Raw genomic sequence first — 57,671 nt, forward strand, 5'->3', positions numbered from 1 at the left:
GAAATGGATCACTCTTTTGTTGGCGTATACGGGAGCCAGAAGAGGGGAGATCGCAAAATTAGAGAAGTCACAGATCAAATTTGATGAAGATAGCCAGCGGCACTATCTCCTGATCGCGGAAGGAGGGCAGGGTAAAACCGAGAACGCTACAAGGCAGGTGGCGATCCATCCCAAACTGATCGAGTGGGGGTTCCTCGATTTTGTAAATCGCCAATGGAAAGAGAAAATCTTCTCGCCTGTGTCGGGTAAGAACATGCCGAAGATCGGCAAAGTTTTAGCCGATGTCCGCGATCAACTTGGTATTCCGTACCTTGATGATTATGGGCAGCGGCGGCTAGTTCACAGTTTCCGGCATACCATGATTTCAACCTGTTTAGCTGGCTGGGTTGGTAATCTGGCACACCTGCAACAGGTGGTAGGCCATGAGAAAAGCGGCTCAGGGATCACTAGACGCTACCTACACACGTTCCCTTTATCAACGATCTGTTATGTGATTGATGGGTTGGGTTGGGAATAGCTGTTTATTAATAAAAGAAAAGCACTAGAAATATTTCCTTTAGTAAGTTTTGGGTATCATTCGCCCCGTAATGGGGCGAAATCAAAACTAGCTATTCGGAAGTGACTTGGCTTTGCTTTTTTATCGTTCTGGTTTTCAACATTTCAATCTGGCCAGCTTCGGTTAATGACCAGAAAGTATTCATGCTGCCATTGGTGGTTTTTAAATATTCAATTTTTATCAAACCATATGCCCTAAACTGCACTCCTATCGTTTTAAGGTCTTGAGAAGACACTTTTGCTGATGTGCCTCCCTTGTCTGCGACCTTTTGAGCGCTTTTGGCAATTGTGTATGATACGCTTGATTCAGTATAGTATTGAGTGAGATAGGGGGATATTGAGTGAAAAATATCCTTCCATTTCATTTTCACGGACCAGTGTTTTGTTCCACCGGGATCATACCCGATTCGAGGAAAGGTGGACTCACATCTAAATTCAAAATCATCATCAAAGTCAGCCAGATCCAGATCAAGTGTTTGACTAAGATTACTTGTGGCCTTGGCTAGTTCACTTTTTAACCATTCATTCTCTTTTTGTAAATCAACCATAGCACGTAAATCAGTTTCAGAAGACGTTAGGTTGGCTCTTACCCATCCGATTGCAGGATAAGTTTTCATCGTTTTACTCATACTTAAAGCAACCAACCCGGGTAAATCTTTGGCTGTTGCCCATGTTTTCCTGAGACGATTGGTTGAGGCCTTCTCTATGAATGCAGCTAGCTTCTCTCTGAGTTCAGAATCTTTTTCAGATTTGGCTAAAGGTAGATTTTCCGGATTCTCATGTACCAAAACAACGACGCGTAAACCTTTTGAAACTGCGTAATCAAATTCCTTTTCGGTGTAACTTAAACCGTCTTCCGCGACAGAGCCATAACGACCACCAATGATCAGCAGATAATAATCACAGTCATCGATTACTTTTTTTATGAACTCCCATTGGCCTTCATCGATTGCTGGGAACAACTCCATGCCTGCTGGAATGCAATCCATTTCCATCAGAGTTTGTATGACGTGTTTTCGTTCTTCTTCTAAATCCGTAAAAGTTGAACTTACGAAAACCTGGTAACGTTTATCCATTTTTATCCCTTAAAAGAGGAAGGGGCATAAGCCCCTTCATTCAACATTAACCAGCGTGACGGTAGGATTCACGCACACCATCACGATAACCATCAGCAAACGCTGCTTGAGGACTTTTGTGGCGAACGGTACCCGCCTGGCTATCAGGTAAGGCGGCTAAGTCTACCCAAACCTGACCTGTGCGAGCCAAGCCAGCGCGGTAACCCTGATCGTAAGCGCAGCCACAACATTTATGGCGACCTTCACCACCTTGATCGTGAGGTAAGCTAATGAAAAGAGTGTTGTAACGGTGTGATTGTTTACAAATAGTCATGCATTGCTCCTTATGAGCGTCATTTTAAGGTTTACATGATCCTCTTTGCCTGGCACAATCAAGCCGTGAAAAATGAAGGCAAGGCTAAGATTCATACGAGTTTGGCGACTCGTATTGGTCATGCTTTGTAAGCCGGGTTCATGCAAATGAATCCGGTTTTTTTACGCCTAAAATTCAGGCGCGGCACTACATGTGGGGGTGGTCAATCAATAGCGGCCCCACATAGTCGATATTCTAGTGATGATTCTTTTCTGCACAAGGGTTGATTTTGACGTTAAATTGAGGTTGTGAAAGGGTAAAAATGCAAAACCCTACACAGCATAAGGCCTGGAAGACATGTCAATGATTAAGAAAAAAAAATCAAAATTTGATCGAGTGCTGATTTCTTCAACGGGAGGGCAGAATTGCGCAACATGATATCGCGCAATCTTGATAAGAATAATGAATGTTGCCGGTGGTTTTGATAATTGTGTGCAACATATAGATAACATATATATGTGCGTAAGGATGGAACTAAGAATGTACTCATAAGAGTTGGTGATCTGCTAGACCGCCAGCCTAGGCCCTCCCCAAAAGACGCTGATCTTCACCAAATATCTTAAGGATGTCTCATCCAGCCATGTGCTTAACCTTTCCGTGCTTAGCTTCACCAGCAAGAGAAAACTTGCTGTTACAAGGTTTTTTTCTGCTTAATTTTTGCTCCATTTAACATATGATCCATAAAGTGTACTTGACTGGAATGGTCAGGTATTGCTTTTCGGAGCGTTGATGTGAAGTGGGGTACACAACAGCGATTTCACAAACAGAAGGAAAGCATTCGGGAAGATTTGAGGTGAGTTCTCTTGTTCAAGGATTTTGGATGAGATTGTCTGGTCACCACACAATTTCAGGTTTCAGGCCTTTGAGGCTGACAGTGTGTCAAACGCCATAAAAGCACATTTTTCTGTTTACCAGCAGACACAAAGCCACTACAGCGACGTTACCACAACGGGGTGAAGGACTATCATCACCTGGCGAAACTCTCCCGTCCCATGGGGCACAGAAGCGTACCTTTTCCACACTATTGTAAACAGCCAACCCACCAATCCCTCCTACGCTCAACTAGAAGCCCGTAGCGGCGTTATCTCCACACAATCGTGAACTGACAACGCCATGATTCACGACTTCCCACAGCGCGATAGAGGAGCCTCCAGAGGGGGGGCGGTTTTGGTTTTTTGTATGATGTTTTATTTTTTATGGAAAAATGGTTCAGATAGGTGGTTGTGTTTAGCCTCATACCCACCAACATATTTAACGCACCCAGCACTGGCGCGGCTTCGTTGTGTAGATCACGGCATAACAATCACTACATCCCACAGGCGAGCCAGTGACAACAGACAGGATTTTCTAGCAATTAACCGCAATTAACAGGTATTTAAACTCAATTATTTCCCGCCGAAAATCCAACCGATAATGGCACCGATTACCGCAGAGCGGGTCTCACCTGCTGCTCCTTTGAGAACGTTAATAACTGCATCGCCTGCACCAGGTGCCTGCTGTTGAAGTAAATTCAAACCACGAGGTGTTAACTTGGCGGCGGTATCCATGTCGGTTGAAGAGATTATCTCCGTGTAACCCATATCTCTGAGAGCCTGGAGTGTGTTGCAAAGCAGGTCAATCTGAGTTCTGTCTCCTCTGGGCTTCCAGCCGAAGTCTGAAAATTCGAAAGAAGAGTAAGCCGGATAGTCCGCAAACAGTTTCACCAGGATTCCAGTTGCCATCTCGTTAAAGCTGTCTTTGCCTTGGACGAATTCCATAATGTTTCCTTTTGTTCACTGATTGAACGAGGTTACTCAGTTACGGCAGGAAGTACCAGTCAGAAGTCATCGGTAACGAATACATATGAAAAGAAGTTTTCATCGGTAATGGTTACAGATGGGTCATCGGTAACGGTTACGCACCAATAAGATCAACATATTAAGATCAAATAAAAACCATTAAGATCTTTAAAACCTTAAGGTCAAAGGCAGGGTGAACTGGTGTTCACTAGTTGGTGTTAAGGAGTGATGCTTCTGTATCGCTCTGCTCTGAATGGCTCTGCCACTTCAGATATGTGTGGAAGACAAGCCGCGAGGCGCGTCAGTCAAATGTGGATCAAGCACGGCGCAGAGGAGCTTTAAACGCGACGTAACTCCCCCCTTGGAGGGGCGGCGGTCCCCCCTCAATCTCGCAAGGCGATAACGGCCCTCTGATTCTGAGGCGATGCCATGATGCACAGCGGTCCTGTAACGCTCCCTGTCGCGTTCAGAGCGTCTTTCTCCTGTTGCTGGTGAATTTGTACCGCTTCGCTTAGGGCGTTGAATCTTAAGCGTCTGAGAGCGTTTTGTGATAAAGGGATTGACAAAGAAAAGGTATATGTATAAAGTTGCGGGGTATTGACATAAAACACATCCATTTCTTTATTATTTAAGTGAGAAATCGGTTGACAAAGAAACTAATTTATAATAAACTATATATTATCAACTGAGATGATTTTATGAATAAACAATAATTTAAATAGGAGAGATGCATGGGGAAACCTGTTCTGTTCGATTTCTCGAACGCCACTGCCTCAGAGATTGTCGCTGCAATCGATGCAAAAATTACCACAGCTCAAAATCTGCACGCCTTTCGCACTCGTATGGGCGGTGCCAAGAAAGCCGATAAGCTCTATCCAGCTACTCGCGAAGCACTGAACATCATTAAACGCCTGCGTCAGCAAGCGAAAGACGCAAAAATCATCCGGGATATTCTTAAACCATACTCAGCAGAGTTGGCAAAAGGCCGTGATGTTATGGAAATCATTGAACCAGTACTCTCTGCCTGGCGTGTCTATTACGCTTCTCATGGCATCGGCTTGATGAATGAACAGATCCTTCTGCTTAAGATGATTGAGTCTGGCGGTGAACTCGAAGGCATTACCGGAAAACCCATTCCAGAACTGACCACAACCGAATAACCATTCTCTGCTTTACACCGTTGGCAGCAACGCCACCAAACGAAATCGCCGCAAACACGGCTTCTTACTCCTGATCGCCATCCGCGATAGCAGGAGCGATAACTATTATGCATTCGGGGGGAACTTGATATGAATTTGAAGATTCAACAGCACGTATACGCCGGACTTTTAGAAGAAGCGAAGCGCCGGGGAACAACTGTTCCAAACCTTGCACGCGAAGTGCTAGAAATCGCCGCCCATCTTTTTGATAACGGTGAACCTTTACCCGCCTTGGGGAATATTAATGGAGATAATAATGAACAAAAGAGCGTCGCAAAATAAACCAGAACTATGGATTGAAGAAGATCGCCGCCTTTTCTATGCAGATGCAATCACAATTAAGTCCACTGGTGAATGTTTCAAAGTCGAGGACAAACTTGCAAAGATCCATACCTATATGGTGGATCAATACAACAGCTACCAGGCTGATGGTAAGAGTTTCTACGAAGATCAGCGAGATATCGCGACTAAATGTAAATGCACACCAAAAACTCTTGGCAAGTGGCTGAAAGTTCTTCAAGCACTTGGTCTACTTATCATTGATGAGAGCCAGAAGAGCCACTCTTACACGGTGCGGTCAGTAGTTAGCCAGGAACACAACTTGATTTTCAGCTATCCAAAATTGTTGAACGGCAAGCCGTCATACGACCATGAAGAGGCGCTTAAACGCCTTTATGCATCTCAGGGACGTAGGAACGTAAAAAATCATCAGCCAAAAAACGAAGAGAGCGGTAAGAGTGAGCAGAAACGTGATGTGGAATCTTTCGTGGTGGGATCTGCCGCGCCTGCTGCTGGAAAACCAGACGGCATACCTGCTGTGGATATTCCTGTCGATGTTGATTTATCCGGTAGTGATGATCCATCACTGAGTGATTCAAATGGGAGAAATGTCGTTGAGTTCCCGCGAAATTGTAGACCCAAACCCAGTTTTAAATTTGTAGCCCCAGATGATGACGACCACGAGGAAATCCATCAGGAGCAGGAAACCTTTATTGAGCCAGATGTTTGCCACGAACCAACGCCGGAAGAAATTGACGCTGCGGTAGCTCTTATGTGATGGAGGAATGAATTGTGTGAACACGTAAGCGGTGTACTGACCGCAGATGAAGAACAAAAGCTATCTCGCCTTTTCTCTGTCTTGGAGAATCCGACATACAAATCCCGGTCCAAACCATCCGACTTGGAAACACAACGTAAAGCCCGTTTGCTATTGAATCGTGGGTTTTCACTGCAAATTGTCGCAAATACACTAGATCTTCCGTTTGCTGAAGTCTGGCGGCTCGCACGTCAAAAACAAGCGGTGACCTGGGCGATGATGACACCGACAGCCCGGACAGAATTTGTCCGTGAAATGTGGTCACATCGGATGCACCCGGAACAGATCCGCAAGCGTTGCGATGGTCTGTCATACGTAAGCCTTCGATATTACCTGCATAACGCCGGGATCACTGACGCTGAAATGTTGGGTTACTACCCAGACGTGTTCGCGAATATCTGCAAGTTGCCGACAGTGAAGAAGAAGCGCACTAAGCGTAAATCCAAATAATCCCACATCGGGAGCCAATGAACTTTGAAGCAATCCTTTCTTACCTGCCTATTGTCTGGCTGGCGTATAGCTGCGCTCGTGATGGGCTGATCCTCTTGCTGCGAAGCAGTGACGTTGCCCGTCATCGCCTTGCGACAAAAATCCTACTTTGGAGACAACATAAAAATGAAAAACGTAAACGACATCCGCGCCGATATTCTCGCCGCAATGCAGGCCGCTGCCGAACCGGAGAGCGGAGATCTGAATAAAAGCGCCGAGCAGGTGTTGGCTGATGCCATCGAGGGATATCTGACCGCTTCGACTGCAACAGCCAGCAAATCAGCCCCGAAAGCAAAGACCATAAAGGAAAAAGGGATCGCTCTGTGCCACCAGGCCCAAGGTTATAGCGCTAATCTGCGTCCGGTAAGTCTCATGATGAAGGCAAGTCTTGATGAGCTAACACCTGAACAACGCGCCGCGCTTGAGCGTCTGGGTTACGATATCAATCAGGGGGTGTGATGTCTGGCACAAATAAGATTGTTACCAGCACCGTTAATGAAATCTCGTGGATCACAGACGATGCCTCATATCAAAAAGCCAAAAAGAAGATTATTTCGCTTAAGGCTGCTCATGAGAAACCAGCTAAAGCGCTTGAGAAGGCCCAGAAGCGGACCGTCCAGAGCGAAGGCAAAGCAGCACTAGCCGCAGCGAAAGCCCAGACAGCGAAGCTACGCCAGGCTGAACAATTGTCAAAACAGCAGCAGAAACAAGCTCAGATTCAGGCCAAAATGGAGCGGGATGCAGTCGCCCACGCCAATAAAATGACCTCATTACAGGCTCGCCAGTTATCTCAGCAGGAGCAGGCAACTCGTCAATCTGCCAGACTAGCGGCCATTTCTGCAAAAGTGCAGGCCGCAGCCAGATCACGAGTGATGACCTACAATCCCAACATGCCTGGAGTTCACTCCGATCCATCTCTGGTGGCACGTCAGACTGAAGCAATGAACCGTGGTCACGGCGCTGTTGCTGCTGACATCGCAGCCACCAAAAAGGCGATGGCCCTGGAAGAGAAGAGCCAGCGTGAGAAAGAGGCGGCTTTTAAACGACAAATCACCGCTCACGATACACTCCGCAGGGCAAGCTTGACGATCAGCCATATCGAAGCTGCATCCCTGGCTGACAAAATGAAAGCGGTGCAGGCCATTAAAGAGGCCACTAAGGGGTACGCCGAGCAGCGTTATACCATCGCAGAAATGCGCCATGAACTTGCTAAAGCGACTCTGGAAACCAGACGCCAGGCGCGTATTAACCGCCAGATTGTTAAAGATAAAGCGAAAGCCGAGCGAGCAGGGCGCATCAATGCTCAACGTCTGACCCGTGAACGTAGCGAACGTGGTTATGGTGGCCTTGCAGCCGCTGGTGTTATCGGTGGTGCGTCGTTAGTGGGTAGTATGGGCGTTTCTCGTGTCGGTCAGACCCTCCAGGGAAGCCTTGAGCGTTCTCGCGATGTGAAAAAACTCCAGCAGTACGGGATCAGCAACCTTGAGTTCGCTGCACTTCAGGATCTCTCGATGAGCCGTGTTGGTTACTCACTGAGTGCTGACAAGCTGGCTGACCTCAACAAGGACACAACCGAAAAGGCCGGGGAATTGTTGAACACCGGCTCTTTCAAACGTAACAAGAAAACTGGACAGGTGAATTTCAGCGGCGGTGGCGAGTTCGCAGATATCATCAACAATGTGCTGACCTCCACCAACGGCAACCAGAAGGTAGCACAGAAGGTGATCGGAGAACTGCAAAAGCTGGATTTTCCGACCTTCATCACTTACCTGAAACAGTTGCAGAAAACTTTCAAATGGACGGACAACCAGACCCGGCACCTGGCTGAGGCTGTGAATGATGGTTCGGTCTTCCTCGAAGTGTTCAATGATGAGGGGCAGGGACTTATCCAGCGTATGCATCAACTCGCTTCTGAAGGGTGGACGCTATCTGATGCACAGCAGGCCAACCTTGATAAGCTGGCAGCTTTGGGTGCTGAGTACAACCGAGTACAAACCAGCCTTGCGGATCACTTCTCAGCCTCGTTTGTTGAAGGCCTAGGGCAGTACGCTGTCAATACTGACACTCTACGTCAGAAGATGACTGGACTGATCCCAATTTCCGATGCCCTCGGCGTTGCCCTTGGTGAGCTAACCACCAACATTCTCTCCTTCGCTGGTCGAGTTGGTGAAGAACTCAAGAAAGGCGCGACACTGCCGGATGCAGTCTACAACACCGTTGTGGATGATTCCGCAAACGGTGCTGCCGATTGGATTAAGGAAAAGACCGGCTTTGATCCACGTAGCATCGGTCAGACGCTTAAGCAGGTTTACCCGTGGCTGGATAGTTCAGCACCGAGCAATATTGGCTCAGGCACGGCGTATAACGATCCAGCGCTAGCGTTGAATGTTCCTGGTTTTAACTCAATACAACCCCAGCAACCAACGTTCACGGTTCCGACAATTGATAGTATGACGCAGCGACAGCCGATCCCTGTCAGTGTGACCGGACAGGCTGAGATTAAACTCTCACCGCTTGATGTTAACGTTAATGATGGTGCGATTAATGGTCTGATTGATACAAAGCTGAGGAGCTATGAGCAGGCACAGAACAACATGATCCTTGGTGTTGCTCAATGATGAAACAGAGGGCGGCGAATTCGTCACCCCTATCTCAATACCGCAATGCGCATGTATCAAATTTAGCGACAAATCAAAGACCTCTCGTGTAATTTGTTGCAAATGATAATCATTCGTGTTAAAATAATACACAAGGTGAATTACAACAGCCAAATGTTATTCCCTTCTCCTTAGGAATCAAAGTGCGCTTTTCCCAGAGCGCCTTTTCTCATACAGCCAATATCCGCACCCTCTCACGGTAAGGTTAGGCCATTGCCGCTGGCTGTATCAGAAAAGCATCGCAGAGCGATTAGCCAGCAGGCTAACCCGTTTTCGGGTGTAGAAGAATTTTCTCCGACCTTGGATCGGGGATTTGCCAAAGCCTTTCATCCTCGGAAGGCCGTCTTGCCAGACGAAAACTGGCATTGAGTGCGGCAGCGAAGATATGAGGTCTCCCGCTGCTGTGCTCCCTCATTCCTGAAGCGTGGCCCACCGATCATGCTTTCCAAATCTCTCCGGTTGCGTGGCAATGAACCAAAGGTTCACCCGTGAACGGGCCTAATCTCTCCATCAGAAAACACCATCGTGAAGCGATTAGCAACGCATGTTGCTAACCCGTAAACGGGTGAATTTCATCATCTCCGATGATCTACCAACCGGGGCAGGCGTTTTCCTGCCTCCGGCTCTTTTTCTGCATGGAACATGAAGTGAAGAAAGTCGCTGATAGCGGCTTTCTTTTCGCCCCTCAATGGCAAATTTGCCAGAGAAATAATAACGCCATCATTGGCGATGACCTGAATGGAGATTCAAGACTGTGAAACTGGAAGATTATCCAAAAACGTATAACAACGTGGTGAAGAATTCTGCAACGGCCAATTTTGACCGCAGAGCGATTGTATTCGCGACACTCGCACAGGCTGTGGAACCCGGTTCCGTGGTGACCTCTACCGGAACGCTTTACACCTCTGGGACTGATGCGCTTCTGTGCCTCTCCTACGCTGAGGCAGGTTCTGATGTTCCTGTCATCGTGGCTGACCGCCTGATTTATGTGTACCCAGAAGCAATCCGCGCCGTAATGGGTTCAGCAACAAATGCAGCACTAGCAGCATTGACCGCTAACGGAAACATTCGCCTGACCTCTGACGATGTTGTCATCGCAGAATAACTAACAAGAAAAGGACTTCAAAATGGCTATTAAATCATTTGATTATGTTGACTACAGCAAGGTGTTTCGCACTCAGGTTCCGCAGAGTAATTTACTACTGACCCACCTCAATGTATTTGCAGACCGTCAGATCACGGATTCCCACAAAGTTAGTGTGGATCGTATCCAAGAGGCATCTATTGGTGTGGATGCGCCGTTGATGCGTTTCAGTTCGGAGTGGGGGACTATCGAGAAGCCGACCGCTGGATCGTATTTATACGAGCTTGTATGGCGCGGTGTGACGGATCGCGTAACTTCAGCCGATCTGAAAGGTTACCGTAAGCCGGGCAGCACTATTGAGCAGTCTCTTGATGAGATTGAGGCCAATAAGTTTATTCAGATGCGTGCCAAGTTTGAACGCTCCCGCGAATACGCCTATTGGCAGACGCTGATCTTCAACAAGGTTGATGCATTTGGTACACAGCAGAGTGAGATCGACTGGGCTGTAGAGTTTGGACTGAACCAGCGAACCGCTGACCTTCATCAGGATGTTGGTGATGATCCGATGCGCGATATTGACGATCAGGTCAGTGCCACAAAAGCACTGATGGGTGGTCTGACTCAATACCTTCGTGGCTGGGTTCTGCTGTGTGGCTCTGATGCCTACCGTGCTGTGCGCTATCACCCACAAATCCGGGAGCTATTAGTTTACGGAAATGGTCTGGTTGGTTCTGATGTGCTGTTCCCGTCTGACGTTCTGCCGGGCTTCAGTTCCTTTATGTTGGGTTCTGTACGTCTGATTGAAGTCAGCGATTCAGTATTCAGCGGTATCAAGTCAAACGAGGCTTTCCTTGTTCCGGTCTTTGGCAACGCTCCGGTTGACCAAAGTCTGCCAATGGGACGTTTCGTTGGTCCGTGCGCCCGCCATCTGGAGATCTCCGCTTCTGGTGATATTGAAGATTGGTATGCCTACCGTGCGTTTGATGAACTTCGAAACCGCAACCTGTACTCAGAAAGTAGCCTTCTGGCATACAACTTCAGGCCGGATCTGGTTTGTAAGCTGACACTGCTACCAACGGCATAAAAAAGCGGTTTGTGGGAGCGCATTGCTCCCGCTGCCAGGCGAGGCAAAGGAAAGGAGATTTACATATGCACATGAAACTGTTCAATTCGAAAGGCCTGCCACTTCTGGCAATGAGTCTGGATAACCAATCCGATAAATGGCTGAACCTGTCAGCCATTGCTAGATACTTCAATGTTCCCCGTAGCACATTTCTACAGCGCGTGAACGATTACGGCTGGGAGTCAGCATTAGCTCACTTTGAGCAGCAGCGAAAGAAAAAACTGAAAGCATAAGAGCCGGGTTAATCCCGGCTTTTTTATAACAATTTTTCAACTTTGTGAAACGGGACCGATTTGAAAAGGTATCCTTGAACTCCCCAAATACCAACCTCCTGTAGAAGGTCGAGATACTGTCTGCTTTCTACGCCTTCCACCACTATCTTATCGCAGTACCTCTTTATATTTTTTATCAATAGAGGAAATGTGGGTTTATCAATTTGTTCATTAAAGAAATGACGGTCAATCTTCGCCACTTCGAAGTAACCCTCAAGCAGGCTGGCAACATTTGCATTTCCGGCTCCCAGATCATCCAGCCACAGTGAGTTAACACCCTGACATAATGATTTCAGAATCGGACTTTTAAGCCCTTGTTCAATACCAGGAAACTCTTCTGAAACTTCAAGTTTGATAAATGGCATGGAACTGACTGTTAGCTGTAACAAACCGTCATGCCTTAAGAGTGTCGCCATATCGTAGTCAACATTGAGCGAGCAGAACAACCCGTGATGCTCGAACCAGTCCTGCTTACTGGCTATGACCCCAAACTGTTTGTAGAGAAAAAGGCGTTTCTGATCGAAATCCCATCCTGAAATGACAAACGCTGGGTGAAGGGGGCGTTTGGACTCTGAGACAAACCGCGTAAGAAGTTCGACTCCTAACAGCTTACCTTCAAGGTTCATGATGGGTTCAGCAATGAATTCAGAGTGCATGTTACGTTCCAGGTGAGTGATAACTACCTGATAATGCACCTTTAAAAATTATTGATCAATAATAACGATCAATAATCAAATAATGATCGATAAAAACGATAAGTATATCTTTTTGAAATGTAATGATAATTTATTTTTAAGATTAATCTTGTGTTGAGAAACAAGAGCAGGTCTTTTTCATCACATTCATATCTACGGGTTCGAAAACGACGAAAGATCACAACTAAACGAGGCTGGGGAAACCCGGCCTTTTTGTCGTTTGAATGTGGGACACAACGTGGGACACAAACTGGGACACAGAGCATTTTTTATGGTTGAGTCTTTGGCTTTCCGCTGGCATGATCCAGAACAGGGATTAACGGGACGTTAATCGCAAGCTTTTGATTTTGATTTATTTGACTCGGGGTGCCCTTCTTTGTGAAGGCTGAGAAATACCCGTATTACCTGATCTGGATAATGCCAGCGTAGGGAAGTCAGATGCCTGCCCGGTCATCGCTTCTTCACGCACGGCAGGAGCGAAACCATGCAGCCTGACCTGCTCGATTCACACGTTTTACATCAATTCCGAACCCGTTCCCCGCTCACGCACTGTATGACCAACGATGTCGTGCAGACCTTCACCGCCAACGTTTTGCTCGCGCTGGGTGCTTCCCCGGCAATGGTGATCGAAGCCGAGGAAGCGGAACAGTTTGCCGCGCTTGCCGATGCTCTGCTCATCAACGTGGGAACACTCACCGCGCCGCGCGCCCAGTCGATGCGTCGGGCCATTGAGAGCGCGGTAGCCGCGGGTACGCCCTGGGTTCTGGATCCGGTTGCGGTTGGCGCGCTGGCGTATCGCACCCGATTTTGCCAGCAAATATTGTCCCTCAAACCTGCGGCCATTCGTGGAAACGCCTCCGAAATCCTCGCCCTTGCCGGAATGAGTGCGGGCGGGCGCGGGGTTGATTCCACCGATACGGCGGCGAGCGCGTTGACCGCTGCGCAGACGCTCGCCCGCCAGACCCACGCCGTTGTGGTCGTCACAGGAGAAGTGGATCACATCACTGATGGTCAGCGAACCCGTACGGTCGCGGGCGGCGACCCGCTGATGACCCGCGTGGTGGGAACAGGCTGTGCGCTCTCGGCGGTCGTCGCCGCCTGCTGTTCGCTGCCTGGCGACAGGCTTGATAATGCGACGGCAGCCTGCGGCTTTATGAAGCGCGCAGGGGCAGCTGCACTGACTCACAGCCGGGGCCCCGGCAGCTTTGCCCCGGCGTTTCTGGATGCGCTTTACGCGCTGGAGGAGCTGGTATGACACGCATTAATGCCCTGACTATTGCGGGAACCGATCCCAGCGGCGGAGCGGGGATCCAGGCAGACCTGAAAACCTTCTCTGCGCTCGGCGCTTACGGATGCTCGGTTATCACCGCGCTGGTGGCGCAAAACACGCGCGGTGTACAGTCGGTATATCGTATTGAGCCGGATTTTGTCGCCGCACAGCTGGATTCGGTATTCAGCGATGTACGCATCGACACCACCAAAATCGGCATGCTTGCAGAGGCGGACATTGTTGAAGCGGTCGCTGAACGTCTCAAACGTTATCAGATAAAAAACGTGGTGCTCGATACCGTGATGCTGGCCAAAAGCGGCGATCCGTTGCTCTCCGCCTCTGCCGTCGACACCCTGCGTAAAAAGCTGCTGCCGCAGGTGGCGCTGATCACGCCAAACCTCCCTGAAGCCGCCGCGCTGCTGGATGCGTCACACGCGCAAAACGAACGTGAGATGAAAGAGCAGGGCAATGCGCTGCTGGCGATGGGATGCAGCGCGGTGCTGATGAAAGGCGGTCATCTTAATGATGCAGAAAGCCCGGACTGGCTCTTCACCCGCGATGGCGCGCAACGTTTCACTGCCCCGCGGGTACAGACCAAAAACACCCACGGCACGGGATGTACGCTCTCGGCGGCGCTGGCGGCGCTGCGTCCCCGAAACGCGAACTGGGCGGATACGGTGCAGGAGGCGAAGATCTGGCTCTCGTGCGCGCTGGCAAAAGCCGATTCTCTGGAAGTGGGTCACGGTATTGGGCCGGTTCACCATTTTCATGCATGGTGGTAAGCCGTATACTGGCATAAAACCTTATGCCAGAGAAAAACAGAGATGGAACAAGCGCATACCCGGTTAATTGCTCAACTCAAGGAACGAATTGCCGCACCGGACAACACGCCGTTGTACCTGAAATTTGCCGAAACGGTTAAAAACGCGGTACGCAGCGGCGTGCTCGCGCACGGTAATATTTTGCCTGGCGAGCGCGATCTGAGCCAGCTGGCCGGTGTGTCGCGCATTACTGTGCGTAAAGCGATGCAGGCGCTGGAAGAGGCCGGCGTCGTCACCCGCGCGCGTGGATACGGTACGCAAATCAACAATATCTTTGAATATTCGCTAAAAGAGGCGCGCGGGTTTTCTCAGCAGGTGGTGCTGCGGGGCAAAACGCCCAACACGCTGTGGGTTAATAAACGCGTCGTGAAATGTCCGGAGGAGATCGCCCGCCACCTTTCCCTTGCGCCGGACAGCGATGTATTTCTGCTTAAGCGCATCCGCTACGTGGATGACGATGCGGTATCAATAGAGGAGTCCTGGGTACCGGTAGGATTAATCCCCAATCCGGACGACATCGGCGTCTCGCTTTACGATTACTTCCGCAGCCAGAATATCTTTCCGCAGCGCACCCGTTCCCGCGTCAGCGCCCGGATGCCGGACAGCGAGTTTCAGGCGCATATCAAGATGGACGATAAGATACCGGTGCTGGTGATCAAGCAAGTCGCGCTCGATCAACAGCACCGGCCAATTGAGTACAGCATCAGCTACTGCCGCAGCGACCTATACGTCTTTGTGTGCGAGGAGTAGGACCTCGCGCGTGGGGGCGCAGTCGCCACCGCGATGGCTGACTACCCAGGCGGCTACGGCATTGCCAAGCTGCACCGCCTCTGGCAGTGACCATCCCGCGGCCAGCCCGGCAAGGGTACCTCCCGCATGGCTGTCACCCGCGCCGATGGTATCGACCACGGTAGCAGGAAACGCCGGAACGTGTCCGGAAGCGTCACCGTCGTACCAGACTGCCCCGTCTTTATCATGGCGTACGATCAGCGCAGCGCCAAACCTCTGCTGCCACCGTGTGCCGAGCTCTTCCACGTTTACGCCAAGCCATTCGGCGGCAAGTTCCGCCTCCTGACGATTGAGCGAGACGATTGGTTTGCAGGCCATGATCCGCGCCATCAGCGGGTCGGGAATATCCGCGATGCGCGGACCGAAATCGATAAAGAGCGTCACATCCTGAAGACTTTCCAGCCAGGCCGTCAGCAGCTCACCGCTGGGGGACGCCAGCTGGTAGCCGGACAAAGAGATCAGGCTCCCTGCCGGCACGCTTAACCCTTCCAGCCAGCGCTGCTGCCACTGGTTCTCCACGCCGCTAAACGACATAAAGGTCCGTTCACCGTCAGGCTCCACCAGCGCCAGGCACCAGCCGTTATCGCCCGTTTCCGCTTCCACGGCGCTGTGCAGATCCTGCTTCGCCATGGCGTTACGGATAATATCGGCCCACACGCCGTGGCCGACGGGAAGGGCGTTTTGCGCAGCAATGCCGAGCCGCTTCAGGGCGATGGCGATATTCAGCGCGCAGCCGCCAATATTCACTCCCTGTTGCTTCAGCTCGATATCACACCCGCGCCAGGGCAGGGCGTAGGCGTCGGCAATCACGTCGATGACCGCCGCGCCGAGTACCGTTACGGGGCGCGTGGCGTGAAGGGTTTCGAGACGGCGGGCAAAAGCACTCATACGCCCTCCCTTTGCTCCCGGAAGTGCAGCAGTTTTTCGCAGTAGTGGCCGAAATCGAGCCGGTTTACGGCATCAAGTTCGTTTTTGAGTGCCGGATCAATGGCCTGTACACCGTGCAGCGCGCCGCAGATGGCCGTTGCCATCGCGCCGATAGTGTCAGTATCACCGCCCAGGTTGGCGCATAACACCGCGCAGCGGTTCGGATCGGTACCCGCGAGTTCGACCATCGCAATCGCCGCCGGAACGGACTCAAGGGTGCTCGTGCCCGCGCCAATAAGCTGATAGATCTGCTCGCTGGCGGACTCGGTACCGTTGGCTTCGCGCACGGTTTTCAGGGCCAGCTCAATACGAGCGGAAAGCGATGCGCTGAAGGTGGTCGTGTTCGCCTCCTGCGCCGCACGGGCAATACCCGGCAGGGCATCGGCGATGTGATGCCAGCGCTCGCCGTCGATAGCGCGTGAAACCGCCCAGGCGATCACCACCGCACCGGCGATGGCGAGATCCGATTTATGGGTCGGGCTGGAGGCTAACGCAACCTGTTCCACAAAGTGCGCCAGACGCGTGGCTGGCAGGAGGCATCCCAGCGGGGAGGCGCGCATCGCCGCCCCGTTGGTGACGCCGTTGTTTTCCAGCTGGCTTACCGGCTTGCCGTCACGGATGGCGTTCAGGGCAATTTTGGAGGTCGGGCCGAGCACATTCTTATTGAACGCGTCAAAATCCAGCGCCCAGTCCAGAATATGCTTACCGATAACGTCAGGGTTAATTTCCCCGTCGCATTCGATAATCGCGTCGGCCAGGCACAGCGCCATCGACGTATCATCCGTAAATTCGGCCTGCTTAAAGTAACAGGCGGCATTATTCTCAGCCGGGCCGGGTAAGAAACGGTCGATCCAGCCGAAGTGTGCTTTCACCCTCTTACGCGGCCACAGCTCCGACGGCATCCCCATCGCATCCCCTAACGCCTGCCCGTAAAGAGCACCGAGAATACGGTCTTGTTTCATTTAACTTCCCCTCGTGTCAGCGCGGTATCGCCATCAACCACCTCAATTGCGGTGATCTCTTTATCCGATTCGCGGAAAAACAGCATAAACAGTACGGCAATCACCACAATCATGATTGCACCAAACGTCCACATTCCGGCCCAGTTGAAGGTCAGCCCATTCACCGGCTCTTTATATGCGAACATTTTTTCCATCATCACGCCGCCGAGACGGTAACCCAGCAGGCTACCAAAGCCCTGACAGCACAGCGTGATCAAGCCCTGCGCCGCGTTGCGCATGTGCACTGGCGCTTTTTTATCCACGTAGATGTACGCGGTGACGTAATAGAAGTCATAGCTTACGCCGTGCAGCAGAATACCGAGGAACAGCAGGGCGTAGGTGAAGTATTGCTCGGCGCCGCCGTAAACAAAGAAACCGTAGCGAATGGCGGCGGTGATCAGGCCCAGCAGCAAGACCTTCTTAATACCAAAGCGTTTGGTAAAGAATGGCAGAGCGAGCATGAAGAAGATTTCAGAGAACTGGCCGAGGGTCATCCAGCCGGTGGCGTTTTTCATCCCCACTTCGGTGAGATAGCCGTTGGCAAAGATATAGTAGAAGGCCAGCGGCATGGCGAACAGGAACGAGCAGAAGAAGAACACCAGGAAGTTTTTATCGCGCAGCAGGATCAGCGCATCCAGCCCCAGCATCACTTTGAAATCCAGCTTGCCGGTACTCTTCGGCGGGGTATTCGGCAGGAACAGCGCGAAAACGCCAAGCAGAAGGGAGCTGGCAGCGGTCATCAGCAGCGGGATATTGGTGTCAGAGATGTCGCTATAGCCCATCATTTGCGGCAGGAAGCCGCACGCCAGGCCGGAGGCAATCCAGCCGATGGTGCCCATCACGCGGATGCGCGGGAAATCAGCCTCCACGTCATCGACGTTCGCAAAGGCGATGCTGTTGGTCAGCGCGATGGTCGGCATATAGGTCAGGGAGTAGGCCAGCAGCAGCGGGAAGAAGGTGCTGAACTGGGTTTGCTGTGCTGCGAAATACATCAGAATCGCGCCAGCGAACATCAGCACGGCCAGCACTTTCTGGGCGGCGAAGAAACGGTCCGTCAGCGAGCCGACCAGGATGGGAGAGAGGATCGCGGCAATCGCGGTACAGGCGTACGACCAGCCAATTTCCCCGGCGGTAAACCCGCTCTTACTCAGCCACAGCCACAGCGGCACAAACCATGCGCCCCAGATAAACCATTCAACGAACATCATGAATGACAGTTGGACTTTCGTTTTCATTTTTTAATCCTGCATGTCAGAGGTACGCATGTAACATACCATGTGATAATACCTTTTAAATACCTTTAAGGCGATTGTTTGATCAGTGTAACAAAAATGTTGTACACGAAACGAGCCAGCAGATTGTGCTTAAAAAAGTTGCAAATGGTGGAAAATAGGTTAAGTCGGTACCAGGCTTAGTCTGCCTGCAAAAACGTGGGCTTGGATCACACGCTCCGACATCATGTCGGACTTACGGGAGCATCACTATGACTGATATTGCGCAACTGCTTGGCAAAGACGCCGACAGCCTTTTACAGCATCGTTGTATGACCATTCCAGCCGACCAGCTTTATCTGCCTGGCCATGATTACGTAGACCGCGTCATGGTCGACAACAACCGTCCGCCTGCCGTACTGCGAAACATGCAGACGCTTTACAATACCGGTCGTCTGGGCGGGACCGGCTATCTCTCCATTCTGCCCGTTGACCAGGGCGTAGAGCACTCGGCGGGAGCGTCGTTTGCTGCTAACCCGCTCTACTTTGACCCGAAAAACATTGTCGAGCTGGCGATTGAAGCGGGCTGTAACTGTGTGGCATCGACCTATGGCGTGCTGGCCTCCGTTTCCCGCCGCTATGCTCACCGCATTCCGTTCCTCGTCAAGCTGAATCACAACGAAACCCTGAGCTACCCAACCGAATACGACCAGACACTGTACGCCAGCGTCGAACAGGCTTTCAACATGGGTGCGGTAGCGGTCGGGGCGACTATCTATTTTGGCTCTGAGCAGTCGCGTCGGCAGATAGAAGAGATCTCTGCCGCGTTTGAGCGCGCGCACGAGCTGGGGATGGTGACCGTATTGTGGGCCTATCTGCGTAACAACGCGTTTAAGAAAGACGGCGTGGATTACCACGTATCAGCGGATCTGACCGGTCAGGCAAATCACCTGGCGGCAACCATCGGCGCGGACATCGTGAAACAGAAAATGGCCGAGAATAACGGCGGGTATAAAGCGGTGAACTTTGGCTATACCGACGACCGCGTCTACAGCAAGCTGACCAGCGACAACCCTATCGATCTGGTGCGCTACCAACTGGCTAACTGCTACATGGGCCGCGCCGGGCTGATTAACTCCGGCGGTGCAGCAGGCGGTGAAACCGATCTGACCGACGCGGTGCGCACGGCGGTGATTAACAAACGCGCCGGCGGAATGGGGCTGATCCTGGGCCGCAAAGCGTTTAAAAAATCCATGGCCGACGGCGTGAAGCTGATTAATGCGGTTCAGGATGTCTATCTGGACAATAAAGTGACGATTGCCTAATCGCACGCATCTTCCTGCCGGGATAAGCGTGACCCGGCAGGAAAGTTCTCTCGCTCACTCCTTCAGCGTTTCAGAATGAGGAGTATTCAGCAGACCCGCCATCCCTCTCTTGCTGCTATTTGCTTTTTCTAAGCCCGGCTGCGTGACGCGGATAAAGGCACACAGAACAAAAGCCAGCAGATAAAGCACCGTATAGGCGATGACTACGCCGAGCGTGCTGAACCAGGGCAGCAGCACCACGGCAATCGCCGGCGCAAGGAAGTTAGACAGACCGGCTGACAGGTTATACACCGAAATCGCCGCCCCCTTGTGCCGCGGCTCCAGCGCCGGGAACACCGCCGCCATCGGTACGAAGGCCGCCACAAAAATCCCCAGCGCGATGGCCGGGACCAGCGCCATGGCAAAGTTATGCCCGAAGTGCTGCGGAATGTAGTAAAACGCCAGGCTCGAGAGCGCCATCCCGATGCAGCCAAACCAGCGCACCACCCGCATCCAGCCCATTTTTTCCGCCACCACGCCCCAGAAGACGTTCGAGAAGATGGTGGTGAAGAAGAATACCGCCCAGACCTGAAGCCACTCGGAGGTGGTGAAGCCCAGTTCGTCAACAAACATCATCGGCATGATGACGGCAAACCCGAACAGGGAGAGGGTGTTGATGATACGCACCATGCTGGAGAGCAGAATACTGCGGTTGGTGTAGAGCAGCGTCGCTGCACGGCCCAGCTCGGCGAATTTTTCCCGGGTGGAGAGATTATGCATGTGCGTTGGGGTTTTGACGCTGCGCAGGGATACCATGGCGATGACTCCCCCCGCCAGACAAAACGCCAGTGCCAGCCACAGGGTGCCCATCTCCCCGATGTGCGGAATGGTAAAGCTCGGAATATAACTGCCCGCCACGCCAATACCTACGGAATAAACCGCCCAGTACCAGCCCAGCGCCGAGCTGGATTTATCGCTACGCACATTATGAATAATGACCACGATGAAGGCGTACAAAAATAACGGGTAGGCCAGACCGCGGATCCCATAGAACAGCAGAATTAATGCGTAATTTGCCTGACCCAGACCAAAAACGAGAAACAGGACGTGGAAAACGCACCACAGGACGAAGCCAATCAGCATGGTTTTTTGCGGGGTGATGATTTCAGCCACCACGCCGGAGATCCACGCGGAGAGCGCCGCCGCGAGACCGTAGAGCGTGAAGGCGAAAGAGGCTTCAGCAGGCGTGAAGCCCAGTGATTTAATATAGTGCGACAGGAATGCCAGCTCGAAACCGTCACCCGTCATAAAGACCGCGATCGCCAGATATCCCCATAGCAGGTTCAGCGGCAATCCCAGCCACTGTTTATTTATTTCGGACATATTGACCTCGTTTGTAGCGTACAGGTAAGCCCACACCGGAAATATTCCGGCGTGAGTTTTCTTATTGTCTTTTTCTCTAAATATACTGACGTGTATTTATTCTCTGATTACTGTCGCAGTTTGTTGTAACTGCTTATAAGCCTCGTATCGACGCAGATGAAGGGACTGAAAGTTCGCTTGCGGATAGAAATATTTATCCACGTGGGTAAATTGTTTCATGGCATCGGTCACTGAAGGCGCTATATTTCCCGCCACCGCCCCGAGAATGGCCGAACCCAGTAATACCGGTTCGCTGCATTGGGTCGCTAACACCGGCAGCCCGCAGGTATCTGCCAGCAGCTGGCGAACGAAAGGGTGCTGGCCCGCGCCGCCGCTGATAACGATATTTTCGGTCTGTACGCCGCATTCACGCTGGGCGTCAATGATTTGTCGCAAACCGTAACCGATACCACACAGACCGGCCACATACAGTGCCATCAGGTTATTGATATCGTTCTCCATGCCCAGCCCGCAGATCGTGGCCCGCGCATGGGGATCGGCAAAGGGCGCGCGGTTACCCAGAAATTCGGGTACCACGTGCAGTCCTGCTGCCAGGTTCACCGCCTCTGAGGCGGTGGCGAAGGTCTGTAAAAGCCTGTCCGCCAGGTAAACCGGCAGCGGCAGGTCTGACTCCTGTGCCAGCTGGCGCGCTTGCGGTGCGGCAGGATGGAAACTTAATAACCGATCGATAGCGGCACCTGCGGCGCTTTGTCCGCCCTCAATCAGCCACAGTCCAGGTACCATCGCGCTAAAATAAGGCCCCCAAACGCCGGGCACAAAAACGGCGCTCTCGGCGCTGGTCATGGTGCACGATGAGGTGCCAAAGACATACGCAAGATTGTTCAGCGCGCCGCCGCCAACGCCCAACGTCCCGATGCCGCCAGCGTGGGCATCAATTAACCCTACCGCCACCGGCGTGCCTGGCAGCAAGCCCATCTCACGCGCGGCCTGCTCCGTTAAGCCCTCGCCGCAAGGGGTGCCGGGGGCGGCAATATGCTGCCCTATGCGGACAAAATCTTCTCCGGCCAGCTCGTCCAGGCCAACGGTGCGGAAATAGTCCGGGTCCCAGCGATTCTCATGGGCCAGCCACGTCCATTTACAGGTTACGGTACAGATGGAACGGGTGACATCGCCGGTCGCGCGCCAGGTCAGGAAATCGGCCAAATCGAAAAATTGCCAGGCGCGATCGTAGACCTCTCGGTGGTTTTCTTTCAGCCACAGCAGCTTGGGCGTCTCCATTTCGGGCGATATTTTCCCGCCAACGTAGTCCAGCACCGGATGATGGGTGGCGTTGATGCGCTCCGCCTGGTCTGTCGCACGGTGATCCATCCAGACGATGATATTGTTTTCCGCTTCACCGTCAGGGCTGACCGCCAGCGGTTCGCCATTGTTGTCCAACACCACCAGCGAGCAGGTGGCGTCAAACCCGATGCCGGCAACGCTCTGCGGAGTCGTCCCGGAGCGCGCCAGCGCCTCGCGGATGCAGCGGCAAACGGCCTGCCAGATCTCGGCGCTGGACTGCTCCACGCGGCTTCCGCTGCGGTGCACGGTGGCAATTTTCTGCGTCGCGTGGGAAAGCAGCCTGCCGCTGAGATCGAAAATGCCCGCGCGAACGCTGCCGGAGCCGACGTCTACGCCGATAACGGTTTCTGGTGTACCCTTCATCCTTACGGCCCTTAAAGATCGACGCTGTTAGGCAGAATCACCAGATCCCGGACGGTAACGTTCTTCGAACGGGTCACCATGAACAACACCGATTCTGCGACTTCAATCGGCTGCATCAGGCTGCCGTTTGCCAGCGCTTCATCCATTTTGGCCTGCGGCCAGTCGTCGAGCAGAGCCGTCACTACCGGCCCAGGCAGAACGGCTCCGACGCGTACGCCATGTTCCGCGACCTGACGACGGGTGGTATGCACGAACGCCTGAACGGCAAATTTGGACGCGGTGTAGATCGGCTCCCAGATAACCGGCACCACGCCCGCAATGGAGCTGGTGAAGATAATATCGCCTGACTTCTGCGCAATCATATGCGGCAGTACGGCGCGAACGCAGCGGAAGGCGGCGTTGATATTCAGGTTCAGTACGCGATCCCAGACGTCCGGGTCGCCTTCAGCAACCGGCCCGCCGATGTAGGCGCCTGCATTGGCGTGAAAAATATCCAGGCCGCCGGCGAGGCCGACAATGTCGCTCAGCATCGCGTCGACTTGCTCGGGTTTGAACAGATCGATTTGCAGGGCAAACGCGTTCTCGCCCAGCTCGGCGACAAGGCGCTGAAGCTTTTCGCCTTCCCGGTCGATTAACACCACCTTAGCGCCAGCGCCGAGCAGCGTTTTTGCACACTCCAGGCCAATACCTGAGGCGGCGCCAGTGATAGCAGCGACTTTGCCCTGAAGGGAACTATTCATGGAGGGGATAGAGTGAATCATTTTATAATCCTTTATGCAGAGATGATTTTTAGGGTGTGTCTGCTTTCGCGTAAAGAACGGGGGTTCTGACTGACGCGTGAAGCAAACTGCTCAATCGATGAAGCAGATCTAGCACTTGCTTATTTCTCCAGCAAGAGACATTCAAAATGAAGAGGCGATTTTGTGACGCGCGTTGAGAAAACGAAGAAAACGACCATTTACGATCTGGCGGAACTCACCGGCGTTTCTGCCAGCGCGGTGAGTGCTATTTTGAATGGCAACTGGAAGAAACGCCGCATCAGCGCCAGCCTGGCAGAGAAGGTAACCCGCATTGCACAAGAGCAGGGCTACGCGGTTAACCGTCAGGCAAGCCTGCTGCGCAGCAAGAAATCGAACGTTATCGGCATGATTGTGCCGAAATATGACAACCGCTATTTCGGCTCTATAGCGGAAAAATTCGAAGAGATGGCGCGTGCCAGAGGGCTGTTGCCGATTATTACCTGCACACGCCGACAGCCGGAACTCGAGCTGGATGCCGCCCGTGCCATGCTCTCCTGGCAGGTTGACTGGGTCATTGCCACGGGGGCGACACACCCGGACAAAATTGCTGAACTCTGTCATCAGGCGGGCGTACCTACGCTAAATCTTGATCTGCCGGGTACCCTGGCGCCCTCTATCATTTCGGATAACTACGGCGGCGCGAAGATGCTGACAGAGCGGATCCTCGCCAGCAGCTTTAAACGGTTTGGTTCGCTGGCTCCGCTGACCTTCGTGGGCGGACGCCGGAGTGATAACAACACCGCAGAGCGCCTGCGCGGGTTCCTTGATGCCCATCAGGCCCATGGGCTGACCGTTCCGGAACAGCAGCTGCTGGTCACCGGGTACTCGTCATCGCGCGTGGAGGAGCAGCTCAGAGCCACCTTCCCGTCGCCATCGACGGCGCTAAAGGGGCTGTTTGTCAATTCGACCATTTCGCTGGAGGGGGTGGTACGTTGGCTGGCCCAATACGGGCAGACCGGCCAAAATCAGCCGCCGATGGGTTGTTTTGACTGGGACCCATTTGTCTCTCTGCTGGGACATGATATCGACATGGTGCGCCAGGACGTCCCGGCGATGCTGGAGAAGGTATTTGAAATTCTCGATTCCGGTGATACCTCGGTCAGGCGTATTGAGATCCCACCGGAACTGATTGGCAGCCAGAGCGTCACGGCCTAGCCCTGACGCGTCAGCAGCCAGCGCGCGGTCTGTTCATCCGTCACCAGACCGTTTACCCAGCCGCCTTTGAGGGCGGCAAGGATCGCCGGGCGTTTATCCTCGCCGCAGGCGGCCGCAATACGTGGACACTGGCTCTGGCGAATATCGTAGCTGGTAATAAAGCGATTAATCTGGCTGTCGATGACGTTGCCGTCGGCATCGATAAAGCGTCCGAGTATTTCGCCAACGCCACCGCGCTGGGTCAGCTCTTCCAGCTGTGCCTCATCGATAAACCCGTCTTTGAAGATAGGGCTCTGCCTGCCCAGCGCCCCGATGCCGACAAAAATCACATCGGCTGCATCCGCCACGGCGCAGACGTTACGGAACAGGCGGTTTGAGCACCACATCTCATGCTCCTCGCTGGACTGAGCATAGCGCGGCGCCGGCCACTGGTAATATTTTCCCTGAATTTTACGCGCCAGCAGCAACGGCACATCATCGTAATAGTTACATTGCCCGTGCTCGTTCATGGCGCTGATCAGGGCGACACAGCGGGTGTTGTGGCTGTCAAAATCGATACGCTTGATGGTTTTTTTTAGCGTCAGTCCGGAGCCAATTCCGACAACCGTGGGTTTATCACCTTGCAGGTAGCGGGCCATCAGCTGATAACAGCCAAACGTCACGCTATCCAGCGCGCTTTCATTGCGGTAGACGGGCACAATGTTGCAGTGGGTCAGGTGATATTTTTCCGCGAGAAGTTGCGCATAATCGAGGCAGTTAGCGACAGGGTGATGAAGCCCAATCGAGACAATGCCTTCCTCTTTCGCGGCGGCAATCAGCCGCTGCACCACCGGTCTTGATGTGCCGAGCTGGCTGGCAATTTCGCTTTGATTAAGCCCGGCGATGTAATACATCCATGCCGCCCGCACTTTTTGATCGAGCCTGATGTCATCTTCTTTGCTCACGTTTCCCTGCCTCAAGAGTGGGGTTGAGGGCGGTCAACACCCACAACAATTGTCTGTCATTCTGGCGGGTGCTCCGCGCTGAGGCAAGCGGCTTGCTCTTTATTGGTCATTTGTTATTTGAATGGTCATTTGTTCTTTTGTGATCTGTAGCTCTTATTTTAATCAAATGATCATCTACAGTTCAGCCATAACCTCACTGGAGAACAGAACAATGACCGAGAAATACACATGGCTACATATTGGGCTGGGGTCTTTTCATCGTGCGCATCAGGCGTGGTATCTGCACCGCCTGATTGCCGGCGGCGATACGCGCTGGCACATCGCTGCGGGCAACATACGCAACGATGCTGAACATGTGGTGCAGGCGCTGGCCGCGCAGAAGGGGCGATATGTACTGGAGACCGTCAGCCCGGAAGGCGAGAGAGACTATGAAGAGATCGCCTCGATTCAGACGCTGATCCCGTGGCAGGCGGATTTGCAGCCGCTGATTGCCGAAGGGGCGAACCCGCAGACTCGGGTCATCGCGTTTACCGTGACGGAGGGGGGCTACTATCTGGATACCAGCCACAGGCTGGATGTGGCCAATGCCGATCTGGCGAGCGATATTAAGGGCGGCTGTAAAACCATCTACGGGACAATTGCCCGCATCCTCGAAGCGCGTATGGCGAACGGAGCGGGTCCGGTAACCTTGCTTAACTGTGACAACGTGCGGCATAACGGCGAGCGCTTCCACGACGGGTTGATTGAATTCTTAACCCTCAGCGGCAAACAGAGGGTCATCGACTGGCTGAGCGCTAATGCGACCTGTCCGAATACCATGGTGGATCGCATCACACCGCGTCCGGCGGCCGATCTCCCGGCGCGCATTAAGGCCCGGACGGGCATAGACGATAACGCCCCGGTTATGGGTGAACGCTTTATTCAGTGGGTGATTGAAGACAATTTCCGCGACGTTCGTCCCGCGCTGGAAACGGTGGGCGTGGAGCTGGTGGGATCCGTCATCCCTTATGAAGAGGCGAAGATCCGCATCCTCAATGCCTCCCATAGCTGTATCGCCTGGGCGGGTACTCTGGTCGGGCAGCAGTATATCCACGAAAGCACGCAGACAGAATTTATCTACAAGATTGCCGACCGCTACGTGACGGAAGATGTCATTCCCTGCCTGGGAGATAATGGCATCGATCTGCCAGCCTACCGCGACGTGGTGCTTAAGCGTTTTACCAACCCCTGGATTCAGGACACCAACCAGCGCGTCGCGGCCGACGGGTTCTCGAAGATCCCGGCGATGATCGCCCCAACGCTGCGTGAATGTTACCAGCGCGGCGTACGTCCTGACGCTACCGCTATGCTGCCTGCGCTGTTCTACGTCTATATGGAGCAGTGGCATCACGGCAAGCTGCCGTATGAATACCAGGACGGTATCCTCAACGCCTCTGCGGTACATGCGATGTTCGAATCGGACGATCCGATAGCCCGATATGCCAGCGATACCGCCCTGTTTGGCGATCTGACCGGCCGGGAAGATTTTGCCGCGCTTCTGCGTGAAAAAATCGCTGACGTCTACGCGCTGATTAAGTGAGAGGTGGGTATGTATCTGGGCATCGATCTTGGCACATCAGAAGTAAAGGCGCTGGTCATTGACGAAAACAACGGCGTTGTCGCCACCCATAGCGCGCCGCTGACGATACAGCGTCCGAAGCCGCACTGGTCTGAACAATCGCCGGAAGCCTGGTGGGAGGCAACCGAATACCTGATTGCCACCCTCCGGGAGAAGTGCGGCCACCACTGGCAGGCGATAAAAGCCATTGGCCTTTCCGGACAGATGCACGGTGCGGTACTGCTGGATGCCGCGGGTGAACCCCTGCGTCCGGCCATCCTGTGGAATGACACCCGCTGCGCGCAGGAGTGCGCAGAGCTGGAAGAGATGGCGCCCGAGCTGCACCAGGTGGCGGGGAACCTGGCAATGCCGGGGTTTACGGCACCAAAGCTGCTCTGGGTGCGCCGTCATGAGCCGCAGAACTTCAGCCGTCTCGCCACCGTGCTGCTGCCGAAGGATTATCTGCGCTTCAAAATGACCGGAAAAAAAATCTCTGATATGTCGGACTCGGCAGGGACGCTGTGGCTGGATGTGAGAAAACGAGACTGGTCGGATGCACTGCTGGAAAAATGTGGGCTGTCGCGTGCCGCCATGCCTGCGCTGGTGGAAGGGTGTGAGGTCTCGGCGCTACTCGAACCTGCGGTAGCGCAGCGGTGGGGTCTGAACCCCTCGGTTATCGTTGCCGGCGGCGGGGGAGATAACGCCGTCAGCGCGATAGGGGTTGGGGTCGTTTCGCCGGGCGATGCGTTTATTTCGCTGGGCACCTCCGGCGTGCTGTTTGTGGTCACGGATGCCTACCGTCCGGCGCCCCAGTCTGCCGTGCACGCGTTCTGTCACGTGCTGCCAAACCTGTGGCATCAGATGAGCGTGATGTTAAGCGCCGCCAGTTGTCTACAGTGGTTTTGCCGTCTGGTGGGCGTCACGGAGCTGGCATTGCTTGAGGAGATCGCCCAGCTAAGCGATGCGGAGAAAGCGAGCGCGCCGATGTTCCTGCCCTACCTTTCCGGGGAACGTACGCCGCATAACGATCCCTGTGCACGGGGCATGTTCTGGGGGCTAACGCACTCCAGCCAGCGTGCGCTGATGGGGTATGCGGTGCTGGAAGGCGTCAGCTTCGGTATTGCCGATGGCCTTCGCGTGTTGCAGGAGAGCGGCACGCAGATTGAACAGTGCTCCCTCGTCGGCGGCGGGGCGCGGAGCCCCTTCTGGGCCCAGCTGCTGGCCGATATTCTGGCGATGCCGGTGGTGACGCATAAGGGCGGCGAAACCGGCGGTGCGCTGGGGGCTGCACGGCTGGCCTGTCTCGCAGCCGGTAAGCCGCTGGCTTCCGTGTGCGAAAAACCTGAAGTCTATAAAACCTGGCGCAGCGATCCGGCGCGCCACCGTGCGCTGATGACGCGTTACCAGCAGTTTAACGCGCTTTACCAAAACGACCTGAACTACCGAAACCCATAATTCTGTGGCAAAGACCCTCCGGCGATGCTGCCGGAGCGGTTCCCTGTACCCTAAAAACGAGGTCAATATGTCGTTAAATAACAAACAATGGCTGGGATTACCCCTGAGTCTGGTCTGGGGGTATATCGCTATCGCGGTCTTTATGACGGGCGATGGTTTCGAGCTGGCATTCCTGTCGCACTATATTAAGGCGCTGGGCTTCACGCCTGCTGAAGCCTCTTTCGCCTTCACGCTTTACGGTCTCGCGGCGGCGCTCTCCGCATGGATTTCCGGCGTGGTGGCTGAAATCATCACCCCGCAAAAAACCATGCTGATTGGCTTCGTCCTGTGGTGCGTTTTCCACGTCCTGTTTCTCGTTTTTGGTCTGGGTCAGGCAAATTACGCATTAATTCTGCTGTTCTACGGGATCCGCGGCCTGGCCTATCCGTTGTTCCTCTATGCCTTTATCGTCGCCATTGTGCATAACGTTCGCAGCGACAGTACCAGCGCGGCGCTGGGCTGGTTCTGGGCGGTTTACTCTATCGGCATCGGCGTGTTCGGCAGCTACATTCCGAGCTTTACCATTCCGCACATCGGGGAGATGGGCACCCTGTGGCTGGCGCTGGCATTCTGCGTAACCGGCGGGATCATTGCGCTGGTCTCTATGCGTAAAGTGGAAACGCCACGGCATATGCAGACTCTCTCCACCCGGGAAAAATTCGCCGAGCTGGGCCGTGCAGCGACGCTGCTCTACACCAACCGCAGTATTCTGCTCTCCAGCATGGTGCGTATCATCAACACCCTCTCCCTGTTCGGGTTTGCCGTCATCATGCCGATGATGTTTGTTGACGAACTGGGCTTCACCACCTCCGAGTGGCTTCAGGTCTGGGCGGTATTCTTCTTCACCACCATCTTCTCGAACGTCTTCTGGGGCGTGGTGGCGGAAAAAATGGGCTGGATGCGGGTGGTGCGCTGGTTTGGCTGCATCGGGATGGCGCTTTCGAGCCTGGCGTTTTACTACATTCCGCAGCACTTCGGGCATAACTTTGCCATGGCACTGGTGCCGGCCATCGCGCTGGGGATTTTTGTGGCGGCCTTCGTACCGATGGCGGCGGTGTTCCCGGCGCTGGAGCCGCGGCACAAGGGGGCGGCGATTTCGGTGTATAACCTGTCAGCCGGTCTGTCTAACTTCCTTGCGCCGGCGATTGCCGTGGTGCTGCTGCCCTGGTTCAGCACGCTCGGCGTGGTCATTGCCTACACGGCGCTGTATGTCGTGGCCTTCATCCTGTGTCCGTTTATTCGGGTTGAACAGCCTGGGTTTGTTCGTCAGGAAACCTGTAAGGGTGAAACGGTCGGAATTTCGTAATTTATTCAGGCCTGACGGCAGCGTCGGGCCATTCACGGAGACGTATGATGGATGTTAAGGCGGTAATTTTTGACATGGATGGCGTCATCATTGACTCCGAAGGCCTGTGGCGTCAGGCGCAGAAAGCAGCTCTTGCAGGCTGGCGTGCTGAGGTCAGCGACGAAGAGTGTGAGTCACTGACGAAAGGCAAGCGGCTGGATGAGATTGCCCGGACCTGGTGTGAATACTGTAAACTTGAGGCCGATCCTGTAATGATTGAAGCGGCCATTCGTCTGCGCATCATCGAACTGATTGGCCGGGAAGGCAAAGCGATAGAAGGCATCTACGACGTGATGTCGTATTTTCGTGAGGCAGGTTACCGGATTGCACTTGCCACCTCTTCGTCGCATGAAATCGTGCATGCGGTGCTTAAGAAACTCAGGATGGGTCACTATTTTGAGGTCATTTGCAGCGCCGACGATGAACGCTACGGAAAACCGCACCCTGCCGTCTATCTCTCGGCGCTGCGAAAATTAGGCCTGACGGCCTCGCAGTGCATAGTGATTGAGGACAGCCAGAGCGGCTACCGTGCCGCCCTTAGTGCGGGGCTCAAAACCCTCATCGTCTCGCCAGCGTGCCATCATGCCAGCTTTAACAATGCCAGTGGCCGGTATGCGTCTATGCATGCGCTGCTGGAAACGCTTGCCGTTCCAGCCCCGGAAGCGGGTTAGTTGACTGATTTGTAAGCGCAGAAGTTTCCGCGGGTTGTTGCCGGTCAGCATATTCCTGCTTCTGCGCTTACCTTCAAATAACGTCTCCCGATCAACCTCACATTTCCCCGCGCTTTTGTGAAAATTGTCACGTCCGACCGTGCATATGCCCAAAAAATAGCCTCTCCTTAACGCGTTTTGTCCGAGGACGTGCTGATTTTTTATGCTTAAATTACATACTGAAACGCATTTTTAAAATCATAAAACCCCTTTGTCATTTTCTGCTTCTGGGCTTATCGCCGGACTTAAGGACCGATAATGAAAATTGAATCTGTAGACGTCACCGTTTTTCAGTACCCGACGCGTCGGGTCTCTGACGCGGCGGGGCATTCGCATCCTGGGCCGGAGAGCATGGCCAAAATGGCGATGTTGACCATCACGGCAGAAGAGGGCACCCGCGGATATTCGTTCGCGCCGCCGGAAGTGGTGCGCCCCTTTGTGGTCAATACCTTCTTTCGCAAAGTGCTGGTGGGGCAGGACGCATTCAACCGGGAACGCATCTGGCAGGATCTGGCGCACTGGCAGCGGGGAAGCGCGCATCAGCTGACCGAGCGTGCGCTGGGCTTCGTTGAACAGGCGCTATGGGATCTGATTGGCCGTAAGCTCAACCTGCCGGTCTGGAAACTGCTTGGCGGCTATCGCGATAAGGTGCCGGCCTACGGCAGCACCATGTGCGGCGACGATCTGCCGGGCGGATTATCCACGCCAGAGGAGTACGCCAGCTTTGCCGAAAAGCTGGTGGCGCGCGGTTACAAGGCCATCAAGCTGCACACCTGGATGCCGCCGGTCTCTTTCGCCCCCAATCCAAAGATGGACGTCAAAGCCTGTGCCGCCGTGCGTGAAGCGGTTGGCCCGGATATTGACCTGATGATTGACGGCTACCACTGGTACAGCCGTACCGAGGCGCTGTACATCGGCAAAGCGCTGGAAAAGCTTGACTTCGCCTGGTTTGAAGAGCCGATGGAAGAGGAGAGCATGGCCTCCTACGCGTGGCTGGCGGAGAACCTCTCGATTCCGGTTATCGGGCCGGAAAGCCTGGGTGGAAAGCACCACAGCCGTGCTGACTGGATCAAAGCCGGGGCCTGCGACATCCTGCGCGCTGGGTCGAACGGCGTGGGCGGCATTTCCCCAACGCTGAAGGTGGCGAACCTGGCGGAATCTTTTGGCATGGACTGCGAAATACACGGCAACGGCGCGGCCAGCCTGGCGGTGATTGGCGCCATCAAAAACTGCCGCTGGTACGAGCGCGGCCTGCTGCACCCGTTCCTCGACTACGACCAACCGGCGGCGTACCTCAACAGCCTGGTGGACCCGATGGACGAAAACGGCATGGTCAGTCTGCCGACCCGCCCGGGACTGGGCGAAGACATTAATTTTGCATATATCGAAGCCAATACCGTCAGCCACGACTGACAGATAAAAACGTACCCTACAGGCGATATATACATGAAACGATCTCCCTTAGCCGGGGCGTGCTTGCTCGCGCTCTCGCTGATGATGGGGAGCGGTGCGGCGTACGCGAAAACGCCGCCCGACCAGCTCATCATCGGCATGAACATGAATAACCTGCTGACCCTCGATCCGGCGGCAATGACCGGTAACGAAGTGGTCGGCATTGTGGTCAATCTCTACGACTCGCTGGTGGAGCTGGACCCGAACGCGCTCACCAACGTCAGGCCCGCGCTGGCGACGTCCTGGGATATTTCGCCGGACCGTAAAACCCTGACCTTTCACCTGCGTGACGACGTTAAATTCCACTCTGGCAACCCGCTGACGGCGGAGGATGTGGTCTGGTCGATGCGCCGTCTGCTGCACCTCAACCTTGCCCAGGCGTCGGTGTGGAAGTCGTATGGATTTTCTAAGCAAAACATCGACAGCCAAATCAGTGCCCCCGATGCCTACACGGTGCAAATTGTTCTGCCTAAGCCTAACGATCCGCAGCTGGTGATCTACTCCCTCGGCGCGCTCGGCAACCTCGGCGTGCTCGACAGCAAAACGGTGCAGCAGCACGCGGTGAATAACGACTGGGGCAACCGCTGGCTTACCACCAACGAAGCGGGTTCCGGCCCGTTTATGCTGGAAACCTGGCAGGCGAAGGATGTGCTGCGCATGCAGCGTAACCCGCAATACTGGCGGGAAGAACCCAAAATGAGCCGGGTGGTGCTGCGTCATTTCCAGGAGTCACAAACCCTGCGCCTGATGATTGAGAAAGGCGACCTCGACGTTGCCAACAACATGGCGGTGGCGGACATTAACGCCCTGCGCAAAGACCCGCAGCTCACCGTCGAAGCCGTGCAGAAAGGCACGGTCTACTACGTGGCGATGAGCATGAAAGAGGCCCATTTCGCTAACCCGAAGGTGCGCGAAGCGGTGCGCTATCTGATTGACTATCAGGGCATCAACAGCGCGCTGATGCCGGGCTACGGCGTGCTGCACCAGCGCCCGATCAAGGCGGGTATGCCGTCCACGCTGCCGGACCCGGGCTATAGGCTCGATATCCCGCGCGCCAGAAAGCTGCTGGCGGAGGCGGGCTACCCGGACGGGTTTGACACCACCCTGCGGGTGCTGGCGGATCAGCCGTTCCTCAATATCGCCATCGCCGTGCAGTCGACGCTGATGCAGGCGGGCATCAACGCCAAAATCATCACCGGCACCGGGAACCAGATTTACGGCGCAATGCGCGAGCGCAAGTTCGACATGCTGGTGGGGCGCGGCGGTAGCGGCGTCGAACCCCATCCGCACTCCAGCCTGCGGGCGTTGGTCTATAACCCGGACAACAGCGATGAAGCCCGTCTGACCAACTTCCAGGGCTGGCGTACCAGCTTCTACGACAAGCCGCTCAACGAAATGATCGACAAGGCCCTGCTGGAGCGCGATCCGGAAAAACAGATCGCCGACTACCAGCAGATCCAGGTCCGCTACGACGAACTGATCCCGGCGATGGTTCCTCTGTCGCAGATGGTTGATTCGGTGGTGGTGCGTAACGAGGTGAAGAACTTCCAGTCGCACCCGTCGGCCACCACCTTCCTGCGTGAGGTCTACAAAACCGGAGGTGACAAATGAGTGTGGCAATTCTCGCGCCCGGCTCACGGACCCGACGCTTCTCAAAGCGGTTAACGCAGGTGGTGGTGACGCTGTTCGGCCTTCTGCTGCTGACCTTTTTCATCGGCCGCGTAATGCCCGTCGATCCGGTGCTGGCGATTGTCGGACCGGATGCCGACCACAGCACCTATCAGCAGGTCTATCACCAGTTGGGATTCGACCGGTCGCTGCTGGCTCAGTTCGGTATTTACCTCAATAACCTGCTGCACGGCGATCTGGGCAACGCGCTGCTGACGGGTAAACCGGTGACTGCCGATATTCTGCGCGTCTTCCCGGCGACGCTCGAGCTGGCGACGATGGCGATTATCGTCGGTGCGGGTCTGGGCATTCCGCTGGGCGTACTGGCGGCGGCGCGGCGCAACAGCGTTTCCGACTACGTGGTGCGCATCATCAGTCTGGCGGGTTATTCCACGCCGATTTTCTGGGTCGGGATGATGGGGCTGCTGCTGTTCTACGCCTGGCTTGGCTGGGTGGGAGGCGCGGGACGTCTGGATCTCGGACTGGAGGGGGTAGTCCCACGCCGCACCGGACTGATGACGGTGGATGCGCTGCTGGCCGGGAACGGCGCGGTGTTCTGGAACGCCATTAACCATCTGGTTTTGCCCGCGTCGCTGCTTGGCTTCCACTCGCTGGCCTATATCAGCCGCATGACCCGCAGCTTCATGCTGGCGCAGCTGTCGCAGGAGTTCATTATCACTGCCCGGGTGAAGGGCTTAACTGAACGTCAGGTGATCTGGAATCACGCGTTTCGCAACATTCTCGTGCAGCTCCTGACGGTAGTGGCGCTGGCCTACGGCTCGCTGCTGGAGGGGGCGGTGCTGATTGAAACCGTCTTCTCCTGGCCGGGCTTCGGTTCGTATCTCACCGGCAGCCTGCTGCTCGGGGATATGAACGCGGTCATGGGCTGCGTGCTGCTGGTGGGGGTCATCTTCGTGATGCTGAACCTGCTCTCCGACATGCTGTATCAACTCTTTGACCCGAGGACGAAATCATGACCGTTTCTCTGGATTCGCCGCTGGGGACCGGGCCATCCGAACGCCGCCAGCGTATCAGACGCACGCTGGGCCGCGCCGCGGGCTTCGCCGGCAAGATGGCGCGCAATCCGCTCACCGCCATCGGCGGCGGGATTATCCTGCTGCTGCTGATTGTGGCGGCGTTTGCCCCGCTGATCGCGCCGTACAACCCGCTGGTGCAGGACCTCAATAACGCGCTGGTCGCCCCGAACGCACTGCACTGGTTCGGCACCGACGAGTTTGGCCGGGACATCTTCAGCCGGCTGGTGTACGGCGCGCGCATCACGCTCTACATCGTGCTGCTGGTCTCCGTGACCGTTGGCCCGCTGGGGCTGCTGCTGGGCGTGACCGCAGGCTACTTCGGCGGCAGGGTGGACGCGGTGCTGATGCGCGTCACCGATATCTTTATCTCCTTCCCGAGCCTGGTGCTGGCGCTGGCGTTTGTCGCGGCGCTCGGGCCGGGGCTGGAGCACGTGGTGATTGCGATTACGCTCACCGCCTGGCCGCCGATTGCCCGTCTGGCGCGCGCCGAAACTCTCTCTCTGCGCCAGGCCGATTTTATCTCCGCCGTGCGGCTTCAGGGTGCTTCCCCGGTGCGCGTACTGTGGCGTCACATCGTCCCGCTGTGCCTGCCGTCAGTGATTATCCGCATCACCATGAACATGGCGGGGATCATTCTCACCGCCGCCGGGCTGGGCTTTCTTGGCCTTGGCGCACAGCCGCCGGAGCCGGAGTGGGGAGCGATGATCTCCAGCGGTCGTACCTACATGATGGAGTGCTGGTGGGTGGTGACTATTCCGGGGCTGGCGATCCTGATCAACAGTCTGGCGTTCAACTTCTTAGGAGATGGCCTGCGTGACATCCTCGATCCTCGTAGCGAATAACCCGATGCTCGACGTGCGCGATCTCCACGTCGATTTTATCAACGGCGACGCGGTCACCCACGCGGTGCGCGGCGTCTCTTTCCAGCTCGGACGCGAAAAGCTGGCGATTGTCGGTGAATCCGGTTCCGGTAAATCCACCGTCGGGCGGGCGCTGCTACGCCTGCATCCGGCCAAAGCGCAGATCCGCGCCGCGCGGATGCAGTTTGGCGATGTCGATTTACAGGCCGTCAGCGAGGCGCAGATGCGCGGCATTCGCGGCAAGCGCATCTCGATGATCATGCAGGACCCGAAATACTCCCTTAACCCGGTGGTGTGCGTGGGCGACCAAATTGCCGAAGCCTGGCTGACCCATCATCCGGGGCGCAAGGCGGAAGCCAAAGCCAGAGTGCTGGAGATGCTCGACGTGGTGCGCATTCGCCAGCCGGAGCGGGTGTATCACCTCTGTCCGCACGAGATTTCCGGCGGGCAGGGGCAACGCATCATGATCGCCATGATGCTGATCGCCGACCCGGAGCTGGTCATTGCCGACGAGCCGACTTCGGCGCTGGACGTGTCGGTGCGTTTGCAGGTGCTGGGCCTGCTCGACGACCTGGTGCAGTCCCGCGGTCTGGGGCTGATTTTTATCAGCCACGACATCAACCTGGTGCGCAGCTTCTGCGACCGGGTGCTGGTGATGTACGCCGGACGGGTGGTGGAGTCGATTGCCGCGAAGGATCTGCACAACGCCAGGCATCCCTACACCCAGGGGCTCATCAGCGCGCTACCGGAAATCAACCATCGCCGACCGACGCTGCCGGTATTACAGCGTCAGGCCAGCTGGCTCAACGAGTAAGGAGCAGAGATGATCGAGATACAACACCTTAACCTGACGTTTGGCGAGGGCGAGAAGCGTAATCAGGTGCTGGACGATGTGAATATCAGCGTGAGGGACGGCGAGATTTACGGCCTGGTGGGGGAGTCCGGTTCGGGCAAAACCACGGTGCTTAAATGCCTTGCCGGGCTGTTTACCCACTGGGAGGGCGAGCTGGCGATTAACGGCAAGCGGCTGGAAAAACGTATCAGCCAGGAACGCTGCCGCCGGGTGCAGATGGTATTTCAGGATCCGTACGGCTCTTTGCATCCGCGTCACACCATCGGCGATATTCTGGAAGAGCCGCTGCACATTCACCGCATAAAAAATCGGGAGCGGCGCGTTCACGCCCTGCTGGATAAAGTTGGGCTTAGCCGGGCGTTTCGCGATCGCTATCCGCACCAGCTTTCCGGCGGGCAGCGCCAGCGCGTGGCGATTGCCAGGGCGCTGATTCTGGAGCCGCAGGTGCTGCTGCTGGATGAACCTACCTCGGCGCTGGACGTCTCGGTTCAGGCGGAAATCCTCAACCTGCTGGCGGAACTTCAGCGTGAGTCGAACCTGACCTACCTGATGGTCACCCACGATCTGGGAGTGATTGCCCATCTGTGTCAGAAGGTGGCGGTAATGCAGTATGGCAAAATCCTTGAAAGCCTGACAGTGGACGAACTGGTGGCCGGGCAGGCCAAAACCGACTATACGCGGATGCTGGTCAATGCCTCACAGCAGTATTCCCGCGAGATGGCGCGGGAGGTGGCGGTGTATTAGGTAGCCGGGTGGCGACTACGCGATCGGTCCTGTAGGCCGGGTAAGGCGTAGCCGCCACCCGGCAAACCATCAGCGCAAGAGCTGACAATCCGGCGGTAATCGGCACTGCAACGCGCCCGGAACAACTTCGATGCGGAATTTCTCTCCGCTCAGCGGTTCGCCATCAAGGTTAAAGGTCATGCCGTGTGGGGCGATCACTTCAAACCACGCGGATTTCCCGGCGATAATATTGGGGCTCTCCTCTGGCTGTGTCAGCGTCGTAAACAGCGCGGGCAGCAGCCCGTCGCCAGTAAAAATGCGCAACTGTAGCTGACCATCATTAATCAGGGCTTCCGGGCAAAGCTGCTGTCCGCCGCCTGCCTGACGTCCGTTGCCGATACCAATCACCAGCGCGTCGCCCTGCCAGTGGAAGTTCTCACCGTGGATTTCACAGCTGTCGGGCTTGAGGGTGTCCATGCGCATCAGGCCGTGAATGAGGTACGAGACGCCGCCCAGCGCGGCTTTCAGCTTCTCCGGCGTTTCGCTGGTGATCCGCGTGCCGAAACCGCCCGTAGCCATGTTGATAAAGCAGGTTCTTTCATTCACCTGTGCAATGTCAACGGCGGTCGCTTTCCCGAGGATAGCCAGTTGCAGTGCTTTGCCTAAATCCTCAGGTATGCCGGCGCTGGTGGCAAAATCATTGGCGGTACCGAGCGGTAAAATGCCCATCACCGGGCGATGTGCTGTGTTGAGGTCAATAAGCGCACCAGCGATCTCGTTGATTGTTCCGTCGCCGCCGCCTGAAATGATGGTCTCAGCACCTAACCTGATGCCTTCGTCGATATAGCGTGCCGCATCGCCTTTTTCAAAGGTCACCCGCACGTGAATGCGCGCGCCATCTTCACGCAATTCGGTGATCGCCTGGCGCAACAGATCGTTGCCTGCACTTTTGCCATTGAGAATTAATAAACTGTCTGGATAGGATGCCATCCGGGTTGCTCCCTTTTTTAACTATAGAAAGAGTGTATCCCAGAGAAGGAAAAAGCGGGTAAGAACAGGATGAAAGGCAAAAAATAAGCCCGCGTAAGGGAGATTACGCAGGCTAAGGAGGTGGTTCCTGGTACAGCTAGCATTTATGGGTTATGTTTTTCAGCGGGGGGATAATACCCGTATTGAACGAAGCGGTATGTGATCCGATTCTAAGAATTATCCCAGCGTGAAAAAATCCCGTTGATTGACTATTTGCCGTGTGGATTTCGGGTATTTTCACCTTCAAAATTACGCATCAGCAGCGCAAACTCCAGCTCTACCTCTTCAGGAACCGGCAGCCAGACCACATGGCCGTCGCCAGGTGCGACCTCTATCGCCTCACCTTTTTTGTTTTCCAGGTGCTCGAGGCGGAAGTTCATGTTGCCCTGAGGCGTCATCAGCTCCAGGCTGTCGCCTTTAGTGAATTTGTTTTTTACGGCGACGGCGGCCAGCGGACCTTTACGTTCGCCGGTGAAGTCGCCTACAAACTGCTGGCGTTCGGAAATAGAGTAGCCATGCTCGTAGTTCTGGTAGTCGTCGTGGGTGTGGCGACGCAGGAAACCTTCGGTATAGCCGCGATGCGCCAGACCTTCCAGCGTTTCCAGCAGGCTGGTGTCGAACGGTTTGCCGGCGGCGGCATCGTCGATGGCTTTGCGATACACCTGTGCGGTACGGGCGCAGTAGTAGTAAGACTTGGTGCGGCCTTCGATTTTCAGGGAGTGTACGCCCATCTGGGTTAAACGCTCGACGTGTGCGATGGCGCGCAGATCTTTGGAGTTCATGATGTAGGTGCCATGCTCGTCTTCGAAGGCGGTCATGTATTCGCCCGGACGTTTGGCTTCTTCGATCATAAACACGCTGTCGGTAGGCGCGCCGATACCCAGCGTTGGCTCAACGTTGGTGACCGGGATCGGCTCGTGTTTGTGCACGATATTGCCGATGTCATCTTCTTTGCCTTCCTGAACGTTATATTCCCAGCGGCAGGCGTTGGTGCAGGTGCCCTGGTTCGGGTCACGCTTGTTGATGTAGCCAGAGAGCAGGCAGCGGCCGGAGTAGGCCATGCACAGCGCGCCGTGAACGAAGATTTCGATCTCCATATCCGGCACCTGGGTGCGGATCTCTTCGATCTCTTCGAGGGACAGCTCGCGGGACAGAATGACGCGGGTCAGCCCCATCTGTTTCCAGAATTTCACCGTTGCCCAGTTGACGGCGTTAGCCTGCACCGAGAGGTGAATGTCCATCTCCGGGAAGTTCTCCCGAACCAGCATGATTAAACCCGGGTCCGACATGATCAGCGCGTCCGGACCCATCTCCACGACCGGCTTCAGGTCGCGAATGAACGTTTTAAGCTTGGCGTTGTGCGGCGCGATGTTCACCACCACGTAGAATTTTTTGCCCAGGGCATGCGCTTCATTGATGCCGAGCTGAAGATTCTCGTGGTTGAATTCGTTGTTACGCACGCGCAGCGAGTAGCGCGGCTGGCCCGCGTAAACGGCGTCGGCACCATAGGCGAAAGCGTAACGCATATTTTGCAGCGTTCCCGCCGGGGAAAGGAGTTCCGGTTTAAACATGTTTGTTCTCGTTCTGATGACAGGTCAGATCCGCGTGCACCTGGTGCAGCGGTAAGGGGAGATCCCCCACTTTAAGGGCGGGCATTGTAGCGCTGCGGGGAAGAGAGGTAAAGCTTTGCCCCTCACCCTAACCCTCTCCCCAAAGGGGCGAGGGGACTCAAACACCCTCTCCCCTTTGGGGAGAGGGCAGGGTGAGGGGGTGTTATTCAGGCAATCCTGCACGCATCCGCTTCCCAGCGATAACCCACGCCGTACACAGCGCGAATAAACGACTGGTCGGCGTCGAGCGCCTCCAGCTTGCGGCGCAGGTTTTTGATGTGGCTGTCGATGGTGCGGTCGGTCACCACGCGGTAATCGTCATACAGATGGTTGAGCAGCTGCTCGCGGGAAAATACTTTTCCCGGCTCGTGGGAGAGCGTTTTCAGCAGGCGGAACTCCGCTGGGGTAAGATCCAATAGTTTGCTGCGCCAGCTCGCCTGGAAGCGGCTTTCGTCGACGATCAGCGGGCTTTGCGCATCCAGCACCTGCAATTCACGCTGTGGCTTACAGCGGCGGAGGATGGTTTTCACCCTAGCGACCACCTCCCGCGGGCTGTAAGGCTTGCAGATGTAATCGTCGGCGCCGATTTCGAGCCCCAGCAGACGGTCGATCTCTTCGATTTTGGCCGTCACCATCACGATGGGCACATCGGAGAAACGACGAATTTCCCGGCACAGGGTCAGGCCGTCGGTACCCGGCAGCATCAGATCCAGCAGGATCAGATCCGGCGGCGTCTGGCGCACGTAGGGGAGCACCTGGTCGCCGTGGTTGATAAGCGTTGGCGCGTAGCTCGCAGCGCGCAAATAGTCGATCAGCAGCTGCCCAAGTTTAGGCTCGTCTTCCACGATCAAAATACGCGGTGTGTTGTCGTCAATCGGTAACTCGGTCATGCTTCCCTCGATAAATCCCGTTCCAGAGGTAACTCTACTGTAATGCTAACCCCGCCAAAAGGCGAATGGGCGGCGCGGATGGTGCCGCCGTGGGCCTCTACAATGTTAACGCAAATCGCCAGCCCAAGGCCGGAACCGCCGCTGGCGCGGTTGCGTGAACCTTCGGTACGATAGAAGCGCTCGAACAGTTTTTCCAGCTGCGCATCCTTCACGCCAGGGGCAGAGTCCGCAAAGGTCAGGGCAAAGCGCCCGTTTTCCTGCCTGCCGGAGATATGCAGCGCGCCGCCGCCGTCGGTGTAGCGGAGGCTGTTCTCCAGCAAATTATTGAACAGCTGCATCAGGCGATCTCTGTCGCCAAATACCACCGCGCTGTCCGGCAGCGAAAGGTTGATTTTCAGGTCACGGCTGGCGAAGCGTTCGCGGAATGCGCCGGTCACAACTTCAAGGATATTGATCACGTCTATTGGTGCTTTCTGGTAGGCCAGGGCGCCTTCGTCGGACATGGAAAGCTGATGCAGATCGTCCACCAGCTTGGTCAGCGTGCCGACTTCCGCCTGTAGCGAGGCCACGGACTCGGGGGTGAACTGCCTTACGCCGTCCTGTATCGCCTCCAGCTCGCCGCGCAGCACCGCCAGCGGGGTGCGCAGCTCGTGCGAAATATCGGCCATAAAATCGCGGCGCATCTGCTGGTTTTTTTCCAGCGTGCTGGCGAGCTGGTTGAAGTCCTGCGCCAGCTTGCCCAGTTCATCCTGGCTGCGGGTGTCCACGCGGGTCGAGAAATCACCCGCCGCCAGCTTGTGCGTGCCTTCCACCAGGCGCTTAACCGGCGCCAGCAGGCCGCGCGCCAGCGGGAAGGTGGCGAGCGCCGCAAGCAGGGTAGAAAGCGCGACAATCAGCCAGCTGGTCTGACGCTGCTGGCGGTCAAAGTTGATGTCGGTGTTGCGCGTCAGCCGCTCGACCGGCGAGGCGATAACCCAGCCCACCGTGGCGCCGTTCGAGGTGATGGCGCGCTTTGTACCGTCCGGCGGTACCGGAGAGCGTGGGCCAACGAGCACGCGCATCTCCTGATCAATCACCCAGAACTGGGTGCGCCAGCCGTGCGGCGGCATGCCCGGCCCCGGGCGGTCGTCGTCATTATCGTGCTCCAGCGAGCGCAGGATTTGAAACACAAAGCGATCGTTATTGCGCAGAAAACGCCAGTTACCGTGCAGGCTATACTGTTCGCCCAGCGCGTCGCTTAAGCCCTGTAGTCGCTGTTCGTTACCGTGCTTAATGTAGTCAATAAAGCCGCGCTCAAAGCTGACCCGCACCGCCCAGTGCATGGTAATCAGCAGAACGATACAGGTGGCGAAAATCGCCACAAAAAGCTTACCGGTGATCCCCGGACGCCAGAATTTCATGGTGCACTCCTTTTGCCGCGTCGGATCACGACGTTTTTGGTCGTGTCATTCGGTACTCTGGCAAAGATAAAAGCGGGCAGGGCGATAATTACCGCCATGCTGAGGTAAGTGTATAAAAAGACCTGATGCGCGACGGGGGTGTCGGCGCTGAGATGGTGCTGACCGTACATGCCGAGCAGCAATCCGGCGACCGTGACCCCCACGCTCATGGAGAGCTGCATGATCATCGACAGCAGGCTGTTACCGCTGCTCGCCAGCTCGTCCGGCAGATCTTTCAGCGTCAGGGTGTTCATCGACGAGAAGCGCATGGAGTTGATGATCCCCTGGCAGAACAGCACCAGCGGCAGGATGTAGTACCAGCCCAGCAGCGCCACGGCCATAAACAGCAGGCAAACCAACGCCAGCCCGATCGTGGCGGTCACCAGCACCCGGCGATAGCCAAAGCGGTTCACCACCTGCACCACAATACGCTTCATCCCCATGCTGCCGAGCACCATCGGGATCATCATCAGCCCGGCGTGGAACGGCGAGAAGCCCATCCCAATCTGTAAAAACACCGGCGTCATAAACGGCAACATGCCGCTGCCGATGCGTCCGGCAAAGCTGCCGAAGAGACCAAGACGGTAGGTGGGATTCCTGAAAAGATTCAGGCTGAACAGCGCGTTAGCGTTGCCTCTGGCATGCCACAGATACCAGAGAATCGCGGTGATCCCCAGCGCCACCAGCAGGGCGAGCGACAGGGAGGAGATCCCCAACCCTTTTTGCCCGTCGAGGGCCAGGGTGAGCGTCGCCATGCCAGCCGCCAGCAGGATAAAGCCAACGAAATCAAAGCGCCGGGTCTGCATTTTATAGTTCGGCATCAGCGTCAGGGTGGCAATCGCGCCGATAATACCGACCGGCAGGTTGATCAGGAAGATCCAGTGCCAGGAGGCATACTCCACCAGAATACCGCCCAGCGCCGGGCCAAGCAGCGGGCCGACCTGGCCGGGCAAGGTGACGAAGGTCATCGCCGCCATATACTGCGCGCGCGGAACAATTTTCATCACCGTTAAACGCCCGACGGGTACCATCATCGCGCCGCCGACGCCCTGTAGCACGCGCGCCATCACCAGCTGGTCGAGGGTATTGGCCTGGGCGCAAAACAGCGACCCGGTGGTAAACAGCACAATGGCGGTGAAGAAGATGTTTCGCACACCGACTTTATCCGCCAGCCAGCCGCTGGCGGTCAGCATCACGGCGACCGTCAGCACGTAGGCGACAATCACCATATGCATGTGCAGCGGGCTCTCCCCCAGGCTTTTCGCCATCGAGGGAAGGGCGGTGTTCACGATGGTCGTGTCCAGCGACTGCATAAAGAAGCCGAACGCGACGATCCACAATTGCCAGCGAACGTTACTGGGTAGGTCGGTCATTTACTCGGTCACCGTGGTTCTCTTTTTACGCGAAAAACGCAGCCGCAGGCGGTCAAAGAACAGATAGACTACCGGCGTGGTGTAGAGCGTCAGCAGCTGGCTCATCACCAGGCCGCCGACAATCGTGATCCCCAGCGGCTGGCGCAGTTCCGAGCCGTCACCGCCGGATATGACCAGCGGTAGCGCACCGAACAGCGCGGCCAGCGTGGTCATCATGATCGGGCGAAAACGCAGCAGACAGGCCTGGAATATCGCCTCGTCCGGCGTCAGGTTGCCGTTACGCTGGGCGTCCAGGGCAAAGTCGACCATCATAATCGCGTTTTTCTTCACAATACCTATTAATAGCATGATCCCGATGAGCGCGATTAGGCTGAACGGGGCACCGAACAGCTCCAGCGCCAGCAGCGCCCCCACGCCCGCAGAAGGCAGCGTGGAGAGAATGGTCAACGGGTGCACATAGCTTTCGTACAGCACGCCCAGCACGATATAAACCGTGGCAATAGCCGCCAGAATCAAAATGACCTGCGAGTTCATGGTGTCCTGGAACACCTGCGCCGTACCGGCAAAGCTGCCGCGCACGGAGGAGGGCACCCCGAGCTGGGTCATGGCGCGGTTGATGGCGTCGCTGGCCTCAGACAGCGACGAGCCGGTTGGCAGGTTAAACGACACGGTCGAGGCGGCGGAAAGCCCCTGGTGGTTCACCGACAGCGGCGCGTTCGACGGCTGCCAGCTGGCGAAGTACGACAGCGGGATCGCCTTGCCGTCATTATTGATCACAAACATCTTGTCCAGCGCGCTGATGTCCTGGGTGTAGCGCGGATCAACTTCCATCACCACCTTGTACTGGTTCATCGGCTGATAGATGGTGGAGACTTCACGCTGCCCGAAGGCGTTGTTAAGCAGGCTGTTGGCCGCTTCAACGTTAATGCCCAGGCGGGACATGGTTTCGCGATCGTAGGTGAGCGCCATCTCGGCGCCGTTATTCTGGCTGTCGGAGTTCACGTCCGCCAGTTGCGGCAGCGCGGCCAGCGCTTTACGGATCTTCGGCTCCCACTCGCGCAGGGCGGCTAAGTCATCTGAGAGCAGGGTATACTGATAGCTGGCGTTAGCCTGTCGTCCGCCGACGCGGATATCCTGAACGGCCATCAAAAACAGATTTGCCCCCGGCTCTTTGGCGAGCTTCAGCCGCAGGCGGTCAATGATCTGCTGCGCCGTTTCGTGACGTTCACCGCGCGGCTTAAGGGTAATAAACATCATCCCGCTGTTAACGCGCGAGCCGCCGGTAAAGCCGGTGACGTTATCCACGGCCGGATCTTCCCGGATGATTTTCATAAAGTCTTGCAGTTTGCCCCGCATCGCCTGGAACGAAATACTCTGGTCCGCCTGAATACCGCCCATCAGCACGCCGGTATCCTGCTCCGGGAAGAAGGTTTTCGGGATGGTGATATACATCCAGACGTTGAGGACGATGGTGCCGATCAGCACCAGCCCGACAAGACGCGTGTGGTTCAGCACCCATTTCAGCGATTTGCCATAGCCTGACTGCATCGCCATCAGGACGCGGCCAAAGCCTTTCCTGCGCGGCTGCGAGTGCGGTTGGCTGCGCTTTAGCATCCAGCCGCACATCATAGGCGTCAGCGTCAGCGAAATCACCAGGGAGATACCGATGGCGACGGAAAGCGTGACGGCAAATTCGCGCAGCAGTCGCCCCGGCAGGCCGCCCATCAGCAGCAGCGGCAGGAACACCGCCACCAGCGACAGGCTCATGGACAGGACCGTGAAGCCCACTTCGCGCGTCCCCTGAAGCGCCGCCTGGAGCGGCTTCATGCCCGCTTCCAGATGGCGCGAGATATTCTCCAGCACCACGATGGCGTCATCCACTACAAATCCGGTGGCAATCGTCAGCGCCATCAGCGACAGGTTGTTAAGACTAAACCCACACAGGTACATGGCGGCAAAGGTGCCTATCAGCGATACCGGAACCGCCACCGCCGGGATCAGCGTGGCGCGCCCCGAGCGCAGGAACAGGAACACCACCAGGATCACCAGCGCGACGGAGATGATCAGCGTTTGCTCTACCTCCTCAAGCGAGGCGCGGATGGTAGGGGAGCGGTCCTGCGCAATCTGGAGGTCGATGGCCGCCGGAATCGTTTCCTGAAGCTCCGGCAGGCGCGCGCGGATGCTGTTCACCGTCTGGATGATGTTGGCTTCCGGCAGTTTGCGGATCATCAGCAAAATCGCCGGTTTGGCGTTGGTCATCCCGGCGTTACGCACGTCCTGCACCGAATCGGTGACGCTGGCGACGTCGCTCAGGCGCACCGCCGCACCGTTGTTGTAGTGAATAATCAACGGCTGATACTCGGCGGCGGTTTTCAGCTCGTCGTTGGTCTGGATCTGCCAGCGGTGGCTGTTGTCCTCAATCGCGCCCTGCGGCTTACGCACGTTGGCGTTGCTGATGGCGGAACGCACGTCGTCCAGCGATACGCCCTGGTTAAACAGCGCCTGCGGATTCAGCCCCACGCGCACGGCGGGCAGAGAGCTGCCGCCGACGTCCACGTCGCCCACGCCGTCAATCTGGGCGATGGTTTGCGCCAGCTGGGTGGAGGCAAAATCGTACAGCTCGCCCTGGGAGTAGGTCTCTGACGTGAGCGTCAGGATCATGATCGGCGCGTCGGACGGGTTAGCCTTGCGGTAGGTTGGACGGCTCGGCATGCCGCTTGGCAGCAGGCTTTGGGCGGCGTTAATCGCGGCCTGCACGTCACGCGCCGCGCCGTTGATATCCCGGTCGAAGTTAAATTCCAGAATGATGCGCGTGCTGCCCAGCGAACTGCTGGAGGTCATCTCGTTAACCCCGGCAATTCGCCCAAGCGAGCGCTCAAGCGGCGTCGCCACTGATGACGCCATGGTCTCCGGCGAGGCACCCGGCAGCGAGGCGCTGACCATGATCACCGGGAAATCGACCTGCGGCAGCGGGGCCACCGGCAGCAGCCGGAAGCCCAGCACGCCGCACAGGGTGATAGCGACGGAGAGTAAAATCGTCGCCACCGGACGGTAAATGAAGAGGGCGAAAAACTTCACTTACGCCTCCTCTTCACGTTTCGGGAAGCGGTTTTTCGTCCACAGGGCCAGACGGTCAAACAGCAGGTAGATAACCGGCGTGGTAAACAGCGTCAGCACCTGGCTCACCAGCAGGCCGCCCACCATCCCGATGCCCAGCGGACGGCGCAGTTCGGCCCCCACGCCGGTGCTCAGCATCAGCGGCAGCGCGCCCAGCAGGGCGGCGAGGGTGGTCATCAGGATCGGACGAAAACGCAGCAGACAGGCCTGGTAAATGGCCTCGCGCGGCGCCATACCCTGCTCGCGCTCGGCGGCCAGCGCAAAGTCGATCATCATGATGGCGTTTTTCTTCACAATGCCGATAAGCAGGATGATGCCGATGATCGCAATGACGTCCAGCTCGCTCCCCGCCAGCATCAGCGCCAGCAGCGCCCCCACGCCCGCCGTCGGCAGAGTGGAGAGGATGGTGATCGGATGGATAAAGCTTTCATACAGCACGCCAAGCACGATATACATCGCCACCACCGCCGCGACAATCAGCCAGACGGTGCTGCCCAGCGCGGCCTGGAACGCCAGCGTACTGCCCTGGAACTGGGTCTGAATATCGGACGGGAAGCTGAGTTCTTTCTCCGCGCCCAGAATGGCCTCCACCGCTTCGCCCAGGGAATACCCGTCCGGCACGTTGAAGGAAATGGTGGTGGACGGGAACTGATCGAGATGGTTAATCGACAGCGGGGTGTGACGCTCTTCCACGCTGGCAATGGCGCTGAGCGGCACAATCCCGCCGTCTTTGCTGGTCAGGCGCACCGTGTCCAGCGCGGCCAGCCCGGGCGTGTTCTCGGTGTTATGTTCCAGCACCACGCGATACTGGTTGGCCTGGGTATAGATGGTGGAGATCAGGCGCTGGCCAAAGGCGTTATACAGGGCGTTATCCACGTCGGACATGGTAATGCCCAGACGGCTGGCGGTGTCGCGGTTGACGTTCACGTACGCCGCCAGCCCTTTATCCTGCCAGTCGCTGCTGACGTCAGAAACCTGCGGCAGTGCTTTCAGCTTGTCCACCAGCTGCGGCACCCAGGTGCTCAGTGCCTCAAGCGAGGTGGCCTGGAGCGTAAACTGGTACTGCGTGCGGCTCACCTGCGTATCAATGGTTAAATCCTGGATCGGTTGCAGATACAGCTCAATGCCCGGCACGCGCGCCACCGCGCTTTGCAGGCGTTCAATCACCGCGTTAACGCGATCGTCGCGGTCATCGAGCGGTTTAAGGTTAATTTGCAGGCGCGCGCTGTTGAGCGACGGGTTGGTGCCGTCCACGCCCACGTAGGCAGTCAGGCTTTCCACCGCCGGATCTTTCATGATGATCTCAGACACCTGCTGCTGGCGCTGCGCCATGTTGGCGAAGGAGACCGTCTGCGGCGCCTGAAGCGTGCCCTGAATAATGCCGTTGTCCTGAATCGGGAAGAAGCCTTTCGGAATGAAAATCCACAGCATGACGCTGAGCGCCAGGGTGCCGAGCGCCACGCCGAGCGTTGCCCACGGATGGTTCAGCACTTTCGCCAGCACGCGGCCGTAGGCGGCGATAATGCGCTCGAACATCCGCTCGGAGGCGCGCGAGAAGCGGTTTTGCTTGCGCAAGGACTCGTGGCTCAGCATGCGGGCGCACATCATCGGCGTCAGCGTCAGCGACACCACGGCAGAGATCAGAATGGCGACCGCCAGCGTCACGGCAAACTCGCGGAACAGCCGCCCGACGATATCGCCCATAAACAGCAGCGGGATCAGCACCGCAATTAGCGAGAAGGTGAGCGAGATAATGGTAAAGCCGATCTCCCCCGCGCCCTTCAGCGCGGCGGCTAACGGCTTTTCACCTTTTTCGATATAGCGCGAGATGTTCTCGATTACCACGATGGCGTCGTCCACCACAAACCCGGTGGCGATGGTGAGCGCCATCAGCGTCAGGTTGTTAATCGAAAAGTCGAGAAACACCATCACCGCGAACGTTCCGACCAGCGAGAGCGGCACGGCGACGGCGGGAATGATGGTTGCCGGGACGTTGCGCAGGAACAGGTAGATGATCATCACCACCAGCGCAATCGCCAGCATCAGCTCGAACTGGGTGTCGGTCACTGACGCGCGAATATTCGTGGTGCGGTCAGAGAGCACTTTCACGCTGACCGATTTTGGCAGGCTTTCCACCAGCTGCGGCAGCATGGTGCGAATGCTGTCGGCGGTATCAATAATATTCGCGCCCGGCTGGCGCTGAACGTTCATGACAATCGCCTGCTGCTTATTGGCCCACGCCCCGAGCCAGCTGTTTTCTGCACCTTGTTCGACGGTGGCTACGTCGCCCAGGCGGATCGGCGCGCCGTTCTGGTAGGCAATGATCAGCTGACGGTACTCATCGGCGGACTGCATCTGGTCGTTGGCGGAGAGCGTGACCGCGCGGGTCGGGCCGTCCAGCGACCCCTTCGCTGAGTTGACGTTGGCGCTGCTGATGGCGGTGCGGATGGTTTCGCTGGTTAACCCCAGCGCGGCAATGGCCTGGGCATTCAGTTTGACGCGCACGGCGGGGCGTTGACCGCCCGCCAGCGTCACCAGCCCTACGCCGGTCACCTGCGAAATCTTCTGCGCCACGCGGGTTTCAACCATGTCTTCCACCTGGGTCATCGGCATGGCGGAGGAGGTGACGGCAAGGGTCATGATCGGCGGATCCGCCGGGTTGACCTTGCTGTAAACCGGTGGATTCGGCAGGTCAGACGGCAGCAGGTTAGTGGCGGCATTAATCGCGGCCTGCACCTCCTGCTCAGCGACGTCCAGCGACAGCGTAAGCTGGAACTGAAGCGTGACGACCGAAGCGCCACCGGAACTCTGGGAAGACATCTGCTTCAGGCCAGACATCTGGCCAAACTGACGCTCCAGCGGGGCGGTGATGGCAGACGTCACCACATCCGGACTGGCGCCCGGATAGAGGGTGACAACCTGAATGGTCGGGTAGTCCACTTCCGGCAGCGCCGACACGGGCAGAAAACGGTAGCCAATGATCCCGGCCAGCAGGATCGCCACCATCAGCAGGGTCGTCGCAACCGGACGTAAAATAAACAGGCGTGATGGCCCACCTGTAGAGCTCGGCGGCATCACCTGCATCAGGCTTTTGCTCCTGTATTCTGCGCTTCCACCACCTCGACCTGCGCCCCTTCGGTCAGCCGGTCAATACCGTCGGTGACGACGCGGTCGCCAGCGGACAGCCCGGCGCTGATCACCACCGTCTGGCTGTCCTGGATGCCGGTTTTCACCAGATGTTTGCTGACCTTGTTTTCGCTGTTCAGCACCCAGACAAAGTTGCCTTCACTGCCCATTTGCAGGGCCGCCGTCGGGATCACCACCGCGTTTTCTTCGGTCACGACCAGCATTCGCGCGTTGACGAACTGATTCGGGAACAGGGCATCGTCCTGATTGTTGAAGCGTGCTTTTAGCTTAATGGTGCCGGTGGTGGTGTCGATCTGGTTATCCAGGCTCAACAGCGAACCTTCGCTCAGCTTCTGCTTGTTGGTGCGATCCCAGGCTTCAACCACCAGCGCTTTTCCGGCCTTCTGCGCCTGTATCACCGTCGCAATGTCGCTTTCCGGCAGGGTAAAGACGAGATCGATAGGATGCGTCTGGGTGATCACCACGATGCCCGTGGTATCGCCGCTGGAGATTTGGTTCCCGATATCGACCTGTTTCAGGCCCACGCGGCCGTCAATCGGCGCGGTGATCCGGCTCCAGTCGAGCTGGAGCTGGGCGCTGGCGACCGCGGCTTCGTCGGCCTTGATGGTGCCCTGAGATTCACTGACCAGAGACTGCTGGGTGTCCAGCTCCTGGCGCGACACGAGGTTGGTTTTTACCAGCTGCTGATAGCGGGCTAAATCGCGGCGGGCATTGGCGAGGGTGGCTTTGTCTTTCGCGAGCTGCCCCTGCGCCTGCGCCAGGGCAACCTTAAACTGGCTTGGATCGATTTCCGCCAGCAGATCGCCGGCTTTTACCTGCTGACCTTCCTGGAAATGGATGGCCATCAACTGACCGTCCACGCGGCTACGTACCGTCACGGTGTTGGCGGCGGTGATGGTTCCCAGCCCGGAGAGATAACGAGGCACCGCTTTATTCACCGCCGTTGCCGCCTGCACCGGTGCCAGCGCACCGCCGCGCATACCGTGGCGCCCGCCGCCCGTTGAGCGTTGTGAGGGGCTATTAGCGCCATCAGGTGCCGTGGAGTTCGCGGACTGGCTGTGCCAATACCAGGCGGCGGCCAGGACCACCACAATCAGACCAACGGCGATTGCCCAGCGGGATTTGTTACTGCCTTTCATCGTTATACGTTCTCATCCTGAAACTCTTTCGGGGAATGATACTAGTTTAGTCAGCTAACACAGCGAAAAAATGGAGGAAATATGGAAGACTGTCGGGAATTGTCTGAGTGTGGCGCGCTGTTTCGCCTTCGCCGGGTGGCGCTGCGCTTACCCGGCCTACGGTTGGAGGATCTTGTAGGCCGGGTAAGGCGAAGCCGCCACCCGGCACAACCCCATTAGCTAAACACCACCTGCGCCCAGCGCGCCAGCCCTGCCGTAACGGAGCCAAAGTCATCGCCGCCGGCAATCGGGATCCCCGGCAGCTGTTCCGCCAGCGCTTTCTTGATCAGCGGCGAACGGGCGCTACCGCCAGTCAGGTAAATTACGTCCGGCTTCACGTTGCCGTTCTCAAGCGCCAGCTGCACCTGCTCCAGAATACGCTGAAGCGGCTGAGTGAGCGCCATTTCCAGCCCTTCCTGAGTGATAGCCGTAGCCAGATCGTCACTGATAAACGGCAGCGAAACCGCATGCTCTGGACGATCGGAAAGGGCAATTTTGCTCTCTTCGGCGGTGCGCACTACGCGGTAGCTCAGGCGCTGACGCCACACCTTATACAGAAGTGCGACCTTCTCTGCATCCTGCGCATCACGCACCAGATCGTTGAGGAAACGGCCATTCGCGGTGCTGTAAAAATCACTCTGGGCAGGGACGTCGTTGATGGCAATCGCGTTCCACCACGGCAGGATCGGCAGGGCTATGCCTTTCTCGGTTTGACCGCCCATGCCGAGCAGCGGCATCAGGCTCTTGAAGGCCAGGGCAATATCAAGATCGTTACCGCCCACGCGGCAGCCGCTGTGCCCCAGCAGACTATTTTCACGATCGCGACGGTGATGCCACTGGGGACCCATCAGCAGTAATGAACAGTCCGTCGTACCGCCGCCGATGTCCACCACCAGCACCCGTTTCTCTTCCGTCAGCGTGGCTTCAAAATCCAGCCCCGCCGCAACCGGCTCATACTGGAACACCACGTCACGGAAGCCTGCCCGGTGCGCTGCACGCTCAAGGATCCCCTGCGCCTGCTGGTTGGCTTCGTCGCCGCCCAGCCCCTGAAAGTTAATCGGACGGCCAATCACCGCCTGGGTGATGGCATCCAGCACCTGAGACTGCGCCTGATTGCGGATGTGCAGCATCATCGCGCAGACCAGATCTTCAAACATCGCCACCTGCTGCGGCTTCATGCCGCTGGCGCCGAGGAAGGATTTCGGCGATTTAACGAAGTAGACCTCTTCCGGATCTTCAATGTACTGCCCGAGGGAAGAGAGGCCGAACTGCACGCTGGACGAGGTAACGTCGATATCTTCCTCGCGGTTAAAGCTGACCGCACGGCGCAGCAGCGCCTGGGTCTCCGCCGCCGTGGCCGGAACCTGATGGTGGCGGAACAGCCACTCGCTCACCGCTTCACGCGTGGGCGCACAAAGCATTGACGGCAACAGCGTACTGCCGTTTTCCATTTTCAGGAGCTGCGGTTGTCCGTTTTGCATTATCGCAACCGAGCAGTTTGCGGTGCCGTAGTCGAATCCAATAAACACAATAAATCCCCATGCCGGTGAGAAGGGGCGAGACTTTAGCGAAATGTCTGCCAGGCGACAACAGGAATATGAAAGCAAGGCGCAAGGCGATCTTTCGGTTTATGCTGAGGTAAATACAAAAGGAGAGACGATGTACACCCTGAACTGGCAACCGCCCTACGACTGGTCGTGGATGTTTGGCTTTCTTGCCGCGCGTGCGGTCACGGGGGTTGAGACCGTTACGGAGGATTACTACGAGCGCAGTTTTGGCTATGCCGGGCACCAGGGCGTTTTCCGGGTTACGCCAGACAGCGCAACCCCTACGCTGGCGGTGTCGCTCAGCCCTGGCCTGATCCCGGTGGCGGATATCTGCCTCGACCGCATCGCCCGCCTGTTTGACCTCGATTGCGACCCGCTGCGCATTGCGCAGACTCTCGGCGAGCTCGGCGCGGCGCGGCCGGGGTTACGTTTGCCGGGCGCGATGGATGCCTACGAGCAGGGCGTGCGCGCCATTCTCGGGCAACTGGTGAGCGTGGCGATGGCGGCAAAACTGGCGTCACGGGTGGTGGCGCTGTGCGGTGAACCCATTGAGGATACGCCGGGCTATCTCTGCTTTCCTCCGCCAGAGGTGCTGGCCGCGGCAGATCCGCTGGCGTTGAAAGCCCTCGGGATGCCGCTCAGGCGTGCGGAGTCGTTGATTCATCTGGCGCAGTCGGTGGTGGACGGTGAATTCCCGCTGTTCCCGCCTGCGAACGTTGAGGCCGGGATGAAGGCGCTACAGCAGCGCCCCGGCATCGGGCGCTGGACCGCGAATTATCTGGCCCTGCGCGGCTGGCAGGCGAAGGATGTTTTCCTGCCGGATGACTATCTGATTAAACAGCGCTTTGCCGGTATGACGCCCGCGCAGATCCGTCGCTATGCCGAGCGCTGGCAGCCGTGGCGCTCGTATGCGCTGTTACATATCTGGTACACCGACGGCTGGTCGCCGTCAGTTGATGGCGAAATAGCTGGTATTCAGCAGTAGATCGAGCGGCTGCGCTTCCCCGATGGTGTCGCCGTAAATGAAGTCAACGCCGATACCCGATAGCGTATCCATCATGATCGACTGATGGCATGGCCCGGCAATGGTTTTTATGCCCAGACGCTGGGCGTGGCCCTGAATGATTGTCACCATCATCTCATCCATCAGATTGCCGTGGACGTTGGTCACCATGTCTGTATCCAGCAGCAGATAATCGGCGGTGTTGGCGCTGAGCTGGCTGAAGACGTTCATATCGCGTCCGACCCGGGTCAGCACCACGCGACAGCCGGCCTGACGAAGCTTTTGCAGGCCCTGCTGCACGTTTTCATCCGTATTGCTCAGCACATCAACGGCGATCGCCAGATGCAGCAGCCGCGCCGGCAGCGGACCTTTGGTAATGAGGTCGAGCAGCTCATCCACCAGCGTGACGCTGGCTAAACCCGCTTCTGAGAGCGGCAGCGCGACGCCCATTCCTTTGGCCGCCACCTTTGCGGCATAGGTACGGAAAAATTCGCTGAATATCCGTCGGTCCAGGGCGTGCAGCAGCTCCGGCTCCGCCAGCCCGGCGCGGAAGGCATGCTCTTCCAGCACTTCTCCCTGGCTGGTCCACAGCCGCAAGGAAATCAGCCAGAAGCTACTGCTCTCGGGAATGCGCGGCGAGGCGACGCTGCGGGCGATCATCAGCAGATGGTTATCTTTAATCATGTGCCACTGCTCATCCAGCGACATCATGCTGCGCGTGCTGTGGATCCGCTCCTGCTGGGGTTCGTAGACGGTGACCACGCCGCGCCCGCTGTTTTTCGAGGCGTAGCAGGCAATATCGGCCTGAGACATCACTTCCGCAGCCTGATAATTGGTGTCGTCAATCAGCGTAATCCCCGCGCTGGCACCAATGCGGTGCAGGCGTCCTTCCCAGGAGAAATGATAGTTGTTGATGGCGTCGATCAACCGGCCCGCAATATAGCGTGCGCTTTCGACGTTGCAGTCCGGCAGCAGCAGGCCAAACTCGTCGCCGCCCAGACGCGCCAGCACGTCGCTGGAGCGCAGCATGGTCAGCATTAGCGAAGAGAGTTCGCGCAGGAGAGCGTCGCCCGCCGCGTGGCCTGCCGTATCGTTCACCGCCTTGAAACGGTCAAGATCGATAAAGACCAGCGCGTGACGCTGATGGGTCTCCTGTACCGTCTGCAACAGGCGCTTAAGGTGGTTTTCAAAGCTGACACGGTTCGCCAGGTGGGTAAGGGCGTCATGGGAAGCGCTGTAGCTCAGCTGGCGCAGCATTTTTCGCGACTCGGTGACGTCCTGAATCACCAGCACCGAGCCGATGGTGTGCCCTTCCAGAGTACTGAGGGGGGTAATACTGTAATGAATGTCGAAACTGCCGCCATTGCGGCAGTTAAGCACCACATCCTGTTCGATATCGGTACGGGACATATCGCCGCTGTGGATGTTTTCCATTAACGGACCGTTCTCGCCGAAGGTAATGTGCAGTACCTTCAGAACGGGCTGACCCAGCGCTTCGCTTTGCGACCAGCCGCTCATCTTCTCGGCGACCGGGTTCATAAAGGTGATGTTCATGTCGATGTCGGTGCACAGCACCGCTTCGCCAATGGAGTCGAGGGTGATATGCAGGCGCTCTTTTTCCTGGAACAGCGCCTCGTTCAGCTGCTTCACCTCGGTCATATCCATGTTGATCCCTAACAGCCGCTCCACTTCGCCCTGTTTGTTCAGCACCCGGTTCGCCAGCGAACGAATGTGGCGAATGCCATCCTTGACGCGAATGCGAAATTCCAGCTTGAAAGGCACCCTGGCCTGGAGTGACTCACGCAGGACCTGTTCGGCGTGCGTACGATCTTCAGGCACCATGGCCGCATGCCAGAGCTGCCAGGTGGGTTTAATGTGCGGGGGGATCTCGTACAGCTCAAACATCCGTTTATCCCAGCTGATCACGTCCGGCTCGAGATCCCACTCCCAAATCCCGATGCCACCGGCTTCGTTAGCGAGGGTGATACGCTCCATCAGACGCTTATTCACCCACTCGGTCTGTTTCAGATCGTTGATGTCTTCAATCTGGGCAATAAAGTAGAGCGGTGTGCCGTCGGCATGGCGCACAACGGAGACGGCCAGCAGCGCCCACACCACCTCGCCGCTACGGGTGTAGTAGCGTTTTTCGAGGCTGTAGGTGTTGATCTCGCCGTGAATCAGCTGTTGCAACTGCTCCAGGTCAGTATTTAAATCTTCCGGCCAGGTTAACTGCTGGAACGTGAGCGACTGAAGCTCTGACTGGCTGTAACCGAGGAAATTGCACAGCGCTTTGTTAGCCTGAAGCCACTGGCCCTCAATGCCCACCAGCGCCATACCAATCGCGGAATATTCCATCGCATTGCGAAAACGTTCTTCGCTTTCCGTAATATGTTTACGCTCGGCCCGAAAGGCATACATCACCATCGTCATAATGTTGGCGGGGAGCAGCATCATCAGGAAGGGAAGCCACGGCGCATTGAAGGTGACGATCATGGTGGAGGGCGTCATGGAGAGCGGATTTCGCGCCATCATCAGGGACACCATCATGATGGTGAATAAAAAAATCAGGAACGCTTCCATACGCGGCAGACGTACCGCGCTCCACATCAGCAGAACGATGATGCAGGTGAATGGCCACGGCAGCCAGGTGATTGCCGTCCAACTAAGAACCAGCGTGACGACCAGGGTCACCAGCGTTTCCAGCAGCAGTTTCGGGTTGCGGTGGCGCAGCAGGTAATGCGGTTTAAACAGCAGACCTAACGGCACCAGCGCCAGCGCGCCAATGGCTTCTGAAAGTACCCAGACAAGAAAATTACGCAGCGGCTCCGCGCTCGGCACCAGAAAATGAACCAGTACGCCCCCCACCAGCGGCGGCACCAGGGCACTGCCGAGGGCAAGCCGCACCCAGTCGTTGAGGTTTTGCAGCGGATTATACCAGGGGAGCAGTTTACGCAGTAACAGCGCGCCAACCGTGGCCTCAATGATATTGATCGCCGTGTAGGTGATGTTGAGCGATGCCCATGAGAAGAGCATCCACGAGGCAAAGATATTGCCAAAAGAGCAGGCGAGCGCAATGCCGGGCCACATTTTTCCCGCGTGGCGGTAAAACGCTACCATCATAATTGAAGTCGGGAACCATAATGGCGCCAGCAGCGTCCCGAAGCGAGTCAGCTCGAGGGAAAATAAGGTGAAGATGAACGTGACCAGACCCAGACAGACAAGCCGCAGTAAAGGATGTGGGGTAGTAACCAAAACCCGCTGGTATTGTTTATTCATTACCGCTCTATCCAGGGACGCCATGTTGTCAGGAGCCAGGTCCGGACGCGTGAAATTAATAATTTGGTTTATGCTAGTACAAACATTTTACAATTCATATGCTGAGTGGTCAGATTTTGACTTCATAGACTTATAAAATAGTTACTCTGCGAAGAAGGGTGATGAAATGGCGAAAAACCGCGCGTAAAAATTTTGCTAAAGGCGTGAAACAGCGCTTTTCAGCCCGCCTCGCATAACCTGCGCATTCGACTGGTATCACGCCCCCGAAATCCCTATAATTGCCGCGTTTGACGCTCCGGCGTCGTCCTTCCTTACATCCAGGTTAATCAGGTCGCTAAATTTATGACTGATAAGTCTCATCAGTGCGTCATCATAGGCATCGCCGGCGCATCGGCTTCAGGTAAAAGTCTTATTGCCAGTACGCTTTATCGCGAACTGCGTGAACAAGTGGGTGATGAGCATATCGGTGTGATTCCCGAAGATAGCTATTACAAAGATCAATCCCATCTTTCGATGGAAGAGCGCGTAAAAACCAACTACGACCACCCCAGTGCGATGGATCACAGCCTGCTGTTCCAGCATCTGGAAGCGCTGAAGCGCGGCGAGGCGATTGAGCTGCCCGTCTACAGCTACGTGGA

Annotated in this window: 47 protein-coding genes and 1 riboswitch (2 of these 48 only partly in view); of the genes, 27 read left to right on the forward strand and 20 right to left on the reverse strand. The window is 56.3% G+C overall.

Annotated elements, in window-relative coordinates:
- Positions 1-517 carry the 3' end of a site-specific integrase gene (locus tag SK62_RS06775; RefSeq protein ID WP_047719267.1) on the forward strand. 839 nt of this gene lie to the left of the window's left edge, so only the last 517 of its 1,356 coding nucleotides appear in the window; the start codon falls outside the window, past its left edge; it ends in the stop codon at positions 515-517.
- A gap of 91 nt (positions 518-608) precedes the next feature.
- On the opposite strand, the gene SK62_RS06780 is transcribed toward SK62_RS06775, so the two are convergent.
- Together SK62_RS06780 and SK62_RS06785 are read right to left on the reverse strand one after the other, a co-directional pair.
- Positions 609-1,631, reverse strand: coding sequence for a DUF4062 domain-containing protein (locus SK62_RS06780; RefSeq protein ID WP_047719266.1), 1,023 nt, complete (start codon positions 1,629-1,631; stop codon positions 609-611).
- A 1,737-nt stretch (positions 1,632-3,368) separates the two neighbouring features.
- Positions 3,369-3,740, reverse strand: coding sequence for a hypothetical protein (locus tag SK62_RS06785; protein ID WP_047719265.1), 372 nt, complete (start codon positions 3,738-3,740; stop codon positions 3,369-3,371).
- 752 nt (positions 3,741-4,492) lie between these two features.
- On the opposite strand from SK62_RS06785, the gene SK62_RS06790 reads away from it, so the two are divergent.
- From SK62_RS06790 to SK62_RS06825, 9 genes are all read left to right on the forward strand, one after another.
- Positions 4,493-4,921: a hypothetical protein gene (locus SK62_RS06790; RefSeq protein ID WP_023300778.1), complete on the forward strand. Its 429-nt coding sequence runs from the start codon at positions 4,493-4,495 to the stop codon at positions 4,919-4,921.
- 129 nt (positions 4,922-5,050) lie between these two features.
- The gene (locus SK62_RS22145) at positions 5,051-5,242 is read left to right on the forward strand and encodes a hypothetical protein (protein ID WP_047719264.1); all 192 of its coding nucleotides are present in this window, start codon (positions 5,051-5,053) and stop codon (positions 5,240-5,242) included.
- Positions 5,217-6,017, forward strand: a complete 801-nt coding sequence (locus tag SK62_RS23025; protein WP_049017686.1) for a DUF6945 domain-containing protein — start codon at positions 5,217-5,219, stop codon at positions 6,015-6,017. Before SK62_RS22145 ends, SK62_RS23025 begins: the two co-directional genes overlap by 26 nt.
- A gap of 12 nt (positions 6,018-6,029) precedes the next feature.
- Positions 6,030-6,506: a hypothetical protein gene (locus SK62_RS06800; protein WP_047719263.1), complete on the forward strand. Its 477-nt coding sequence runs from the start codon at positions 6,030-6,032 to the stop codon at positions 6,504-6,506.
- A 165-nt stretch (positions 6,507-6,671) separates the two neighbouring features.
- The gene (locus SK62_RS06805) at positions 6,672-7,004 is read left to right on the forward strand and encodes a hypothetical protein (protein ID WP_061092838.1); all 333 of its coding nucleotides are present in this window, start codon (positions 6,672-6,674) and stop codon (positions 7,002-7,004) included.
- Entirely contained in the window at positions 7,004-9,163 is a 2,160-nt protein-coding gene (locus SK62_RS06810; protein WP_047719262.1) for a coiled-coil domain-containing protein, read from the forward strand. The genes SK62_RS06805 and SK62_RS06810 overlap by 1 nt, the downstream gene beginning before the upstream one ends.
- A 793-nt stretch (positions 9,164-9,956) precedes the next feature.
- A complete protein-coding gene (locus SK62_RS06815) occupies positions 9,957-10,307 on the forward strand; it encodes a hypothetical protein (protein WP_047719261.1) in 351 nt (116 codons plus the stop codon).
- A gap of 22 nt (positions 10,308-10,329) precedes the next feature.
- Positions 10,330-11,370, forward strand: coding sequence for a major capsid protein (locus SK62_RS06820; RefSeq protein ID WP_047719260.1), 1,041 nt, complete (start codon positions 10,330-10,332; stop codon positions 11,368-11,370).
- A 65-nt stretch (positions 11,371-11,435) separates the two neighbouring features.
- A complete protein-coding gene (locus SK62_RS06825) occupies positions 11,436-11,642 on the forward strand; it encodes a hypothetical protein (protein ID WP_039263128.1) in 207 nt (68 codons plus the stop codon).
- A gap of 23 nt (positions 11,643-11,665) precedes the next feature.
- On the opposite strand, the gene SK62_RS06830 is transcribed toward SK62_RS06825, so the two are convergent.
- A complete protein-coding gene (locus SK62_RS06830; protein WP_047719259.1) occupies positions 11,666-12,337 on the reverse strand; it encodes an EAL domain-containing protein in 672 nt (223 codons plus the stop codon).
- Positions 12,338-12,728: 391 nt separating this feature from the next.
- Positions 12,729-12,825, forward strand: a riboswitch (TPP riboswitch).
- A 35-nt stretch (positions 12,826-12,860) separates the two neighbouring features.
- Between SK62_RS06830 and thiM the strand changes: the two genes are divergently transcribed.
- Genes thiM through SK62_RS06845 form a run of 3 tightly spaced genes read left to right on the forward strand, consistent with a single transcriptional unit; the run spans position 12,861 to position 15,217 of the window.
- Positions 12,861-13,631: a hydroxyethylthiazole kinase gene (gene thiM / locus SK62_RS06835; RefSeq protein ID WP_023295038.1), complete on the forward strand. Its 771-nt coding sequence runs from the start codon at positions 12,861-12,863 to the stop codon at positions 13,629-13,631.
- Positions 13,628-14,428 carry a bifunctional hydroxymethylpyrimidine kinase/phosphomethylpyrimidine kinase gene (thiD, locus tag SK62_RS06840; protein ID WP_048249361.1) on the forward strand — a complete coding sequence of 267 codons (801 nt, stop codon included), beginning with the start codon at positions 13,628-13,630 and terminating at the stop codon, positions 14,426-14,428. The genes thiM and thiD overlap by 4 nt, the downstream gene beginning before the upstream one ends.
- Positions 14,429-14,470: 42 nt before the next feature.
- Positions 14,471-15,217, forward strand: a complete 747-nt coding sequence (locus SK62_RS06845) for a GntR family transcriptional regulator (protein ID WP_003859242.1) — start codon at positions 14,471-14,473, stop codon at positions 15,215-15,217.
- On the opposite strand, the gene SK62_RS06850 is transcribed toward SK62_RS06845, so the two are convergent.
- Genes SK62_RS06850 through SK62_RS06860 form a run of 3 tightly spaced genes read right to left on the reverse strand, consistent with a single transcriptional unit; the run spans position 15,191 to position 18,419 of the window.
- Positions 15,191-16,144 (reverse strand): PfkB family carbohydrate kinase, encoded by a 954-nt coding sequence (locus SK62_RS06850; protein WP_047719257.1) that lies wholly within the window; start codon positions 16,142-16,144, stop codon positions 15,191-15,193. The two genes, SK62_RS06845 and SK62_RS06850, sit on opposite strands and share 27 nt — an antisense overlap.
- Entirely contained in the window at positions 16,141-17,145 is a 1,005-nt protein-coding gene (locus SK62_RS06855; RefSeq protein WP_015572351.1) for an ADP-ribosylglycohydrolase family protein, read from the reverse strand. Before SK62_RS06855 ends, SK62_RS06850 begins: the two co-directional genes overlap by 4 nt.
- On the reverse strand, positions 17,142-18,419 hold the full coding sequence (locus SK62_RS06860) for a nucleoside permease (RefSeq protein ID WP_003859236.1): 1,278 nt from the start codon (positions 18,417-18,419) through the stop codon (positions 17,142-17,144). Before SK62_RS06860 ends, SK62_RS06855 begins: the two co-directional genes overlap by 4 nt.
- 248 nt (positions 18,420-18,667) lie before the next feature.
- Between SK62_RS06860 and fbaB the strand changes: the two genes are divergently transcribed.
- Positions 18,668-19,720, forward strand: a complete 1,053-nt coding sequence (gene fbaB / locus SK62_RS06865) for a class I fructose-bisphosphate aldolase (protein ID WP_015572352.1) — start codon at positions 18,668-18,670, stop codon at positions 19,718-19,720.
- Between the two features lie 54 nt (positions 19,721-19,774).
- Here fbaB and SK62_RS06870 read toward each other — a convergent pair whose 3' ends face one another.
- From SK62_RS06870 to SK62_RS06880, 3 genes are all read right to left on the reverse strand, one after another.
- The gene (locus tag SK62_RS06870; RefSeq protein ID WP_048249364.1) at positions 19,775-21,082 is read right to left on the reverse strand and encodes an RbtT/DalT/CsbX family MFS transporter; all 1,308 of its coding nucleotides are present in this window, start codon (positions 21,080-21,082) and stop codon (positions 19,775-19,777) included.
- Between the two features lie 96 nt (positions 21,083-21,178).
- Complete coding sequence (locus SK62_RS06875; protein WP_047718904.1) at positions 21,179-22,786, reverse strand: FGGY-family carbohydrate kinase; 1,608 nt, start codon at positions 22,784-22,786, stop codon at positions 21,179-21,181.
- Between the two features lie 11 nt (positions 22,787-22,797).
- A complete protein-coding gene (locus tag SK62_RS06880) occupies positions 22,798-23,547 on the reverse strand; it encodes an SDR family oxidoreductase (protein ID WP_181008175.1) in 750 nt (249 codons plus the stop codon).
- Positions 23,548-23,709: 162 nt separating this feature from the next.
- On the opposite strand from SK62_RS06880, the gene SK62_RS06885 reads away from it, so the two are divergent.
- Entirely contained in the window at positions 23,710-24,741 is a 1,032-nt protein-coding gene (locus SK62_RS06885) for a LacI family DNA-binding transcriptional regulator (RefSeq protein WP_017383562.1), read from the forward strand.
- On the opposite strand, the gene SK62_RS06890 is transcribed toward SK62_RS06885, so the two are convergent.
- Positions 24,738-25,685: a sugar-binding transcriptional regulator gene (locus SK62_RS06890; RefSeq protein WP_023295033.1), complete on the reverse strand. Its 948-nt coding sequence runs from the start codon at positions 25,683-25,685 to the stop codon at positions 24,738-24,740. The two genes, SK62_RS06885 and SK62_RS06890, sit on opposite strands and share 4 nt — an antisense overlap.
- 211 nt (positions 25,686-25,896) lie before the next feature.
- Here SK62_RS06890 and dalD point away from each other — a divergent pair, with 211 nt between their 5' ends.
- From dalD to SK62_RS06940, 10 genes are all read left to right on the forward strand, one after another.
- The gene (gene dalD / locus SK62_RS06895; RefSeq protein ID WP_047718907.1) at positions 25,897-27,264 is read left to right on the forward strand and encodes a D-arabinitol 4-dehydrogenase; all 1,368 of its coding nucleotides are present in this window, start codon (positions 25,897-25,899) and stop codon (positions 27,262-27,264) included.
- Between the two features lie 9 nt (positions 27,265-27,273).
- The gene (xylB, locus tag SK62_RS06900; RefSeq protein ID WP_047718908.1) at positions 27,274-28,737 is read left to right on the forward strand and encodes a xylulokinase; all 1,464 of its coding nucleotides are present in this window, start codon (positions 27,274-27,276) and stop codon (positions 28,735-28,737) included.
- Positions 28,738-28,804: 67 nt separating this feature from the next.
- Positions 28,805-30,082: an RbtT/DalT/CsbX family MFS transporter gene (locus tag SK62_RS06905; protein WP_017693074.1), complete on the forward strand. Its 1,278-nt coding sequence runs from the start codon at positions 28,805-28,807 to the stop codon at positions 30,080-30,082.
- Between the two features lie 44 nt (positions 30,083-30,126).
- Positions 30,127-30,792: an HAD family hydrolase gene (locus SK62_RS06910; protein ID WP_080024813.1), complete on the forward strand. Its 666-nt coding sequence runs from the start codon at positions 30,127-30,129 to the stop codon at positions 30,790-30,792.
- Positions 30,793-31,089: 297 nt separating this feature from the next.
- Positions 31,090-32,244: a mandelate racemase family protein gene (locus SK62_RS06915; RefSeq protein WP_039270398.1), complete on the forward strand. Its 1,155-nt coding sequence runs from the start codon at positions 31,090-31,092 to the stop codon at positions 32,242-32,244.
- A gap of 33 nt (positions 32,245-32,277) precedes the next feature.
- Entirely contained in the window at positions 32,278-33,894 is a 1,617-nt protein-coding gene (locus SK62_RS06920; protein ID WP_039270399.1) for an ABC transporter substrate-binding protein, read from the forward strand.
- Positions 33,891-34,928, forward strand: coding sequence for an ABC transporter permease (locus SK62_RS06925; protein ID WP_017693076.1), 1,038 nt, complete (start codon positions 33,891-33,893; stop codon positions 34,926-34,928). The genes SK62_RS06920 and SK62_RS06925 overlap by 4 nt, the downstream gene beginning before the upstream one ends.
- Complete coding sequence (locus SK62_RS06930; RefSeq protein ID WP_039270400.1) at positions 34,925-35,830, forward strand: ABC transporter permease; 906 nt, start codon at positions 34,925-34,927, stop codon at positions 35,828-35,830. The genes SK62_RS06925 and SK62_RS06930 overlap by 4 nt, the downstream gene beginning before the upstream one ends.
- Positions 35,802-36,662, forward strand: coding sequence for an ABC transporter ATP-binding protein (locus SK62_RS06935; protein ID WP_023295029.1), 861 nt, complete (start codon positions 35,802-35,804; stop codon positions 36,660-36,662). The genes SK62_RS06930 and SK62_RS06935 overlap by 29 nt, the downstream gene beginning before the upstream one ends.
- Before the next feature lie 9 nt (positions 36,663-36,671).
- Positions 36,672-37,445 carry an ABC transporter ATP-binding protein gene (locus SK62_RS06940; RefSeq protein WP_032669504.1) on the forward strand — a complete coding sequence of 258 codons (774 nt, stop codon included), beginning with the start codon at positions 36,672-36,674 and terminating at the stop codon, positions 37,443-37,445.
- 69 nt (positions 37,446-37,514) lie between these two features.
- Here SK62_RS06940 and yegS read toward each other — a convergent pair whose 3' ends face one another.
- From yegS to yegD, 9 genes are all read right to left on the reverse strand, one after another.
- Positions 37,515-38,414, reverse strand: a complete 900-nt coding sequence (gene yegS / locus SK62_RS06945; protein ID WP_015572360.1) for a lipid kinase YegS — start codon at positions 38,412-38,414, stop codon at positions 37,515-37,517.
- Between the two features lie 248 nt (positions 38,415-38,662).
- The gene (gene yegQ / locus SK62_RS06950; protein ID WP_017383261.1) at positions 38,663-40,024 is read right to left on the reverse strand and encodes a prephenate-dependent tRNA uridine(34) hydroxylase TrhP; all 1,362 of its coding nucleotides are present in this window, start codon (positions 40,022-40,024) and stop codon (positions 38,663-38,665) included.
- Positions 40,025-40,230: 206 nt separating this feature from the next.
- Complete coding sequence (gene baeR / locus SK62_RS06955) at positions 40,231-40,953, reverse strand: envelope stress response regulator BaeR (RefSeq protein WP_047718284.1); 723 nt, start codon at positions 40,951-40,953, stop codon at positions 40,231-40,233.
- Positions 40,950-42,353: an envelope stress sensor histidine kinase BaeS gene (gene baeS, locus SK62_RS06960; RefSeq protein WP_047718283.1), complete on the reverse strand. Its 1,404-nt coding sequence runs from the start codon at positions 42,351-42,353 to the stop codon at positions 40,950-40,952. Before baeS ends, baeR begins: the two co-directional genes overlap by 4 nt.
- Positions 42,350-43,765: an MFS transporter gene (locus SK62_RS06965; protein ID WP_048249366.1), complete on the reverse strand. Its 1,416-nt coding sequence runs from the start codon at positions 43,763-43,765 to the stop codon at positions 42,350-42,352. The genes baeS and SK62_RS06965 overlap by 4 nt, the downstream gene beginning before the upstream one ends.
- On the reverse strand, positions 43,766-46,843 hold the full coding sequence (gene mdtC / locus SK62_RS06970) for a multidrug efflux RND transporter permease subunit MdtC (RefSeq protein ID WP_017693079.1): 3,078 nt from the start codon (positions 46,841-46,843) through the stop codon (positions 43,766-43,768).
- A complete protein-coding gene (locus SK62_RS06975) occupies positions 46,844-49,966 on the reverse strand; it encodes an MdtB/MuxB family multidrug efflux RND transporter permease subunit (RefSeq protein ID WP_039270409.1) in 3,123 nt (1,040 codons plus the stop codon).
- Positions 49,966-51,168 carry an MdtA/MuxA family multidrug efflux RND transporter periplasmic adaptor subunit gene (locus SK62_RS06980; protein ID WP_047718282.1) on the reverse strand — a complete coding sequence of 401 codons (1,203 nt, stop codon included), beginning with the start codon at positions 51,166-51,168 and terminating at the stop codon, positions 49,966-49,968. The genes SK62_RS06975 and SK62_RS06980 overlap by 1 nt, the downstream gene beginning before the upstream one ends.
- Positions 51,169-51,383: 215 nt before the next feature.
- On the reverse strand, positions 51,384-52,736 hold the full coding sequence (yegD, locus tag SK62_RS06985) for a molecular chaperone (RefSeq protein ID WP_047718281.1): 1,353 nt from the start codon (positions 52,734-52,736) through the stop codon (positions 51,384-51,386).
- A 130-nt stretch (positions 52,737-52,866) separates the two neighbouring features.
- On the opposite strand from yegD, the gene alkA reads away from it, so the two are divergent.
- Positions 52,867-53,739 (forward strand): DNA-3-methyladenine glycosylase 2, encoded by an 873-nt coding sequence (gene alkA, locus SK62_RS06990; RefSeq protein ID WP_045344342.1) that lies wholly within the window; start codon positions 52,867-52,869, stop codon positions 53,737-53,739.
- Here alkA and SK62_RS06995 read toward each other — a convergent pair.
- Positions 53,704-57,033, reverse strand: coding sequence for a diguanylate cyclase (locus SK62_RS06995; RefSeq protein WP_047718279.1), 3,330 nt, complete (start codon positions 57,031-57,033; stop codon positions 53,704-53,706). The genes alkA and SK62_RS06995 overlap by 36 nt on opposite strands.
- Before the next feature lie 342 nt (positions 57,034-57,375).
- On the opposite strand from SK62_RS06995, the gene udk reads away from it, so the two are divergent.
- Positions 57,376-57,671, forward strand: the beginning of a protein-coding gene (gene udk / locus SK62_RS07000) for a uridine kinase (protein WP_000130320.1). It continues 346 nt past the right edge of the window; the window shows 296 of its 642 coding nt (coding positions 1-296); the start codon lies at positions 57,376-57,378; its stop codon lies off the right edge, out of view.

Origin of the sequence: Enterobacter sp. BIDMC109 (genome assembly GCF_001037885.1) — a bacterium.
Classification (GTDB): domain Bacteria; phylum Pseudomonadota; class Gammaproteobacteria; order Enterobacterales; family Enterobacteriaceae; genus Enterobacter; species Enterobacter hormaechei_C.

Excerpts from the sequence above, each read along its gene's own strand:
- SK62_RS06780 (WP_047719266.1), bottom strand. The coding sequence starts at position 1,631 with ATGGATAAACGTTACCAGGTTTTCGTAAGTTCAACTTTTACGGATTTA.
- SK62_RS06785 (WP_047719265.1), bottom strand. The coding sequence starts at position 3,740 with ATGGAATTCGTCCAAGGCAAAGACAGCTTTAACGAGATGGCAACTGGA.
- SK62_RS06790 (WP_023300778.1), top strand. The coding sequence starts at position 4,493 with ATGGGGAAACCTGTTCTGTTCGATTTCTCGAACGCCACTGCCTCAGAG.
- SK62_RS22145 (WP_047719264.1), top strand. The coding sequence starts at position 5,051 with ATGAATTTGAAGATTCAACAGCACGTATACGCCGGACTTTTAGAAGAA.
- SK62_RS23025 (WP_049017686.1), top strand. The coding sequence starts at position 5,217 with ATGAACAAAAGAGCGTCGCAAAATAAACCAGAACTATGGATTGAAGAA.
- SK62_RS06805 (WP_061092838.1), top strand. The coding sequence starts at position 6,672 with ATGAAAAACGTAAACGACATCCGCGCCGATATTCTCGCCGCAATGCAG.
- SK62_RS06810 (WP_047719262.1), top strand. The coding sequence starts at position 7,004 with ATGTCTGGCACAAATAAGATTGTTACCAGCACCGTTAATGAAATCTCG.
- SK62_RS06820 (WP_047719260.1), top strand. The coding sequence starts at position 10,330 with ATGGCTATTAAATCATTTGATTATGTTGACTACAGCAAGGTGTTTCGC.
- SK62_RS06825 (WP_039263128.1), top strand. The coding sequence starts at position 11,436 with ATGCACATGAAACTGTTCAATTCGAAAGGCCTGCCACTTCTGGCAATG.
- SK62_RS06830 (WP_047719259.1), bottom strand. The coding sequence starts at position 12,337 with ATGCACTCTGAATTCATTGCTGAACCCATCATGAACCTTGAAGGTAAG.
- thiM (WP_023295038.1), top strand. The coding sequence starts at position 12,861 with ATGCAGCCTGACCTGCTCGATTCACACGTTTTACATCAATTCCGAACC.
- thiD (WP_048249361.1), top strand. The coding sequence starts at position 13,628 with ATGACACGCATTAATGCCCTGACTATTGCGGGAACCGATCCCAGCGGC.
- SK62_RS06845 (WP_003859242.1), top strand. The coding sequence starts at position 14,471 with ATGGAACAAGCGCATACCCGGTTAATTGCTCAACTCAAGGAACGAATT.
- SK62_RS06850 (WP_047719257.1), bottom strand. The coding sequence starts at position 16,144 with ATGAGTGCTTTTGCCCGCCGTCTCGAAACCCTTCACGCCACGCGCCCC.
- SK62_RS06855 (WP_015572351.1), bottom strand. The coding sequence starts at position 17,145 with ATGAAACAAGACCGTATTCTCGGTGCTCTTTACGGGCAGGCGTTAGGG.
- SK62_RS06860 (WP_003859236.1), bottom strand. The coding sequence starts at position 18,419 with ATGAAAACGAAAGTCCAACTGTCATTCATGATGTTCGTTGAATGGTTT.
- fbaB (WP_015572352.1), top strand. The coding sequence starts at position 18,668 with ATGACTGATATTGCGCAACTGCTTGGCAAAGACGCCGACAGCCTTTTA.
- SK62_RS06870 (WP_048249364.1), bottom strand. The coding sequence starts at position 21,082 with ATGTCCGAAATAAATAAACAGTGGCTGGGATTGCCGCTGAACCTGCTA.
- SK62_RS06875 (WP_047718904.1), bottom strand. The coding sequence starts at position 22,786 with ATGAAGGGTACACCAGAAACCGTTATCGGCGTAGACGTCGGCTCCGGC.
- SK62_RS06880 (WP_181008175.1), bottom strand. The coding sequence starts at position 23,547 with ATGATTCACTCTATCCCCTCCATGAATAGTTCCCTTCAGGGCAAAGTC.
- dalD (WP_047718907.1), top strand. The coding sequence starts at position 25,897 with ATGACCGAGAAATACACATGGCTACATATTGGGCTGGGGTCTTTTCAT.
- xylB (WP_047718908.1), top strand. The coding sequence starts at position 27,274 with ATGTATCTGGGCATCGATCTTGGCACATCAGAAGTAAAGGCGCTGGTC.
- SK62_RS06905 (WP_017693074.1), top strand. The coding sequence starts at position 28,805 with ATGTCGTTAAATAACAAACAATGGCTGGGATTACCCCTGAGTCTGGTC.
- SK62_RS06910 (WP_080024813.1), top strand. The coding sequence starts at position 30,127 with ATGATGGATGTTAAGGCGGTAATTTTTGACATGGATGGCGTCATCATT.
- SK62_RS06915 (WP_039270398.1), top strand. The coding sequence starts at position 31,090 with ATGAAAATTGAATCTGTAGACGTCACCGTTTTTCAGTACCCGACGCGT.
- SK62_RS06920 (WP_039270399.1), top strand. The coding sequence starts at position 32,278 with ATGAAACGATCTCCCTTAGCCGGGGCGTGCTTGCTCGCGCTCTCGCTG.
- SK62_RS06925 (WP_017693076.1), top strand. The coding sequence starts at position 33,891 with ATGAGTGTGGCAATTCTCGCGCCCGGCTCACGGACCCGACGCTTCTCA.
- SK62_RS06930 (WP_039270400.1), top strand. The coding sequence starts at position 34,925 with ATGACCGTTTCTCTGGATTCGCCGCTGGGGACCGGGCCATCCGAACGC.
- SK62_RS06940 (WP_032669504.1), top strand. The coding sequence starts at position 36,672 with ATGATCGAGATACAACACCTTAACCTGACGTTTGGCGAGGGCGAGAAG.
- yegS (WP_015572360.1), bottom strand. The coding sequence starts at position 38,414 with ATGGCATCCTATCCAGACAGTTTATTAATTCTCAATGGCAAAAGTGCA.
- yegQ (WP_017383261.1), bottom strand. The coding sequence starts at position 40,024 with ATGTTTAAACCGGAACTCCTTTCCCCGGCGGGAACGCTGCAAAATATG.
- baeR (WP_047718284.1), bottom strand. The coding sequence starts at position 40,953 with ATGACCGAGTTACCGATTGACGACAACACACCGCGTATTTTGATCGTG.
- baeS (WP_047718283.1), bottom strand. The coding sequence starts at position 42,353 with ATGAAATTCTGGCGTCCGGGGATCACCGGTAAGCTTTTTGTGGCGATT.
- SK62_RS06965 (WP_048249366.1), bottom strand. The coding sequence starts at position 43,765 with ATGACCGACCTACCCAGTAACGTTCGCTGGCAATTGTGGATCGTCGCG.
- SK62_RS06975 (WP_039270409.1), bottom strand. The coding sequence starts at position 49,966 with ATGCAGGTGATGCCGCCGAGCTCTACAGGTGGGCCATCACGCCTGTTT.
- SK62_RS06980 (WP_047718282.1), bottom strand. The coding sequence starts at position 51,168 with ATGAAAGGCAGTAACAAATCCCGCTGGGCAATCGCCGTTGGTCTGATT.
- alkA (WP_045344342.1), top strand. The coding sequence starts at position 52,867 with ATGTACACCCTGAACTGGCAACCGCCCTACGACTGGTCGTGGATGTTT.
- SK62_RS06995 (WP_047718279.1), bottom strand. The coding sequence starts at position 57,033 with ATGAATAAACAATACCAGCGGGTTTTGGTTACTACCCCACATCCTTTA.